The 56,241-nt window shown below is 67.9% G+C and carries 50 protein-coding genes and 2 pseudogenes (1 of these 52 only partly in view); 36 read left to right on the plus strand and 16 right to left on the minus strand.

The window, feature by feature from the left end:
* The 4 genes and pseudogenes from A9976_RS26490 to A9976_RS26505 all read right to left on the minus strand — a co-directional run.
* A pseudogene (locus A9976_RS26490) lies at positions 1-732 on the minus strand (IS3 family transposase); the annotation flags it as partial.
* 123 nt (positions 733-855) lie between these two features.
* Positions 856-1,899, minus strand: a complete 1,044-nt coding sequence (locus A9976_RS26495; RefSeq protein WP_043819922.1) for a DctP family TRAP transporter solute-binding subunit — start codon at positions 1,897-1,899, stop codon at positions 856-858.
* A 184-nt stretch (positions 1,900-2,083) separates the two neighbouring features.
* Positions 2,084-3,382 (minus strand): TRAP transporter large permease, encoded by a 1,299-nt coding sequence (locus A9976_RS26500; protein ID WP_012203291.1) that lies wholly within the window; start codon positions 3,380-3,382, stop codon positions 2,084-2,086.
* Positions 3,379-3,918: a TRAP transporter small permease gene (locus A9976_RS26505; protein WP_183021466.1), complete on the minus strand. Its 540-nt coding sequence runs from the start codon at positions 3,916-3,918 to the stop codon at positions 3,379-3,381. The genes A9976_RS26500 and A9976_RS26505 overlap by 4 nt, the downstream gene beginning before the upstream one ends.
* Before the next feature lie 304 nt (positions 3,919-4,222).
* On the opposite strand from A9976_RS26505, the gene A9976_RS26510 reads away from it, so the two are divergent.
* From A9976_RS26510 to A9976_RS31980, 9 genes and pseudogenes are all read left to right on the plus strand, one after another.
* The gene (locus A9976_RS26510) at positions 4,223-5,158 is read left to right on the plus strand and encodes a LysR substrate-binding domain-containing protein (protein WP_183021467.1); all 936 of its coding nucleotides are present in this window, start codon (positions 4,223-4,225) and stop codon (positions 5,156-5,158) included.
* 445 nt (positions 5,159-5,603) lie between these two features.
* Positions 5,604-6,503 carry a transporter substrate-binding domain-containing protein gene (locus tag A9976_RS26515; protein ID WP_183021468.1) on the plus strand — a complete coding sequence of 300 codons (900 nt, stop codon included), beginning with the start codon at positions 5,604-5,606 and terminating at the stop codon, positions 6,501-6,503.
* 111 nt (positions 6,504-6,614) lie between these two features.
* Positions 6,615-7,367 (plus strand): amino acid ABC transporter permease, encoded by a 753-nt coding sequence (locus tag A9976_RS26520; protein ID WP_043819928.1) that lies wholly within the window; start codon positions 6,615-6,617, stop codon positions 7,365-7,367.
* A 1-nt stretch (position 7,368) separates the two neighbouring features.
* On the plus strand, positions 7,369-8,040 hold the full coding sequence (locus A9976_RS26525; RefSeq protein ID WP_012203296.1) for an amino acid ABC transporter permease: 672 nt from the start codon (positions 7,369-7,371) through the stop codon (positions 8,038-8,040).
* Between the two features lie 150 nt (positions 8,041-8,190).
* Complete coding sequence (locus tag A9976_RS26530; protein ID WP_012203297.1) at positions 8,191-8,928, plus strand: amino acid ABC transporter ATP-binding protein; 738 nt, start codon at positions 8,191-8,193, stop codon at positions 8,926-8,928.
* A 180-nt stretch (positions 8,929-9,108) separates the two neighbouring features.
* Positions 9,109-9,729, plus strand: coding sequence for an RNA polymerase sigma factor (locus A9976_RS26535; protein WP_183021469.1), 621 nt, complete (start codon positions 9,109-9,111; stop codon positions 9,727-9,729).
* Positions 9,726-10,772, plus strand: a complete 1,047-nt coding sequence (locus A9976_RS26540) for a FecR domain-containing protein (protein WP_183021470.1) — start codon at positions 9,726-9,728, stop codon at positions 10,770-10,772. Before A9976_RS26535 ends, A9976_RS26540 begins: the two co-directional genes overlap by 4 nt.
* A 495-nt stretch (positions 10,773-11,267) precedes the next feature.
* A pseudogene (locus A9976_RS31975) lies at positions 11,268-11,891 on the plus strand (secretin and TonB N-terminal domain-containing protein); the annotation flags it as partial.
* A 764-nt stretch (positions 11,892-12,655) separates the two neighbouring features.
* Entirely contained in the window at positions 12,656-13,552 is an 897-nt protein-coding gene (locus A9976_RS31980) for a TonB-dependent receptor domain-containing protein (protein WP_259649335.1), read from the plus strand.
* Here A9976_RS31980 and A9976_RS26550 read toward each other — a convergent pair.
* Entirely contained in the window at positions 13,545-14,492 is a 948-nt protein-coding gene (locus tag A9976_RS26550; RefSeq protein ID WP_183021471.1) for a MurR/RpiR family transcriptional regulator, read from the minus strand. The two genes, A9976_RS31980 and A9976_RS26550, sit on opposite strands and share 8 nt — an antisense overlap.
* A gap of 77 nt (positions 14,493-14,569) precedes the next feature.
* Here A9976_RS26550 and A9976_RS26555 point away from each other — a divergent pair, with 77 nt between their 5' ends.
* Together A9976_RS26555 and A9976_RS26560 are read left to right on the plus strand one after the other, a co-directional pair.
* A complete protein-coding gene (locus A9976_RS26555; protein ID WP_183021472.1) occupies positions 14,570-15,739 on the plus strand; it encodes a M20 family metallopeptidase in 1,170 nt (389 codons plus the stop codon).
* Positions 15,740-15,753: 14 nt separating this feature from the next.
* Positions 15,754-16,770 carry a tripartite tricarboxylate transporter substrate binding protein gene (locus tag A9976_RS26560; RefSeq protein WP_183021473.1) on the plus strand — a complete coding sequence of 339 codons (1,017 nt, stop codon included), beginning with the start codon at positions 15,754-15,756 and terminating at the stop codon, positions 16,768-16,770.
* A gap of 25 nt (positions 16,771-16,795) precedes the next feature.
* Here A9976_RS26560 and A9976_RS26565 read toward each other — a convergent pair whose 3' ends face one another.
* Genes A9976_RS26565 through A9976_RS26595 form a run of 7 tightly spaced genes read right to left on the minus strand, consistent with a single transcriptional unit; the run spans position 16,796 to position 26,077 of the window.
* Positions 16,796-17,785 (minus strand): tripartite tricarboxylate transporter substrate binding protein, encoded by a 990-nt coding sequence (locus tag A9976_RS26565; protein WP_183021474.1) that lies wholly within the window; start codon positions 17,783-17,785, stop codon positions 16,796-16,798.
* Positions 17,786-17,836: 51 nt separating this feature from the next.
* Complete coding sequence (locus tag A9976_RS26570) at positions 17,837-19,090, minus strand: alkyl sulfatase dimerization domain-containing protein (protein WP_183021475.1); 1,254 nt, start codon at positions 19,088-19,090, stop codon at positions 17,837-17,839.
* Positions 19,087-20,436: a DUF1254 domain-containing protein gene (locus A9976_RS26575; RefSeq protein ID WP_183021476.1), complete on the minus strand. Its 1,350-nt coding sequence runs from the start codon at positions 20,434-20,436 to the stop codon at positions 19,087-19,089. Before A9976_RS26575 ends, A9976_RS26570 begins: the two co-directional genes overlap by 4 nt.
* An 8-nt stretch (positions 20,437-20,444) precedes the next feature.
* Positions 20,445-21,842, minus strand: a complete 1,398-nt coding sequence (locus A9976_RS26580) for a DUF1254 domain-containing protein (protein ID WP_183021477.1) — start codon at positions 21,840-21,842, stop codon at positions 20,445-20,447.
* Positions 21,843-21,866: 24 nt separating this feature from the next.
* Positions 21,867-22,889 (minus strand): tripartite tricarboxylate transporter substrate binding protein, encoded by a 1,023-nt coding sequence (locus A9976_RS26585; RefSeq protein WP_183021478.1) that lies wholly within the window; start codon positions 22,887-22,889, stop codon positions 21,867-21,869.
* A complete protein-coding gene (locus A9976_RS26590) occupies positions 22,886-25,003 on the minus strand; it encodes an acetate--CoA ligase family protein (protein ID WP_183021479.1) in 2,118 nt (705 codons plus the stop codon). Before A9976_RS26590 ends, A9976_RS26585 begins: the two co-directional genes overlap by 4 nt.
* A 9-nt stretch (positions 25,004-25,012) precedes the next feature.
* Complete coding sequence (locus A9976_RS26595) at positions 25,013-26,077, minus strand: porin (protein WP_183021480.1); 1,065 nt, start codon at positions 26,075-26,077, stop codon at positions 25,013-25,015.
* A gap of 153 nt (positions 26,078-26,230) precedes the next feature.
* On the opposite strand from A9976_RS26595, the gene A9976_RS26600 reads away from it, so the two are divergent.
* The 8 genes from A9976_RS26600 to A9976_RS26635 all read left to right on the plus strand — a co-directional run bounded on the left by A9976_RS26600 (position 26,231) and on the right by A9976_RS26635 (position 32,052).
* Positions 26,231-26,968, plus strand: a complete 738-nt coding sequence (locus A9976_RS26600; protein WP_183021481.1) for a Crp/Fnr family transcriptional regulator — start codon at positions 26,231-26,233, stop codon at positions 26,966-26,968.
* 6 nt (positions 26,969-26,974) lie between these two features.
* The gene (pyrC, locus tag A9976_RS26605) at positions 26,975-28,015 is read left to right on the plus strand and encodes a dihydroorotase (protein WP_183021482.1); all 1,041 of its coding nucleotides are present in this window, start codon (positions 26,975-26,977) and stop codon (positions 28,013-28,015) included.
* A gap of 33 nt (positions 28,016-28,048) precedes the next feature.
* Positions 28,049-28,960 carry an NYN domain-containing protein gene (locus A9976_RS26610; RefSeq protein ID WP_183021483.1) on the plus strand — a complete coding sequence of 304 codons (912 nt, stop codon included), beginning with the start codon at positions 28,049-28,051 and terminating at the stop codon, positions 28,958-28,960.
* Positions 28,957-29,766, plus strand: a complete 810-nt coding sequence (locus A9976_RS26615; protein ID WP_183021484.1) for a DUF3025 domain-containing protein — start codon at positions 28,957-28,959, stop codon at positions 29,764-29,766. The genes A9976_RS26610 and A9976_RS26615 overlap by 4 nt, the downstream gene beginning before the upstream one ends.
* 82 nt (positions 29,767-29,848) lie before the next feature.
* A complete protein-coding gene (gene htpX / locus A9976_RS26620) occupies positions 29,849-30,727 on the plus strand; it encodes a protease HtpX (protein WP_013804154.1) in 879 nt (292 codons plus the stop codon).
* Positions 30,728-30,881: 154 nt separating this feature from the next.
* A complete protein-coding gene (locus tag A9976_RS26625) occupies positions 30,882-31,139 on the plus strand; it encodes a type II toxin-antitoxin system Phd/YefM family antitoxin (RefSeq protein WP_012203319.1) in 258 nt (85 codons plus the stop codon).
* On the plus strand, positions 31,139-31,564 hold the full coding sequence (locus A9976_RS26630; protein WP_183021485.1) for a type II toxin-antitoxin system VapC family toxin: 426 nt from the start codon (positions 31,139-31,141) through the stop codon (positions 31,562-31,564). The genes A9976_RS26625 and A9976_RS26630 overlap by 1 nt, the downstream gene beginning before the upstream one ends.
* A 128-nt stretch (positions 31,565-31,692) precedes the next feature.
* Entirely contained in the window at positions 31,693-32,052 is a 360-nt protein-coding gene (locus tag A9976_RS26635) for a YXWGXW repeat-containing protein (RefSeq protein WP_183021486.1), read from the plus strand.
* A gap of 1 nt (position 32,053) precedes the next feature.
* Here A9976_RS26635 and A9976_RS26640 read toward each other — a convergent pair whose 3' ends face one another.
* A complete protein-coding gene (locus A9976_RS26640) occupies positions 32,054-32,971 on the minus strand; it encodes a LysR family transcriptional regulator (protein WP_012203322.1) in 918 nt (305 codons plus the stop codon).
* Positions 32,972-33,247: 276 nt separating this feature from the next.
* Between A9976_RS26640 and A9976_RS26645 the strand changes: the two genes are divergently transcribed.
* From A9976_RS26645 to A9976_RS26720, 16 genes are all read left to right on the plus strand, one after another.
* Positions 33,248-35,377 (plus strand): 3-hydroxyacyl-CoA dehydrogenase NAD-binding domain-containing protein, encoded by a 2,130-nt coding sequence (locus A9976_RS26645; protein ID WP_183021487.1) that lies wholly within the window; start codon positions 33,248-33,250, stop codon positions 35,375-35,377.
* Positions 35,378-35,484: 107 nt separating this feature from the next.
* Positions 35,485-36,666, plus strand: a complete 1,182-nt coding sequence (locus A9976_RS26650; RefSeq protein WP_063327246.1) for an acetyl-CoA C-acyltransferase — start codon at positions 35,485-35,487, stop codon at positions 36,664-36,666.
* Between the two features lie 166 nt (positions 36,667-36,832).
* Positions 36,833-38,029: an acyl-CoA dehydrogenase family protein gene (locus A9976_RS26655; RefSeq protein WP_183021488.1), complete on the plus strand. Its 1,197-nt coding sequence runs from the start codon at positions 36,833-36,835 to the stop codon at positions 38,027-38,029.
* A gap of 196 nt (positions 38,030-38,225) precedes the next feature.
* Positions 38,226-39,362: an acyl-CoA dehydrogenase family protein gene (locus A9976_RS26660; protein WP_183021489.1), complete on the plus strand. Its 1,137-nt coding sequence runs from the start codon at positions 38,226-38,228 to the stop codon at positions 39,360-39,362.
* A gap of 16 nt (positions 39,363-39,378) precedes the next feature.
* Complete coding sequence (locus A9976_RS26665) at positions 39,379-40,179, plus strand: oxepin-CoA hydrolase, alternative type (protein ID WP_183021490.1); 801 nt, start codon at positions 39,379-39,381, stop codon at positions 40,177-40,179.
* Positions 40,180-40,354: 175 nt separating this feature from the next.
* Positions 40,355-41,605, plus strand: coding sequence for a CaiB/BaiF CoA-transferase family protein (locus A9976_RS26670; protein WP_183021491.1), 1,251 nt, complete (start codon positions 40,355-40,357; stop codon positions 41,603-41,605).
* A gap of 118 nt (positions 41,606-41,723) precedes the next feature.
* Entirely contained in the window at positions 41,724-42,743 is a 1,020-nt protein-coding gene (locus A9976_RS26675) for a tripartite tricarboxylate transporter substrate binding protein (protein ID WP_016450303.1), read from the plus strand.
* Positions 42,744-42,957: 214 nt separating this feature from the next.
* Complete coding sequence (locus A9976_RS26680) at positions 42,958-43,971, plus strand: tripartite tricarboxylate transporter substrate binding protein (protein ID WP_183021492.1); 1,014 nt, start codon at positions 42,958-42,960, stop codon at positions 43,969-43,971.
* A gap of 7 nt (positions 43,972-43,978) precedes the next feature.
* Positions 43,979-44,953, plus strand: a complete 975-nt coding sequence (locus A9976_RS26685) for a nitronate monooxygenase family protein (protein ID WP_013804143.1) — start codon at positions 43,979-43,981, stop codon at positions 44,951-44,953.
* Between the two features lie 122 nt (positions 44,954-45,075).
* Positions 45,076-45,825 (plus strand): electron transfer flavoprotein subunit beta/FixA family protein, encoded by a 750-nt coding sequence (locus tag A9976_RS26690; protein ID WP_012203332.1) that lies wholly within the window; start codon positions 45,076-45,078, stop codon positions 45,823-45,825.
* 14 nt (positions 45,826-45,839) lie between these two features.
* Positions 45,840-46,772, plus strand: coding sequence for an electron transfer flavoprotein subunit alpha/FixB family protein (locus tag A9976_RS26695; protein WP_183021493.1), 933 nt, complete (start codon positions 45,840-45,842; stop codon positions 46,770-46,772).
* A gap of 125 nt (positions 46,773-46,897) precedes the next feature.
* On the plus strand, positions 46,898-47,884 hold the full coding sequence (locus A9976_RS26700; protein ID WP_183021494.1) for a tripartite tricarboxylate transporter substrate binding protein: 987 nt from the start codon (positions 46,898-46,900) through the stop codon (positions 47,882-47,884).
* A gap of 86 nt (positions 47,885-47,970) precedes the next feature.
* A complete protein-coding gene (locus tag A9976_RS26705) occupies positions 47,971-49,515 on the plus strand; it encodes a class I adenylate-forming enzyme family protein (protein ID WP_183021495.1) in 1,545 nt (514 codons plus the stop codon).
* Between the two features lie 47 nt (positions 49,516-49,562).
* Positions 49,563-50,333 (plus strand): class II aldolase/adducin family protein, encoded by a 771-nt coding sequence (locus tag A9976_RS26710; RefSeq protein WP_047326158.1) that lies wholly within the window; start codon positions 49,563-49,565, stop codon positions 50,331-50,333.
* Between the two features lie 185 nt (positions 50,334-50,518).
* Positions 50,519-51,448 (plus strand): glyoxylate/hydroxypyruvate reductase A, encoded by a 930-nt coding sequence (locus tag A9976_RS26715; RefSeq protein WP_183021496.1) that lies wholly within the window; start codon positions 50,519-50,521, stop codon positions 51,446-51,448.
* Positions 51,449-51,689: 241 nt separating this feature from the next.
* Complete coding sequence (locus tag A9976_RS26720) at positions 51,690-52,691, plus strand: tripartite tricarboxylate transporter substrate binding protein (protein ID WP_183021497.1); 1,002 nt, start codon at positions 51,690-51,692, stop codon at positions 52,689-52,691.
* 360 nt (positions 52,692-53,051) lie between these two features.
* Here the strand turns inward: A9976_RS26720 and A9976_RS26725 are convergent, their stop codons facing one another.
* The 3 genes from A9976_RS26725 to A9976_RS26735 are packed head-to-tail and all read right to left on the minus strand — an operon-like array spanning position 53,052 to position 56,065.
* Complete coding sequence (locus A9976_RS26725) at positions 53,052-53,834, minus strand: enoyl-CoA hydratase/isomerase family protein (protein WP_183021498.1); 783 nt, start codon at positions 53,832-53,834, stop codon at positions 53,052-53,054.
* Between the two features lie 13 nt (positions 53,835-53,847).
* Positions 53,848-55,041, minus strand: a complete 1,194-nt coding sequence (locus tag A9976_RS26730) for a CaiB/BaiF CoA-transferase family protein (RefSeq protein WP_183021499.1) — start codon at positions 55,039-55,041, stop codon at positions 53,848-53,850.
* Between the two features lie 43 nt (positions 55,042-55,084).
* Positions 55,085-56,065, minus strand: coding sequence for a tripartite tricarboxylate transporter substrate binding protein (locus tag A9976_RS26735; RefSeq protein WP_183021500.1), 981 nt, complete (start codon positions 56,063-56,065; stop codon positions 55,085-55,087).
* 167 nt (positions 56,066-56,232) lie between these two features.
* Between A9976_RS26735 and A9976_RS26740 the strand changes: the two genes are divergently transcribed.
* Positions 56,233-56,241, plus strand: the 5' portion of a protein-coding gene (locus A9976_RS26740) for a LysR family transcriptional regulator (RefSeq protein ID WP_183021501.1). 939 nt of this gene lie beyond the right edge of the window; 9 of the gene's 948 nt are visible here — the first part of the coding sequence; it begins with the start codon at positions 56,233-56,235; its stop codon lies off the right edge, out of view.

Consider the following 56,241-nt stretch of genomic DNA (forward strand, 5'->3'; position numbering starts at 1 on the left):
CCTTGAGCAAGTTGGGATGGCGTCGAAACCGATGATGGCTGTCGGTGGTCTTGTGATACGCCCGCTTCGGCGCCACCAGCATGCGCGCCTCGCGCAGCACGTCCAGCAACGCATCGCGCCCCAGGCTCGCGCCGGCGTGCTGCAGCGGCTGCGCGAGCAGATGGTGCAGCTTGCGCGCGCCCAACCGGGGCTGACGCAGGCGCACGTCGCGAACGAGCTCGATCACGGTGTCGGCACGCGCACAGCGTTGCTGCTGATGCTGCAACTGCTGGTAGTAGGCTTGGCGGCTGACGCCCCAATGGCGGCAAGCCCTCGCCACGCTCAGCCCCGGGAGGAGCTTTTGCGAGAGGACTTGCCCAAAGGCTTTTTTACGATGCGCACCCCGTAGTCCTTCTTCAGGACATCGATCACCGCCTCGAACAGTTGGGCCTTCTCGTTGGCTTCGCGAAGCTGGACTTCGAGGGCCTTGATCTTCTGCTCGGGAGTCAGCGGTGCAGCAGGTGCAGATGAGGGCTTCTTGATCGGTACTGGCATGGCAAGCCCGGATGATGCCGAACTCCAGTTTTGGCGACCATGCTTGCGCAGCCACACCAACACGGTCGAACGGCCCTGGATGCCGTAGCGCTCCTGGGCCTGTTTGTACGTGAGATCGCCTTTTTCCACCTGATCGACCACCGACAGCTTAAAAGCCAGCGTGTAGTCCCGCTGCGTGCGTTTGACCCTTGATTCCATTGACTTGCCTTTTCTGAGAGGAAAAGGTGTCAACCCAGGTCAGGACGGGTCATGGCGAAAAAAAAGGCCCCGCAGAGCGGGGCCTTTTGCTTCTACCGGAGTGTGCGATCAACCGATAGCATTCTAACGAGTTCGCGCGGCAATGGCTTTCTCCGCCACATCCACCAGGTCGGCGCCGACCTGCTGCTTCCACTTGTCGTAGACGGGGCGCGTGGCCTTGACGAAGGCTTCGCGCTCGGCCGGCGTGAGCTGGGTCACGGTCACGCCATTGGCGGCCAGGTCCTTGAGCAGGGGCTTGTCGGCCTCGATCATGCCCTTGCGTGCGATCACGATCTGCTCCTTGGCCGCGTCCACGGCGGCCTGGCGCACGATGTCCTGGTCTTCCTTGGTCCAGGTGGCCCAGATGTCCTTGTTGACCACGAAGATCAGCGGATCGTTGATGTAGCCCCACAGCGTCAGATGCTTCTGTCCCACGGACTGCAGCTTGGCGGCCATGTAGACCGAGACGGGGTTTTCCTGGCCGTCCACGGCGCCGCTGGCCATGGCGGGCTGGGCATCGGCCCAGCTCATCTGCGTGGGGTTGGCGCCCAGCGCGGTGAAGGTATCCAGGAACAGCGGCGAGCCCACGACGCGGATCTTCAGGCCCTTGAGGTCGGCAGGGGTCTTGATGGCGTGCTTGGAGTTGCTGATCTCGCGGTAGCCGTTCTCGCCCCAGGCCAGCGGCACCACGCCGGCCTTTTCCAGGCGCTGGAACAGGCGCTTGCCGGGCTCGCCATGCGTGAGCGCATCGGCGGCCGCATAGTCGGGCATGAGGAAGGGCAGGGCGAACAGGTTCAGCTCCTTGATCTGGGGCGACCAGTTCAGCGTGGAGCCCACGGCCATGTCGATCACGCCCTGGCGCAGCGCGCTGAATTCGCGCGTCTGGTCGCCCTGGATCAGGGACACGCCCGGGTAGAGCTTGATGTTGATGCGGCCGTTGGTGCGCTCGCGCACCTTGTTGGCCCAGATCTCGCCGCCCTTGCCCCAGGGAAAGGCCGTGCCCAGCACCAGCGACATGCGGTACTCGCTCTTGTACTTGGCCTGGGCATGTGCCATCAGGGGCGCAGAAGACAGGGCCAGGGCCGCTGCTGCGGCCAGGCCGCTGGCGAGGAAGCTGCGAAGTTTCATTGCGAAGGTCTCCTTGTGAAATTGGAATGATTTGTAAGTCAATGGCACCGAAAGCGATTGCCAGTCTATGCAACTGGCGCGTCCCAAGCCAGGGACGCCTAGCAAGGGCCGCCCCGCAGCGAGGGTGTCGTCCCCCTCCCGCGCAGCGAGAGAGGGGGAAGCTGCGTAGCGGCTCAGGGGGTGCTCAATAACCCAGACGGGCGGGCAGCCACAGGGCCAGCTGCGGGAAGGCGATCACGGCGATCATCACCAGGAACATGGCCAGCAGCATGGGGCCGACCCAGCGCACGGTGGACTCCATGCGCACGCCCGCGATGCGGCAGGACACCATCAGGTTCACGGCCAGCGGCGGCGTGAACTGGCCCAGCGCCACCTTGAGCGTGAGGATGACGCCGAACCACACCGGGTCCCAGTTGTAGTGCTGCATGATCGGCAGCAGCAGCGGCACGAAGATCAGGAAGATGGAGATGCCGTCCAGGAACATGCCCACGGTGATCAGCAGCAGGATCAGCAGCGCCATCACGCCGTACTCGCCCAGGCCCGAGTCCACGATGGCCTTGGCCACCGGATCGATCACGCCCAGCGTGGACAGCGAGAACGCGAAGATGCCGGCCAGCGATACCACCAGCAGGATCACGGCCGACAGCTCGCCGGCCTCGCGCAGGATGGGGTAGAGGTCGCGCAGCGTGATGGTGCGGTGGATCACCATGCCCACGAACAGGCCGTAGAACACGGCCACCACGGCGGCCTCGGTGGGGGTGAACCAGCCGGCGCGCATGCCGCCCAGGATCAGCACCGGAGCGGCCAGGCCCCAGGAGGCCTCGCGCAGGCTGCGCCAGAACGGCGGGCGCGGCATGGACGATTCCAGCGCACCCATCTTGTGCTTGCGCGACATCCACACGGCGGGAATGATCAGCGCCACGCCGGCCAGGATGCCGGGGATCATGCCGGCCGCAAACAGCGCCGGCACCGAGGCGCCGGGCACCAGCACCGAGTAGATGATGAAGGCCACGGACGGCGGGATCAGGATGTCGGTGGCCGCAGCCGCGCCCACCACGCTGGCCGAGAAGCTGCCGGGATAGCCGGCGCGGCTCATGGCCGCGATCATCACGCCGCCCACGGCGGCGGCATTGGCCGGACCCGAGCCCGAGATGCCGCCCAGGAACATGGCCACGGCAATCGCCACCAGGGGCAGCATGCCGGGGCCGCGGCCCACGATGGCCACGGCGAAGTTCACCAGGCGCAGCGCCACGCCCGAGCGATCGAAGATCGAGCCCACGAGCACGAACATCGGAATCGCCAGCAGCGGGTACTTGCCCAGGCCCGCATAGAAGTTCTGCGGCACGGCCAGCAGGCCGTACCACTGCGTGTCGGGGCTGGCCAGCGCGATGGCGGCGGCACCCGCCAGGCCCAGGGCCGCGCCGATGGGCACGCCCAGGAACATCAGGCCCAGGAAGGCGATGAAGAGCAGGGTCGCGATCATGGCGCCTTCTCCTCGTCCACGAAGGCGCCGGGGCGCCCCTGGCGCTGGAACAGTTGCAGCGCGCGCAGCGTGATCAGTGCCGAGCAGATGGGCAGCCACATCGAATACCACCACTGCGGCACGCCGATGCCGGGCGAGGTTTCCTCGAACCGGTAGTCGTCCCAGACCACGCGCACGCTCAAGGCGGCGATCACGGCGAACAGCAGGGCCACCATCAGCGTGCCGAAGCGTGCCAGGCGCTTCCTGCGCAGGGCGCTGCCGCCTTCGGCGAAGTACTCGATGCGGATATGGGCGTTGCGCGCCACGGCCGCCGAGCCCGCGACCATGGCCAGCAGGATCATCAGGAAGACCGAGATTTCCTCGGTCCAGGCGAAGGAGGAGGAGGTGAAGTAGCGCACCAGCACATTGGCGAAGGTGATCAGGGCCAGCAGGGCCATGATCACCACGGTGAGCCAGTCCTCGATGCGCAGCGAACGCGGCTCGTCCGGCTGCGAGGGCGTCTCAGCGGCGCCGTTTTCGGTGGGAGGGGATGACATGGACGCGGGGAGTCAGAAAATTACACATGGCGGGGCAGATGCAGTCACTGAGCTTCCTCGGCGTCGTGTGCCGGGGGCCGTGAGGGAAAAATGTCACATTGGGTAAATGCGGCGAAGCGCCATTATGTGCGCATACGAGCGCCGCATCAGATGGCGGTTTCCTCAGTGTGGCGGCCCATGCTGGACGTTGATACGGGCACGCCCCCGCGTGGAGGCGCCGAGGAAGGGCCGCCCCGCACCGAAGGTGCCGTCCCCCTCCCGGACAGAGAGGGGGTGCCTTCCATCACAGCGGATAATGGCGGCCATGGAAACCAAATGGCTAGAAGATTTCGTCAGCCTGGCTGAAACACGCAGTTTCAGCCGCTCGGCCCAACTGCGCCATGTGACGCAACCCGCGTTCTCGCGCCGCATCCAGGCGCTCGAAGCCTGGGCCGGCACCGACCTCGTGGACCGCAGCTCCTACCCGACCCGGCTCACGCCGGCCGGCAAGACCATGTACGACCAGGCGCTGGAGATGCTGCAGTCGCTGCAGAGCACGCGCACCATGCTGCGTGCCCATGTCAGCGCGGGCAAGGGCATGGTGGGGTTTGCGGTGCCGCATACGCTGGCCTTCACCTTCTTCCCGAACTGGGTCTCCAGCGTGCAGGCCAAGTTCGGGCCCTTCCGCAGCCGGCTATTCGCGCTCAACGTGCACGACGCCGTGATGCGCCTGGTGGAGGGCGGCTGCGACCTGCTGATCGCCTACTTCCATCCGTCCCAGCCCTTCCAGCTTGACCCGGCGCGCTACGAGATGGTCAGCCTGGGCCACGAGGTGCTCGCCCCCTACGCCAAGCCCGACGCCGACGGCCTGCCGCTGCACCAGCTGCCGGGCCGCCAGGGCCAGCCGCTGCCCTATCTGGGCTATGCGCCCGGTGCCTACCTGGGCCGGGTGACGGAGCTCATCCTCAAGGAAGCCGCCGAGGCCGTGCACCTGGAACGCGTCTACGAGACCGACATGGCCGAAGGCCTCAAGGCCATGGCGCTGGAAGGCCATGGCGTCGCCTTTTTGCCGTTCAGCGCCGTGCGCAACGAGCTGGAGGCCGGGCGACTGGTCAGCGCCGCGCCTGCGGGCGACAGCGGTTTCCGCATGGACATGGAAGTGCGCGCCTACCGTGAAAAACCCGCCAGCAAGGATGCGCCCCAGGGCGTGGCCGGCGCGCTGTGGAACTTCCTGCTGGAGCAGGGCGAGACCATCGGCTGACGCGCCAGGCGGCACGCATGAGGAAAAAAAAGGGGCTCTCGCAGCCCCTTTTTGCTGCACGTTGGTGCAAGCGGGTGCCCGGCAAGAGCCCGACTTGGTGCACGGGTTATGCCTAGGGTAAACACCTATTATGCATGGCGCGCATAAGGGCTTTTGCAAACGGCATTGGCTGTGCCACCGGCCCTGGCATTAGAGTGCGCGCACAGCAACCACGCCGTGTGCAGGACCGCAGGTGCGCTGGATCGGGCAGGAAACGCGTGCCATGGCACGGCAGTTGCTTGCCTGAATCCGGCTGACGTGCTGGAAAGCCCTAGCACGTGTCGGTGCTCCGGCACCGTGCGTGATTGCACAATATGTGTCACATCGTTGATAGTTCGAGCCAGCCCACAAGGCGACTCGACCGTTCTCATCAAGACCGTTTTCGTTCTCATCTCAGGAGACCCGTATGAAAAAGCATTTGTTGGCCATCGCCGTGACCGCCCTGGCTGCAGGCAGCGCTTTCGCGCAGGCTGGCGACACCCTGGCCAAGATCAAGTCCTCCGGCGCCGTGACGCTGGGCGTGCGTGAATCCTCCGGCCTGGGCTACACGCTGGGCAATGGCAAGTACGTGGGCTTCCATACCGAGATGGGCGAGCGCGTGCTGGCCGACATCCAGAAGCAGCTGGGCCTGGCCAAGCTGGACATCAAGTACCAGCCCGTCACCTCGCAAAACCGTATCCCCCTGGTGACCAACGGCACCGTGGACATCGAGTGCGGCTCCACCACCAACAGCCAGGCCCGCCAGAAGGATGTGGCCTTTGCCGTGACCACCTACGTGGAAGAAGTGCGCATCGCCGTCAAGGGCAACTCCGGCATCACCGGCATCAAGGACCTGAACGGCAAGACCATCGTCACGACGACGGGCACGACCTCGGTGCAGACCCTGCGCAAGAACAAGCGCGCCGACGGCCTGACCTTCAAGGAAGTCATGGGCAAGGACCACGCGGACAGCTTCCTGATGCTGGAAACCGGCCGTGCCGACGCCTTCATCATGGACGGCTCCATCCTGGCCGCCAACATCTCCAAGTCCAAGGCACCTGCCGACTACAAGATCGTCGGCGAAACCCTGTCGGTCGAACCCATCGCCTGCATGCTGCGCAAGGACGACCCCGCCTTCAAGAAGGCCGTGGACGATTCCATCAAGCGCCAGATCGCCGACGGCTCGCTGGCCAAGCTCTATGACAAGTGGTTCATGCAGCCGATTCCCCCGGCCAACGTGAAGGTCGGCCTGCCGCTGTCCGACGCCACCAAGGACGCATGGGCCCACCCCAACGACAAGCCCATGGAGTCGTACGAAGTCAAGTAAGCACCAGCTGAATGCCGCCCCTTCTGCCATGCGGTTGGAAGGGGCGTTTTTTGTTGCGTCGCCGGTTTTCTGCCGGCACGCATTTCGTGTTTTGAATGAAGGGGTGCTCCTATGAGTTGGGATTGGCAGGTGTTCTGCCAGGACACCATTACCCAAGAGGTCGGTCAAAGCTGCTTCGGCAAGAACGGCGATATCACCTACCTGGACTGGATGCTGTCGGCCTGGGGCTGGACCATTTCCGTGTCGCTGCTGTCGCTGGTGATCGCACTGGTCGTCGGATCGCTGATCGGCACGCTGCGCACTTTGGAAGGCCGGCCGTGGATCGTGCGGCTGGGCAATGCCTGGGTGGAGCTGTTTCGCAATATTCCGCTGCTGGTCCACATCTTCATGTGGTACCACGTGGTGCCGTCCTTTGTTCCTGCGTTGAAGTCGCTGCCGGGCTTCGTGCTCGTGGTGCTGGCACTGGGTTTCTTCACCTCGGCGCGTATCGCCGAGCAGGTGCGTTCGGGCATCCAGGCGCTGCCGCGCGGCCAGCGCTATGCGGGCATGGCGATGGGTTTCACCACGTTCCAGTACTACCGCTACGTGCTGCTGCCCATGGCGTTCCGCATCATCATCCCGCCGCTGACCAGCGAGACCATGAACGTGTTCAAGAACTCGTCCGTGGCCTTCGCCGTGTCCGTGGCCGAGCTGACCATGTTCGCCATGCAGGCGCAGGAAGAGACTTCGCGCGGCATCGAGATCTATCTGGCCGTCACCGGCCTGTATGTGATTTCCGCCTTTGCCATCAACCGCATCATGGCCTTCATCGAGAAGCGTTCGCGCGTCCCGGGTCTGATCGCTGCCAGCGGCGGAGGACACTGACATGAACCTGCAAATCGACTGGTCGTTCTTCACCTGGGACCTGTTCAGCAACTTCGTGCTGAAGGGCCTGTACTTCAGCCTGACGCTGACCGTCATCGCCACCATCGGCGGCGTGCTCTTCGGCACCGTGCTGGCGCTGATGCGCCTGTCCGGCAAGAAGTGGCTTGATGTGCCCGCCACGCTCTACGTCAACGGCATGCGCTCCGTGCCGCTGGTGATGGTGATCCTGTGGTTCTTCCTGCTGATGCCGCTGATCATCGGTCGGCCCATCGGCGCCGAGGTCTCGGCCATCATCACCTTCATCGCCTTCGAGGCGGCCTACTTCAGCGAGATCATGCGCGCGGGCATCCAGTCCATCCCGCGCGGCCAGGTCTCCGCGGGCCAGGCCATGGGCATGACCTATGGGCAGAACATGCGCCTCGTGGTGCTGCCGCAGGCCTTCCGCAACATGCTGCCCGTGCTGCTGACACAGACCATCATCCTGTTCCAGGACACCTCGCTGGTCTATGCCATCGGTGCCTACGACATGCTCAAGGGCTTCGAAGTGGCGGGCAAGAACTATGGCCGTCCCATCGAATCCTATCTGGCCGCTGGCGTGACCTACTTCGTGCTGTGCTACTCGCTCTCGTGGGCAGTCAAGCGCCTGCACAAAAAGATTGCCATCATTCGATGACACACCACCCCCTGAGTCGCTTCGCGCCTTCCCCCTTCAAGGGGGACGACGGCCTTGGCTGCGGGGCGGCCCTTGCTGGCCGTCCCGCCCCCATGACCGCGCCCCTTGTCGGCGCGGCGATGGACAACTGACACGAGTCGGAGTGAACCAATGATTGAACTCAAGAACGTTTCCAAGTGGTACGGCAGCTTCCAGGTGCTGACCGACTGCTCCACCAACATCCAGAAGGGTGAGGTCGTGGTGGTCTGCGGCCCTTCGGGCTCGGGCAAGTCCACGCTGATCAAGACCATCAACGCGCTGGAGCCCTTCCAGAAGGGCGAGATCTTCGTGGACGGCGTGGCCGTGCACGATCCCAAGACCAACCTGCCCCAGCTGCGCAGCCGCGTGGGCATGGTGTTCCAGCACTTCGAGCTGTTCCCGCACCTGTCGGTGACCGAGAACCTGACCATCGCCCAGATCAAGGTGCTGGGTCGCAGCCCGGACGATGCCAAGAAGCGCGGCCTGAAGATGCTGGACCGCGTGGGCCTGACGGCGCACAAGGACAAGTTCCCGGGCCAGCTGTCGGGCGGCCAGCAGCAGCGCGTGGCCATTGCGCGCGCGCTGTCCATGGACCCCATCGTGATGCTGTTCGACGAACCCACCTCCGCGCTGGACCCCGAAATGGTCGGTGAAGTGCTGGACGTGATGATCGGCCTGGCCAACGAAGGCATGACCATGATGTGCGTGACCCACGAAATGGGCTTCGCACGCAAGGTGGCCAGCCGCGTGATCTTCATGGACGTGGGCGGCAAGATCCTGGAGGACTGCTCCAAGGACGAATTCTTCGGCAACCCGGAAGCGCGCCAGCCCCGGACCAAGGAATTCCTCAACAAGATCCTGCAGCACTGAACCGGTGCGGCCCTTGCGGGCACGGCAATCAAGGGGCGCTTCGGCGCCCTTTTTTTGTGGCCAAGGCGAGCTGATGATGAGAATCGTTCTCGATACAATCGCCGGCTCAGCTGTTTGCATCGTGCTCCAGATTCCGCCCCCATTACCCCGCCGCCGGACAACTTCCACGTCCGCCGTGCCATGCCTGCCATGAAGCGCGACGACGCCCCGGGAGAGCCCGGTGGCCATTCCCGCAGTCTCTACACCCGCTGGCGCAAGCCGCTGCAGCGCATGCTGGCGCGGTACTTCAAGAGCCCGGCCGATATCGAGGATGCCTCCCAGGAGGTCTTCGTGCGCATGCTGTCGGCCGACAAGTGCCTGCCCGTGGACGAAGAGCGGCCCTATCTGCATCAGGTCGTGCGCAGCGTGGCGGCCTTCGCGCACCGCACGGCGCCGCAGCAGGCCGGTGTGCGGCTGGTGTCCGTGGAGGATTGCCGCGACGAGGTCGAGTCCCTGCCGGCCCGCGACAGAGCCGATCATGCGCTGGACGATGAGCGCCGCCAGCGCCTGGCCCGGCTGCGCGATGCCCTGAACGAGCTGCCCGAGCGCCAGCGCCAGGCCTTCGTGCTTCACCGCGTGCAGGAACTGACGCTGGAGCAGACGGCCGAGCGCATGGACATCACCGTGCGCATGGTCTCGCGCCACCTGAGCCGGGCACTGTCCTATTGCGAGATCCGCGTACGCTACGCCAGCGCCGAGCAAATGCGTGCCCTGCTGCGCTCAGACGAGCAGTGGCCGGGCGCCGCAGGGAACACACGATGAGCAACGAACTTCCACCGGGCGTTTCGCCGCAGGAGCTGGTGGGGCTGCATGACAGGGCGGCCGACTGGTTCGTGCGCCGCCAGCAGCCGGACTGGACGGGCGCCGATGAGCGCGCGCTGGACGCATGGCTGGGCGCCAACCCGCTGCACCGCAGCATCTTCGAAGGCATGTCGCGCCACTGGCATGGAGCGCCACAGCTCAGGGAACTGTTTCCCGATGAGTTTGGCGCAGCGGTGCCGCCCGCCGCGCCTGCCGTCGGCGCTGCACCAGCGGCCGCGCCGCCGCGCCAGCGCGTTCATGCCCGCTGGCCCGGCCGCCCTGCGGCAGCCCTGTCCGTGCTGGCGGTGGTCTCGCTGCTGGCCTGGGGTGGCTGGTACCGCTGGGATCACACGCCGGGCTATACGCTGCAGGCCCGCACGGCGCCCGGGCAGACGCAGAGCATCGAGCTGCCCGATGGCTCGCGCGTGGCCCTCAACGTGGACAGCGAACTTCAGGTGCGCTACTACCCGCGCCGCCGCGAGGTGGTGCTGGATCGGGGCGAGGCCTTCTTCGAGGTCACGCCCGGCCCGGACAGGCCCTTCACCGTGGACTCCGGCGCCAGCCGCGTCCGGGTGGTGGGCACCGCGTTCAATGTGCGCGCCGGGCCGCCCCGGCTGGTGGTGAAGGTGCTGGAGGGCAAGGTGCAGCTGCGGCCCGAGCGGGAGCGGGTCGGGGGCGATGTCCTGCTGCTGGCGGCAGGCGCGGGCGTGGCTGTGGACAGCGCCGGCCGGCACAGCACCGTGGTGGCCGATGCGGACAGCGTGGGCGACTGGCGCACGGGCCAAGTGCGCTTCAGCGGCACGCCGCTGGCGGAGGTGGCGCAGGAGCTGTCGCGCTATCTGGGTGCGCCCGTGGAGCTGGGCGACGAGTCGCTGGGCCGCCTGCGTGTCTCGGGCCTGCTGGCCACGGCCGCGCCCGAGCGCTTTGTGCGCGCGCTGCCGGCCTTGATTGCGGTACGCGTGCAGCCGCTCAGCGGCGGAGGTTGGTTGATCGTGCGGGGATGAATCGAAGATTGAAAAACATTTTGTTTCAAATTGACGACCAACCCCAGGTTCCAGCTTTGCACCGGTCTTGGCTTCTATAGGGGCAGGGGCGTGGATTTTCCAGGCCCGCACGGCTGCCAGCCAAGGATCACCGAGGGCGCTCGTCCCTCACGCCCCAGCCAACGGCCGCAACACCTGACGCGCATGCGCGGGTGGGCTGGAATGGCTTGTCCGGCGCGGTTCCTGATCGCCCGCGACGGCTGCCTGCAGCCTGCCCGTCGCGTGCCCGTGCAACGGCACAGCAACGGAGTGGCAATGAGAGCGCAAGAAGCAGCAGGCAGGGAATTCGCAGGCAGGGGCACGCATGCCCGACACAGGAACATAAAGGAGCAGGGCGCCGGCCCGCAGGCCAGGCCGCGCCTGCTGGCGTGGCTGGTGGCCGGTGCCGTGGCCGGCATGGGGGCCGCGCCGTCCGCCCGTGCGCAACAGCTTCAGCAGCCGGCCGCCTCTTCACCGATGCCGTCATCCGGACAGCGCCTGGCCTTTGATCAGCCGGTGCAGCCGCTGATCAACGCGCTGCGCGCCTTTGGCCGCCAGACCCAGTTCCAGGTGCTGTACGACGAAGCCGTGCTGGGCGGCCGCCAGGCGCCGGCCCTCCAAGGCAGCTTCACGCCGCAGGAGGCCATGGACCGGCTGTTGGCTGGCACCGGCGTGACCGCGCACAGCACCGAGCAGGGCACGTTCACGCTGCGCAAGGCGCCTGCGCCGCAGCCTCAGCCGTCTGCAGGCACCACGCTGTCCACGGTCAACGTGACATCGCAGCGCATGGCCGCGCCGGGCAGCTACGTGGGCAGCGGCAGGAGCGCCAGCACCAAGCTGGATACGCCGCTGATCGAGACGCCGCGCTCCATCTCCATCGTCACCCAGGAGCAGCTGCAGAACCAGGCGCCCAAGAGCATCGAGCAGGCCCTGTCGTACACGGCCGGCGTGTCCACCGAAGTCACTGGCGCGGACCTGCGCATGACGGGTGCCATCATCCGGGGGTTCAGCGATGGCAGCTCCTACTACAAGGACGGCCTGCGGCAGTTCTCGGCCGGCACCTATGGTTCGTGGAACGACGAGATCGACGAGCTGGACAGCATCGAGGTCATCAAGGGCCCGGCCTCCGTGCTCTTTGGCCAAGGGCGGCCGGGCGGCGTGATCAACGTGGTCTCCAAGAAACCCGAGGCCGACCATGTGAACAGCGTGGGCCTGTCCTATGGCCGCTACCAGCGCGCCCAGGCCACGGCCGATCTGGGCGGCGCGCTGGATGCTTCGGGCGACCTGCTGTACCGGCTCAACCTCAAGGCGCGTGACAGCGACGGACGCACCGTGGGCTCGCGCGATGACCGCATCTCCATTGCGCCCTCGCTGCGCTGGAACCTCTCCGGCCGCACCCACCTGACCGTGCTGGGCAGCTACTCGCGCGAGCGCGGCACGCCCAAGTCCTGGTGGCCCAGCCTGTTCACCTACCCGCAGATCAAGGACCTGCCCGCGCACCTGACGGCCGGCGACCCGTCCTTCGACCGCTTCGACCGCGACACGCGATCGCTGGGCTACGAGTTCTCGCACCAGACCGACAGCGGCTGGCAGCTCACGCAGAACCTGCGCTACTCCACCATCGACATCGACTACCGCCACATCTACGCCATGGACGTGCTGGCCGACGGCCGAAGCGTCTCGCGCGCCAGCCTGGCCCAGCGCACCAAGGGCCGCACGCTGGCGCTGGACACCCGCCTGCAGAAGGACCTGCGCTGGGGCGGGCTGCAGCACCGGATGGCCTTCGGCATGGACCATGTGAAGTACAGGGAGCGCGGCGGCCTGGGCTTTGGCTGGGCTTTGGCTGGGATGTGCCCGACCTGGACATGCTCGACCCCGCCTATGGCCAGTCCATCGCCTATCCAGAGCTGGAGGACAGCCGCACGGACCTGCGCCAGACCGGCATCTACACGCTCAACCAGTTCAAGTGGGACCGCTGGGTGGCCAATCTCAGCCTGCGCCATGACCAGGCGCGCACCACGCAGAACAGCAGCACCCAGCCGCGCATGAGCGACAGCGCCACCACCGGCAGCGCGGGCCTGCTCTACCTGTTCGACAGCGGCTGGGCGCCCTATGCGAGCTACGCGACCTCCTTCGATCCGGTCACGGGCCTGCAGTACGACGGCAATCCGTTCGAGCCCCGGCGCGGCAAGCAGTACGAGGCGGGCGTGAAGTACCAGCCTCCGGGAAGCACCTCGCTGATCACGGCCTCGGTCTTCGACCTGCGCCAGACCAACGTCACCACGCTGGACCACGACCACCCGCGCTTCAGCATCCAGACGGGCGAGGTGCGCTCCACGGGGCTGGAGCTGGAAGGCCGCTTCGCGCTCACGCGCGAGCTGAACGCGCTGGCCAGCTACACCTACCTGGACCCGCGCACCACGCAGAGCAACCGGCCCGCCGAAATCGGCCGCCAGACCATACAGACCACACGCCACATGGCCAGCCTGTGGCTGGACTACCGACCGCGCGCGGTGCCGGGCCTGATGGTGGCCGGCGGCCTGCGCTACAAGGGTCGCTCTCCCTACAACGTGGCAGCGGACGGCACGCTGAACATCAACGACTCCGCCACGCTGGCCGACCTGGCGCTGGCCTACGAGACGCCGCAGTACCGCATCGCGCTGAACATCAACAACCTCTTCAACCGCAAGTACTTCGCAGGCATCTTCCGCGGCGTGGATCGCGAGGCCACGCTGAGCTTCAAGTACTACTGGTCTATGTAGAAGACCTGCGCGCGGGTGGCTTGCGCGCGGCGCGAGCCGGCCCGCGCGGCTCGGGCGTCCTGATCAACTGGTGGTTGAACTCCCGCCACAGCGCGTCGCGCCGGGCCAGGGCCTCGGACACGTCCTTGTGGCGCAACTGGGCCACGGCCGAGACCAGGGCATTGCACAGGTAGAAGGCGGCCGTGTAGGAGTGGAAGGGCGAGGCATTGGCCGTGCGCACCTGCAGCCAGTGGTGGGCCACGGTGGCCAGGGGGGCCGTGGGGCTGTCGGTGATGGCCAGCACCCGGGCGCCGGCTTCCGAAAATCGCTGCGCCACCTCGTAGGTGCCGCGTGAATACTGGCTCACGCTGAAGGCCAGCAGCGTGTCCGCAGGGCCTATCCAAAGCAATTGGTCGGTCGGCGCGATGGCGCCCGCGTCCAGCTGCTGCACGCCGGGGCGGCACATGTTCAGGTGCAGGGCCAGCCAGGCGGAGACCGGCGAGCTGTTGAGCTGGGCCAGCACGAACACGCGGCCCTCGTCCTGCGCAAGCTTGCGGGCCATGGCCTCGAAGGCCGCCATGTCCAGCCCTTCGCGCGTGGCCTGGATGTTGTGCTGGTCGTGCAGCAGCGCATCGTCCACGCACTCGCTCAGGCTGCGCTGCGCGCCCAGCAGCACGGGCGCGCGCTGGGCGGCCGTCTGCAGCAGCGCCGTCACCTCGCCGCGCGCCTCGCGCTGGGCCTCGGCATAGCTGGCATAGCCGAGCTTGGCGAACAGGCGCACCACGGTCGAGGCGCTGGTGCCTGTGCGCGCTGCCAGGGCGGTGGCCGATTCCAGCAGCGCATGCGGGTAGTCGCTGCCCAGGGTCTGGGCCAGCGTCTGCTCGCTGGCCGTCAGGTCCGCGCCCTGCTGCGCCAGGCGCTGCGGCAGCAGCAGCGCGGCTTTTTGCAATGGTGATTTCATGTTTTTCTTGTATATGCAATGTGTATTGCAAAATAGGGGGTCGCGTGCAACACTGCATGCACTCTGGAGATTCCACCATGCACGATACCCTCGAACAAAGCCGCGTGCAGCAGCGCGCGAGACTGCTGGACTGGCTGGGCGGCCAGCAGCAGGCCATGCAAGACCTGTTGCACAGGATTGTCGATATCGACAGCGGCAGCCGCGATGAAGCCGGCATCCTGGCCGTGGCCCAGGCCCTGCGCGAGCGGCTGGAGGCGGCCGGCGTGGCCGTGCGCTTCGAGGACGTGCCCGGCTACGGCGTGCTGCTGCATGCCGACGTGTCCGGGCCCGGCGAGGGCGCTCCCATCTATCTGATGGGCCACATGGACACCGTCTTTCCGGCCGGCACCGTGGCGCGCCGCCCCTTCCGCGTGGAAGACGGCCGGGCCTACGGTCCCGGCGTGGCCGATATGAAATCGGGCCTGGTGCTCAACGTCTTCGTGGCCGAGGCCTTTGCGCGCTGCGGCGGCCTGGGCGCGCCGCTCAAGCTGTTCTTCTCGTGCGACGAGGAGATCGGCTCGCCGGCCACGCGCCAGACCATCATGGACACGGTGCGCGGTGCGCGCGCCGTCTTCAATGCCGAGCCGGGCCGCGCCAGCGGCAACCTGGTGACCAGCCGCAAGGGATCGATGGCCGTGGAGTTCGAGGTGCAGGGCGTGGCCGCCCATGCGGGCATCAACCACGCGGCCGGCGCCAGCGCGCTGGAAGCCATGGCGCGCAAGCTGCTGGCCCTGCATGCGCTGACCGATCCCGCCACGGGCACCACCACCAATGTGGGCGTGCTGCAGGGCGGCATCGTGCCGAACATGGTGGCGCCCCACGCCAAGGCCGAGCTCGATGTGCGCTACACGGCCCAGACCGATCCCGATGCGCTGATGGAGCGCATCCGCGCCATCGTGGAGGAAGAATCCGTGCCCCGCACCCAGGGCCGCGTCACCGCCGTGCGCCGCACCCTGCCCATGGCGCCCACGCCTGATGCGCTGCTGCAGTTGTACCGTCGCGGCGCGCAGTCGCTGGGCTTTGATGTGCAGGGCGAGTTCACGGGCGGTGCGGCCGACAGCGGCCTCACCGCCTCGGTGGGCGTGCCCACGCTGTGCGCCACCGGCCCCGTGGGCGGCCATCCCCATACCGAGCGCGAGTACTGCGAGCTGGCCACCTTCGTGCCGCGCGCCCAGGCCGTGGCCCTCGCCATCTTCGACCATCCTTGACTCCGCTGATACCCATGAAAAACCTGTCCGTGAACGCATCCCTCCCCACCCGCCGCAAGCTGCTGGGCGCAGGCCTTGGCCTGGCGGGCCTGTCCGCGCTGGCGCCGCTGGCCGCGCGCGCCGATGACAAGTACCCCTCGCGCCCGATCACGCTGGTCGTGCCGTTTCCGCCCGGCGGCTCGGTGGACATCATGGGCCGCCAGTACGCCGAGCCCCTGTCGCGCATCCTGGGCGCGCCCATCGTGGTGGAGAACCGGCCTGGTGCCGGCGGCTCGGTGGCCACGCAGTACGTGTCGCGCGCCAAGCCGGACGGCTACACCCTGGTCGTGTCCTCGCAGAGCAGCCACCTTGCCAATCCGCTGACCCAGCCCAAGATCGGCTACGACCCCATCAAGGACTTCGAGAACATCGCCATCCTGGGCCGCCAGCCCAATGCGCTGATGGTGCATTCCAGCCTGCCCGTGAAGAACTTCCAGGAGTTCATAGAGTACGTGAAAAAGCGCCCCGGCCAGGTCAACTACGGCAGCGCCGGCATCGGCAGCATGGGCCAGCTCAATGTGGAAATGCTCAAGGCCGCCACGGGCATCTTCGCCACGCACATCCCCTATCGCGGCGGCTCGCCGCTGGTCACGGCGGCCATCGGCAACGAGGTGCAGTTCATCCTCGACAACCTGGTCTTCATGCTGCCCCACGTGCAGTCGGGTAAGGTGCGCGCCCTGGTCGTGGCCTCCGAGCAGCGCCTGCCCATGCTGCCCGACGTGCCCACCATGGCCGAGGTCGGCTATCCCCAGCTCAACATGAGTTCCTGGACCGGCATCGCTGCGCCTGCGGGCACGCCCGACGCCATCGTCCAGACGCTGTACAAGGCCATCCGCCAGGCGGCCACGGCGCCGGCCATGGTGGCCAGCCTCAAGGAGCGCGGCGTGGTCGCGCCCGAGGAGATGAGCCCCGCCGCCTTCGAGAAGATGATGGCCGAGCGCCTGAAGCTCTTCGGCGAGGTGGTGCGCAAGGCGCATATCGTCGCCGAGTGAGCCTGGCCCTCCGAGGGCCTGCGGCTCAGTCCAGCTGCACGCCCACCTCGCGCACCAGCCGCCCCCAGTCCGCCAGATCCTGGCGCAGCGTGTCGGCGAATTGCGCGGGCGTGGTCCGGGGCAGGTCAGTCAGGTTGAGCTCGGCCAGCTTGCCGGCCGTGGCCGGGTCCTGCAGCAGCTGGTTGATGGCGGCGTTGAGCTTGTCCACGATGGGCTGCGGCGTCCTGGCCGGCGCGAACAGGCCGTACCAGGAATAGTTGTGGAACGGGTAGCCCGCCTCGGTCAGGCTGGGCAGGTCCGGCTGGCTGGGAATGCGCTTGTCGCCGCTGTGCGCGATGGCGCGCACGCGGCCCGCACGCACCAGCTCCACGGTGGACGAGGTGTCCGCAAACGCGGCCTGCACCTGTCCGCCCAGCAGCCCCTGCACGCAGGGGCTGCTGCCCTTGTAGGGCACATGCTGCATTTGCAGGCCGGCCTGCTTGAGCAGGAATTCCATGGTCAGGTGCCCGCCCGAGCCCTGGCCCCAGGAGCAGTAGCTGAGCTGGCCGGGCCGTGCGCGTGCATAGGCCACGAACTCCTTGAGGGTGTGCACGGGCAGCTCGCGCGAGACCAGCAGCAGATTGCCCGCGCGGCCTATCTGCGCAATGGGGGCGAAGTCCTTGATCGGGTCATACGGAACCTTGCGGTAGAGGCTGGGGTTCACGGCCATGGACGCCGTGTAGGTGAACAGCAGCCGGTAGCCGTCCGGCGCACTGCGCGCGGCCTGCTCCACGCCGACCAGGCCGTTGGCGCCGGGCCGGTTGTCCACCACGAAGGGTTGCCTGAGCAGCCGGGTCAGGCCTTCGGCAAACACCCGCGCGATGGTGTCCGTGCCGCCGGCGGCGGCCGTGGGCACGATCAGCGTGACGGGGCGGGCGGGGTAGTTGCCGGCATCCTGTGCCGGCTGGGCGTGGCCTGTGCAGGCCATGGCCAGCAGCAGTGCCAGGGCCATGCCGTGCTTCTTCATCGTCTTCATGCACTTGTCTCCTTGTGTCGCCTTGAGTCGCCTTGCCTGTGCGCGGCCCCGTCAGCGCAGCCCCAGGCGCGCCTGCCGGCCCTGCTCGATCATGTCGGCCCCCACGCGGTAGAGGTTGCGCGAGACATAGCTGTCCACCTCGCGCGCACGCTCGCGCAGCCAGGCGGCCTTCAGGCGCCGGGCCAGGGCGATCTCGGGCGCGTCGCCATCTGCCGTGGCCAGCACGTCGATCACATGCAGGGCCAGCTGCCACTGGCCCGCGTCTGCCAGCGCCTGGGCGCTGGCCACCAGGCCGGGCTTGTCGGTGATGGCATCGGCAATGGCGGCGCTTGCGGCTTCGGGCGGGGCCGGGTGCAGCGTGGTCGGGTTGCGGTCCCACCAGCCGTTTTCCGAACGGTAGATGTCACGCACGATGTAGCTGGGGTCGCCATAGGTGGGCTTCATCCACTCCACGCCGAACAGTTCCTGCGGATAGTCCATGGCCGCGAGCACCTGCTGCTCGTTCAGGCCCTCGTTCATCAGGCGCACGACTTCGGCGCGCAGCCAGCGCAGCGCCTGTGCGGTGTGCAGCAGCACCTGCTGCACGGCCTGCTCGCCCTCGATCACGGGGCCGAACTCGCGCACGGCCTTGAGCGGGCGCAGCGCGGCCATGGCCTGCAGCGTGTCGGCCCAGCGCACGGTGTCGCGCAGCGTGCGAAAGGGCGTGCCGATGTTGGGGATGGAGTCCAGCAGCGCCGCGCCGCCGTACAGCACGCGCTGGCCGGGGCTCCACAGCGCGATGGCGTCGTCGGTCTCGGACGGCGCCCAGAACAGCTCGATGCGGCTGTCCCCGCTGCCTATCTCCAGCCGTGTGTCGAAGGTTTCGGTGGGCTCGTGCATGTCCAGCCGGTGCTCGAAAAAGCCCGCGCTGCGGTTGAACTGGATCTCGGCCATGCGGTGCTGCAGCGCCCGGGTCTCGCGGTAGCGTGCCTGGCGGCGCGGCAGGTTGCGGTGGGCGATCAGGCGCGGCACGGGCTCTCCGCGCGCGGCCGCATGCTCCAGCCAGGCGGGCACGCCCGCGTTGTAGCCGATGTGGCCGTGGCTATAGCACAGCGCATGCACGGGCGCGTCGCTGAGCTGGCGCAGGCTGGCGATCATGTCCTGGCTGACCTTGCCGCCGGGGCCGGCGTCGATCACCACCAGGCCCGCGTCGGTCTCGGCCACGAAGGACTGGCCCTGGCCGCGCAGTATGTGCAGGCCCGGCGCCACGGTTTCGCTGCCGGTGCCCACCAGCAAGAAGGGCTTGTCGTCGTCTCTGGCGTTCATGGGGTCTCCTGTTCTGGTTCGATGGGGGGCAGGGCGTAGCGGCCGTCCAGCAGTTCGGGCTGGGGCATGTAGGCGCGCAGGCACAGGTAGAAGCCTTCGCGCGGCGCGGGCAGCCAGTTGGCGCGGTGGTCTTCGCTGGCCGGTGGCGCGTGGCTGATGTGGATAGTCAACCCGCCATCGCCATCGCCATCGCCATCGCCGTAGCCATCAGCGTCGGGGCGCAGGCCCGGCGTGCGGTCGCCGATGGCATGGCGGTCGATGGGGTTGTCCACCAGCATGCAGTCGTGGGCGCCGTAGAGGGTCAGGGACCAGAAGGCCTGCACGGGCGGCAGCGCGCCCGGTGCAAAGCGCAGCCGGTAACGGCGGCTGCCATGCAGGGGCCGGCCCCGGGCGTCATGCCAGGCCAGCGGGTAGATGGCCTCGCGGCTTTCCAGCATGCCGATGTACTTGAGCGCAATTTCGGCGCGGGCCTGGAAGTCGTCGCCAAAACTGCCTTCGACCAGGGCGGGGAGTTCCCAGCCCGAGTCCAGGCGCCGGCCCGTGCTGGCCGCGCGCAGCCGGGGCAGCACGCTGTCCAGGGCGCGCTGCAGTGCGGCTTGCTGTTGCGCATCGGGTGCGCCCAGCCCGGCGCCCAGGCCCACGGCCGCAAAGCGCGCGACCCGGGCGTCATGCCCTGCCGGCGGCGGGTTGTCGCGCAAGGCAGCATTCACCTGGGCTGCATAGTGCTCGGCATTTGGCGGGGCCTGGGGGTCGCAGTCCGGGTCGAAGGCGCGGGCCTGCGAGGACGTGCCCGCCTGCCAGTCGGCCAGCGGGCGCACCGCAAAGCCGTCCTGCAGCGCGTGCACGGCGGGCAGGTCATGCTCGCCATCGACCAGGATGCGGCCTATCACCCACAGCCAGTGCGTGGGCGCGGCAATGTGTGCGCCGGGCGCATCGAACGGTGGCGGCAGCGCCCCCTGCCAGCCGGGCGGCGTGACCAGGAAGGAGCGCGCCGCCGTGCCCGTCAGGCGCTGGCCCAGGTGGGCGAAGGGATTGGTGAAGAAGTCCAGCAGGCCCAGCACGTAGTAGCGGCCGGCCGTGTCGGGCACGTCGATCACCAGCGGCCCGGCTCCCAGGTCCAGCCAGGCATTGGTGTAGAGCGTGTCGTTGTTGGGCGTGACCACGCGGCTGGTGCCGGCGCGCAGCAGCTGGCGCGCATGCACGAACTGGTTGCACCAGCGCAGCGGTGCGGGCGCAGCCTCGCCCGCCGCATTGCGCCGGGGCGAGGTGGCCGCGCGCATGCGGCGCATCTCGTACAGCGGGCAGGTGTGGATGACGGCCTCTTCGGCCAGTGCGCTCAGGTCCATGGCGTGTCTCATGCGGCCACGGGCTGCAGGGGCGGAACAGGCCATTGGTGCGCGCCTGCCTGCGGGTGGTACATGCGCAGGATGAGGTAGAAGCGCCCGTGCGGCGTGGGCAGCCAGTTGGCGGCGCCCTGTGCCGGTCGGGCATGGCCCAGGTCGATCTGCAGGCTGCCGTCGGCCTCGCGCAGCAAGCCCGGCGTGCGGTCGCCGATGGAGTGGCGGCCGATCTCGTTGCCGTAGAGAAAGCGGTCGGCGTCATACAGGGTGACGGACCAGAAGGCATCGGCCGGCGGCATGTCGGCGGCATTGAAGCGCAGCACATAGCGCTGGCTGCCGTCCAGCGGCTGCAGGCCTGCGTCGTGGTGGGCGGCGGCGTAGATGGCCTCGCTGGTGGCCAGCGCCCCCAGGCCCAGGTAGGCGGTGCGTGCGCGGCCCAGGTACTCGCTGCCGTAGCGGCCGGTGGACGGCGTCATGGTCCAGGGCCGGGGACGGCGGTTGCGCCCCATGGCGGCCACGGTGCGCACGCCGTCGGCAAAGCCCTCGGTCAGGCCTTCGCGCACGGGCTCCTCCAGCTGCTCCCACGCCATGTGGGCGCTGGCCACCAGGCCGGCCTGGCCGAACCAGGACAGCAGCCCCTGGTCCTCCTTGCGGCCAGGCGCCTCGGCCAGCGCATGGCAGAGGTTGGCAAAAAATCGCGGCGCGACCTCGGCCGCAGGCTCCTGGTTCTCGAAGGCGGCCGCCATGGCGTCCACGGGCGGGCCGACCCAGTTCGTGACGGCGGCCGGACGGCCTCCTTTCGGCACGCCCGGCGCGGGCTCCAGCCGGATGTCGGCCTGCAGTGCGCGGGCTGCAGGCCAGTCGGGCGCATCGCCCACCACGGTCCGGCCGATCAGCCAGACCAGGTTGCTGGGGCAGTGCACCAGGCGGTGGCCGGCCAGGTGTTCCGGCACCTGGCCGCCCGGCCCGACCAGGACCACGGTCTCGCCTTCGGGCGCGCAGTTGCGCGGTCCCAGGTTCTCGAAATTCTCGGTATAGGCGTCGTACAGGGCCAGCACGAAGTAGCGGCCCGGATGTTCGGCGCTGGAGGGCACGGTCAGCAGGCGCGGGCCGTCGGCCAGGTGGATCCAGGCCAGCGAGTACAGCAGGTCGTTGGCGGGCGTGACCACGTCGCGGTCCTCATGGGTGGAGGGGCGCTGGCTGTGGTGCAGCGTGTCGAAGTCGCCGCGCATGTCCAGGCCCAGACCCACACTCAGACCGGTAGCGCGCGCGGCGCCGGCATCGGTCTGCAGGCGGCAGGTGCGGTAGGTCTCTATCAGCGGATAGCCGTAGACAAAGGCAGCCAGGCCGATGGAGCGCGCCAGGGCGCGGCGGACTTCGGGCAGGGAGGGAGGGGTCGGGTTCATGTCCATTGTTTTCTTCAGGGGAGGAGGGGGTCAGTCGAGGGTCACGCCCGTGGAGCGCGCCAGGTCCAGCGCCACGGGCAAAAAGGCGGCGTAGGCGGCGCTGGCCTCGGCCGGGCTGTTGCCCTGGGCCTCCAGGCCCAGCGCCTCGACACGCTGGCGCACCTGGGGCTCGCGCATCACGGCGGCGACCTCGCGGCCCAGGCGTTCGACGATGGCGTCGGGCGTGCGCGCGGGCGCCATCAGCGAGATCGATCCCGTGATGGCGTAGACGGGCTCGCGGTAGCCCTGCTCGGCAAAGGTGGGCACATCGGGCAGGGCCTTGCTGCGGCGCGGTCCGGCCACGGCCAGGGCGCGCAGCTTGCCGGCGTCGATGAAGGGCTTGAGCGTGGCGGCCGAGCCCAGCGTCATCTGGATCACGCCGCTGATCAGGTCGATGGACATGGGCCCCTCGCCCTTGTAGGCCACGTGCATCGTTTGCAGGCCGTAGGCCTTGTCCATGAAGACCTGGACCTGGTGCGGCTGCGTGCCCGCCCCCCAGGAACCCATGGCGTACTTGCCCGGCGACCGGCGCACGGCCTCGACCAGGCCCTTGAAATCCCTGGCCGGCACGGCCGGATTGACGGCCATCACCATGGAGGGCGAGACCACGTCCGAGACCATGCGCAGCTCGGTGCGCGGGTCGTAGGGCAGCTTCTTGTAGAGCACCAGGTTGGCCGTGATGGGCCCGGGCACGGTCAGCAGCAGGGTGTGGCCGTCGGGCGCGCTCCTGGCCACGTGCTCGGTGCCGATGATGCCGCCCGCGCCGCTGCGGTTGTCCACCACCACGGGCTGGCCCAGCCGCTTGGCCAGGCCCTCGGCCAGGATGCGCGCCACGGTGTCGGTGGAGCCCCCGGCCTGGTATTGCACGACGATGCGAACGGGCCGGGCGGGATAGCCGTCCTGGGCCAGCGCGGCGCTGCAGGCCAGGGCAAGGCAGGTCAGCGCGGCGGTGCGCAGCAGGGGTGTGTTCATGGTGGCCTCCGGGCGGGAGATGGAATGGGCATTGGCTTTCATGCAGCCTCCCTGCCGATGACCAGCGCATCGACGGCCAGGCAGCCGCCGTCCGCGCGCGGGCGGGCGATCAGGGGGTTGATCTCGGCGCTTTCCAGCGTGGCGCCTGCGCGCTGCGCAAAGCCGGCCAGGGCGCACAGCGTGTCGGCAATGCTGTCCAGGTCCACGCGGGGGCGGCCGCGCGCGCCGCCCAGCACGGCAAAGGCCCGCAGCTCGCGCACCATGGCCAGCGCGTCGTCGTGCGTGATGGGCAGCAGGCGCAGCGAGATATCGCGCAGGATCTCGGCATGAATGCCGCCCAGCCCGAACATCAGCACCGGGCCGAATACCGGGTCGCGGTGCACGCCCGCGATGCACTCCACGCCGCCCTGCACCATGGGCGCGGCCAGCGCGCCGTCGATCAGGGCATCGGGCCGGGCCTGGCGCGCGTTGGCCAGGATGCGGTCGAAGGCGGCCTGGGCGCCGGCCGCATCCGCCAGGTTCAGTGCCACGCCGCCCACGTCGGACTTGTGGGCGATGGCATCGCTGCAGACCTTGAGGGCAATGCGTCCGCCCATCTCCTGCGCGGCCTGCGCTGCCTCGGCCGCCGTGCGCACCAGCCGGTGCGGCACCATGGGCACGCCGGCCTCGGCCAGCAGGGCCATGCTGCGCTGCTCCGACAGCGTGCCCGCCGGCAGGTGCAGTGGGCTGCCTGCCTGCGCCCCGGCAGCCAAGGCCTGAGGGGCTTCATGCAGGCGGGCCAGCGCGCCAATGCAGCGTATGGCCGCGCCCGGGTCGGCAAACACCAGGCAGCCCAGCGCCTCCAGCGCATCGCGGCGCTCGGGCGAGCACAGCGTGCTGACGGCCAGCAGGGTGTCGGGATGGTGGGTGCGCAGCGTCTGCACCAGGCTTTGCAGCACGGGCCAGAAGGCGTCGGACAGGCCTCCTGCCGCGAAGAAGCCCAGCCAGCTGTCGAACTGCCGGTCGGCCAGCATCAGGCGGGCGCTGCGCTCCAGCAGCGTCATGTCGTTGGTGACCTGGCCCGTGATGTCCACGGGGTTGCGCGGCGCGGCAAACGGCACCCATTCGCGCAGCTGGCGCTGGGCCGCGTCGGACAGCGGTGCCACGTCCAGGCCGGCTGCGCTGGCGTCGTCGGCCATCATGGCGCCCACGCCGCCCGAGACCGTGAACAGTCCGATGGACCGCCCCTTGGGGGCCCGCGCGATGGAGGCACTGGCCGCCAGCGCGAAGAAGTCGGTGATGGAATGCGCGCGCAGCACGCCGTAGCGGCGGAACACCGCGTCATAGACGGCATCGTTGCCCGCCAGCGAGGCCGTGTGCGATGCGGCGGCGGCCGCGCCCAGGGCGCTGGTGCCCACCTTGCACATGACCACGGGCTTGCCGCGCTCCTGCGCCAGGGCCAGGGCCGCGCGCAGCCGGGGGCCGTCGCGGCAGCCTTCCATGTAGGCCATGATCACGTCGGTCTCGGGGTCCTGGGCCAGCCAGGCCAGGCCATCGGCCAGTTGCACATCGGCCTCGTTGCCCGTGGTGGCCCACAGCGACAGGCCCAGCCCGCGCTCGCGCGCCAGGCTGTAGGCATAGGCCCCGAAGGCGCCCGACTGGCTGACCATGCCGATGCGCCCGGGCCGCACCAGGCCGCCGCCCGGCGCGGGCGAGAACGTGGCGTAGACCTGGTGGCCGGGCCGCATGAAGCCCAGGCAGTTCGGGCCGATGAGGCGTATGCCCGCCTCCTGCGCGCGCCGCGCCAGCGCCTGCTGGGCGGCCGTGCCGTCGGCGCCTGTCTCGGCATAGCCCGAGGAAAACAGCACCATGGACTGCACGCGCGCGGCGGCCGCATCCTCCAGCACGCCGGCCACCTGCGATTGCGGCACGGCGACGATGGCCAGGTCCACCGGCGCGCCGATGGCGGCCAGCCGCTCGTGCGCGGGCAGGCCCTGCACGCGGCTGGCGCGCGGGTTCACCGCATACAGCGCGCCGCCGTAGCCGAAGCGCAGCAGGTAGTCCAGCGGAATGCCGCCGATCTTGCTAGCCTGGTCCGAGGCGCCGACCACGGCGATGGAGCGCGGCGCGAACAGCGCGTCGAGCCGGGAAGTGTCGAAGCAATGGCTGTCGGTCATGTGTGTCCCTCAGAAGTTGTGGCGCACGCCCAGCGCCAGGGACCGCACGCCGTCGCCGCTGTTGGCGGCCACCGGCACGTTGGCGATGGCGGCCGAGGCATTGGCCGCGTTGTCCAGCTGCAGCCAGCGCGCGTAGAGCACGGTGCGCTTGCTCAGCGCGTAGTCGTAGCCCAGCGTCCAGGTGTTCTGGGCGCGGTCCGTACCACCCACCTCGCGCCGCGCCACCGAGACCAGCAGCCTGGAGCGCGCATCCACGCTCCAATCGGCGCCCAGCTGGGCCAGCTTCGCCTTGGGCGTGCCTGCACGGTCCACGCGGTTGATGACGTAGTTGCCCGTCAGGCGCAGCCCGTCCAGGGCTTCCCAACTGGCCGACAGTGCCTGGTACTGGCTGGTGGCGGGCGCGGCCACGGGCGCGGCGGCGCTGCCTTCCACGGACTTCTGGAAGCTGTAGGCCAGGAACCAGGGCTTCTGGTTCCAGCCCAGCGTGGCGCCGTAGAGGCGGCCGTTGCTGCTGTTCGGCGAAGCCGCTTCGCCGAAGGAATAGGCCAGGTCCGCCAGCCAGGGCTGGCCGGCCGGCGTGCGGTAGCGCACCAGGTTGTTGGCCCGCGCCGCAAACGGCCGCAGGCCGGCCTGGGCATCGGTGGCCGACACCAGGTTCAGCGAGGAAAACAGCGCGTTCATGCCCAGCGGATCGGCCCGGAACAGCGCACCGAACATGGGCGTGTACATGCGGCCCATCTCCACGGCGCCCCAGCCGCTGTTCAGTCCCACCCAGGCCTGGCGCGTGAAAGCCAGGCCCGGGCCTGGAATGGTGCCCAGGCCCGTGTCGGGCGCCACGCCGGCCTCCAGCATGAACTGGGCGCGCAGGCCGCCGCCCAGGTCCTCGCTGCCGCGAAAGCCGATGCGCGATGCCGCGCTGCCCCCGTCCTCCAGCCGGCTCAGGCGCGTGGCGCCCGACCTTGCGCTGTTGATGTGGACGTCGACGATGCCGAACATCTCCACGCTGCCCTGGGCCCCCGCGGTGGCTCCCAGGGTCGCCATGCCTGCGGCGGCCAGCCAATGCTTGTGCTTCACGAACTTGTCTCCTTGGTAGCGCCCCGGATGCTTTGCCCGGTGGCTTGCTTGCTACTATCCCGAGCGACAGGGGATGCACTCTGTCAAGCTATTGACAAATGGCGGTACATGGGCACCGGACTAACCCGGGGCCTTCGACAACGTGAGAGAACCATGCGCTCCAAGCCTGCTCCCGTGGCCGACCCGTCGGCGCTGATCCGCCGCGCCCTGGGCCTGTGCCGCATGCTGCGCAACTGGCCGCCCGAGGTGCTGGACGAGCTGACGGCGCTGTCCCGCCTGGGCCGCTACGAGCGCCACCAGCAGGTGCGCGCCGCCGACCCCAAGCGGCGCGAGGTGCTGGTGGTGGCTTCGGGCTGCGTGGAAGTGGGCGGCGTGGACGCCACGGGCTCGCGCTTCGTGCTGTCCATGCACAGCGCGGGCGACATCGTGGGCCTGGCGCGGCTGCTGGAGCACACGCAATTCGTCTACGACTACCACGCGCACCAGCCCACCGTGCTGGTGGAGATCCCCGGCGAGTCCTTCCTGGCCTTGCTCGACGCGCATCCGCTGCTGTGGAAGGACATCTGCCTGCTGGTGCTGGCGCGCATGCACGAGCTGATCGTCGTCCAGCAGCGCCACGCCTTCAGCAACATCGACAACCGCGTGGCCGAGCTGCTGGCGCGGCTGGCCCCCACGCATGGCCAGCCCGCGCCCGACGGGCAGGGCGTGGTGCTGCGCATCTCGCAGAGCGATCTGGCCGCCATGCTCTCGGTCTCGCGCCAGACCATCAACAAGGAGCTGCGCCTGCTGGAGCAGCGCGGCCTGCTGCACGCGGCCTATGGGCGGCTGACGCTGGTCGATCTTGCCGGCCTGGGGCGCGCGGCCGCAGCCGGCCCGGCAATGGGACAATAGCGCACCATGACCGCCTCCACCGACACCCTCACGATCACCCGTCCCGATGACTGGCACCTGCACGTGCGCGATGGCGAAGCCATGCGCAGCGTGGTGCCGCATACGGCCGCGCAGTTCGCGCGCGCCATCATCATGCCCAACCTCAAGCCGCCGGTGACCACCGCCGTGCAGGCGCTGGAGTACAAGCAGCGCATCCTCTCGGCCGTGCCCGAGGGCATGGCCTTCGAGCCGCTGATGACGCTGTACCTCACCGACAACCTGCCGCCCGAGGAAATCGTGCGCGCCAAGGCGGCCGGCGTCGTGGCCTGCAAGCTCTACCCGGCAGGCGCCACCACCAACAGCGACCACGGCGTCACCGACCTGCGCAAGATCTACCCCACGCTGGCAGCCATGCAGCGCGAAGGCCTGCTGCTGCTGGTGCACGGCGAAGTCACCAGCAGCGACATCGACCTGTTCGACCGCGAAGCCGCCTTCATCGACCAGCACCTGATCCCGCTGCGCCGCGACTTCCCCGAACTCAAGATCGTCTTCGAGCACATCACCACGCGCGAAGCCGCCCAGTACGTGACCGAGGCCGACCGCTTCGTGGGCGCCACCATCACGCCCCAGCATCTGCTGTTCAACCGCAACGCCATCTTCACGGGCGGCATCCGTCCGCACTACTACTGCCTGCCCGTGCTCAAGCGCGAGACGCACCGCCTGGCCCTGGTGGAGGCGGCCACCAGCGGCCTGCCCAAGTTCTTCCTGGGCACCGACAGCGCGCCGCACGCGGCCCATCTCAAGGAGCACGCCACCGGCTGCGCGGGCTGCTACAGCGCCCACGCCGCCATCGAGATGTATGCCGAGGCCTTCGACAATGCCGGCGCGCTGGACAAGCTCGAAGCCTTCGCCAGCTTCAACGGCCCGGACTTCTACAGCCTGCCGCGCAACACCGGCAAGATCACCCTGGTACGCGAAAGCTGGACGCCGCCGGACAGCTTCGCCTTCGGCGAGGCGCAACTGAAGCCCCTGCGTTCCGGCGAAGCCTTGCCCTGGAAGCTGGTTTAAGCTGGCGGGACTGCCACCCGCCAGAGGATTGCCATGCCTGAGCCGCAACCGCGCATCGCCCTGCTGATCGACGCCGACAACGCGCCGGCCGAGATGATCGACGAGATCCTGACCGAGCTGTCGACCTTCGGCGTCATCGACATCCGCCGCGCCTACGGCAACTGGACCAAGCATTCGCTCGGCGGCTGGCAGCGCAAGCTGCTCGATTTCGCACTGCGGCCCATGCAGCAGTTCGACTACTCCAAGCACAAGAACGCCACCGACATGGCGATGACCGTGGACGCCATGGAGCTGCTCTACACCGAGCGGCCCGACGCCTTCGGCATCGTCTCCTCCGACGCCGACTTCACGCCACTGGTCATGCACCTGCGCTCCAAGGGCGCGGCCGTCTACGGCTTCGGCATGGCGCAGACACCCCAGCCCTTCGTCAATGCCTGCTCGCGCTTCCTGTACCTGGAAGCGCTGGGCGAGGCGGCGCCCGCCAACGGCAATGGCCAGGACGCCGCGCATGAGGCGGGCCAGGCGGCGGTGCCGCCCGTGGCTGCAGCTGCGGTGGCTACCGCTCCCCAGCCGCCGAACGGCGCTGGAAAGGAGCGTGCGCCGGCCCAGGCCGAGAACGAACCCTCGGCAGAACCCCAAGCCCAGCCCCAGCGTCCCTGTCTGCGCGTTCCTAGCCAGGAACTGCGCCAGGACAAGCGGCTGCTGGCCATGCTGCGCAGCGCCGTCAACGCCACGCAGGATGAAAGCGGCTGGGCCCATGTGGGCGCCGTGGGCGCGCAGATCGGCAACAAGGCCTCGTTCGATGCGCGCAACTACGGCTACGCCACGCTCACCAAGCTGCTGGCGGCCACGCAGGCCTTCGAGATGCGCGACGAAGGCACCTCGCGCGTGGCCGTGCGCGACAAGCGCCTGGCCAAGGCGCAGTCCAGGCCGTCCGGCAATTGACGTTCCCCATCGACTGGAGTGCGCCCTGGCTGCAGGGGCTGCAAACGCAGGGCAGGGCGGCCTGCCTGCAGGTGACCCAGGGCCGGCCGGTCTGGCAGGCCTTGCAGTCACTGGCCGACGCACAGGCGCTGCCCTGGCGCTTTGTGCCCCAGCACGACCTGCCCGAAGGCACGGCCTACGAGCAATTCATCTTCGAGACGCGCTGCATCCCCACGCGCGACAACCTGCATGACTTCTTCAACGGCCTGATCTGGCTGCGCTGGCCCTTGCTCAAGCAGCGCTGCAACGCCCTGCAGGCCGGCGCTATTGCCCAGGCGGGCGTGGGTGCGCAGCGCGGGCCGCTGCGCGATGCCATCACCGTGCTGGACGAGAACGGCGCCCTGCTGCTGGCGCCGGCCGCGCTGTGCGAGGCGCTGCGCCACCGGCGCTGGCACCAGCTCTTCGTTGAGCAGCGCGCGCTGTGGCGCCAGGCCAGGCTGCTGCCCATAGGCCATGCGCTGCTGGAAAAGCTGGTGCAGCCGCGCAAGCCCATCACGGCCCATGTGCTGTGCGTGCACACGGATGGGGCAGGCGCCACGCCGGCTTCTGCCGCAGCGGATATCGACACCTGGCTGGCCGCCAGCGCCTGGCTGGAGCCGGACACGCTGGCGGCCAAGCCTTTTGCACCCTTGCCCGTGCTGGGCGTGCCCGGCTGGTGCCACGAGAACGAGAACTTTTCCTTCTATGATGACTCTCTCGTGTTCCGGGCGCCCCGTTCCGTACAAGCATCACAACAAGGAATGACAACGGCGCAGGACCCGGCTTGAAAACAGCCGGTGGGGCCCTCACTTTTCAACGCTGCAGGGCCCAGATCCTTCCCCCTTTCCCCACTTTGTGGAGAACCCACTGATGAAACGCATCGCACTTTTTCTTTTGACCAACGTCGCCGTCGTGGTGGTGCTGGGCATCGTCGCCAGCCTGCTGGGCGTCAACCGCTTCCTGACTTCCAATGGCCTGAACCTCGGGGCCTTGCTGGGCTTCGCCTTCATCATGGGCTTTGGCGGCGCCATCATCTCGCTGCTGATCTCCAAGCCGCTGGCCAAGTGGAGCTCGGGCGTGCACGTGATCAACGAGCCGCGCAACGCCGATGAGGCCTGGATCGTCAACACCGTGCGCGGCTTTGCCGACCGTGCCGGCATCGGCATGCCCGAAGTCGGCATCTACGAGGGCGAGCCCAATGCCTTCGCCACCGGCGCCTTCAAGAACTCGGCCCTGGTGGCCGTGTCCACGGGCCTGCTGGAAGGCATGACGCGCGAAGAGGTGGAGGCCGTGATCGGCCACGAGGTCGCCCACATCGCCAATGGCGACATGGTGACCATGACCCTGATCCAGGGCGTGATGAACACCTTCGTGGTCTTCCTGTCGCGCGTCATCGGCTATGCCGTGGACAGCTTCCTGCGCAAGAACGACGAAAGCAGCTCGGGCCCCGGCATCGGCTACTACGTGACCACCATCGTGCTGGACATCGTGCTGGGCTTCCTGGCCGCCATCATCGTGGCCTGGTTCTCGCGCCAGCGCGAATTCCGCGCCGACGCGGGCGCCGCCCAGCTCATGGGCCGCAAGCAGCCCATGATGAATGCCCTGGCCCGCCTGGGCGGCATGCACCCCGGCGAGCTGCCCAAGAGCGTGGCCGCCATGGGCATTGCCGGTGGCATCGGCAAGCTGTTCTCGACGCACCCGCCGATCGAAGAGCGCATTGCCGCGCTGCAGAACGCGCAGAACCTCTGATTCAGCATCAGGTTCGACACGCTGGAGCCTGTCCAGTGGGAGCCCGGTCATCGACTGGGCACCGCTTACCGAAGCCCCATCAGAAATGCTTGTCCGGTGCTGCATTTATACGAATGTAGTAACGTACAAGCATTTTCTTTGACGGAGGTGCGTCATGCAGATTTCGACCTTCAGCAGCCGTGAATTCAACCAGCATGTTTCCGCTGCCAAGAAAGCGGCCAGCGGTGATGACGTGGTCTACATCCTGGACCGGGGGCAACCTGCCCACGTGCTGATGAGCATTGAGAAATTCCGTGAACTGTCGGGGCAGACCCGGAACATTCTTCAATTGCTGGCCATGCCCGAGGCCGCCGATATCGATTTCGACATTGAGCGAACGAAGGATTTGCCGCGCGCCGTGGACCTGTCCTGATGTATCTGGTGGACTCCAGCATCGTTTCCGAACTGCGCAAGGCATCGTCGGGCCGCGCGAACGATGGCGTTGTGGCCTGGGCGCAATCGGTCGCGGCCGAGTCCCTTTTCATCAGCGCGATCACGCTGATGGAGCTGGAGAAAGGCGTGCAGTTGAAAGCCCGGCAAGACCCGATTGCCGGGCAGGTGCTGCGCCGCTGGCTGGTGGAACGCGTGTTCACGGCCTTTCAGGGGCGTGTGCTGCCAGTGGATGCGATGGTTGCCATGGAAAACGCGGCCTACCACGTGCCTGCGCCGCGGCCGCTGGCCGACAGCCTGATCGCGGCCACGGCAAAGGTGCATGGCTTGTGCGTGGTCACTCGCAACATCAAGGATTTCGAGCCGTTCCATGTTCATGGAGTGCGCGTCTTGAACCCTTGGATATAGGGCCCGTCTCAACCTCACGTACAGCCAGACTTGATCTTTACCCAGGCTTCACAAGCCCCTGTCAACAACCGGCAGGGGCTTTTTCGTTGTATCTGCATGGCCGCCCAAAGTGTGGCCAGGAGTGCATCGTGAAGTCTGTATCGATTCAAACGCCGGGCCGTCGCCTGGTTTCGGCCCTGGTCCTGGCTGCCGCCACCGTGGCATTGACCGGCTGCGTGGTGGCGCCTGCCTATCCCGTAGGTCCTTCGGGCGAGGTGGTCTACGCGCCCATGGCGCCGCCGCCGCTGCAGACCGAGGTCATTCCGGTCGCTCCCTCGCCGGTGCATGTCTGGATCGGCGGCTCCTGGGGCTGGGGTGGCGGCCGCTATGCCTGGCGCCCCGGCTACTGGGCCGCGCCGCCGCATCCCGGCTATGCCTGGCGCCCGCACGGCTGGGACCATGGGCCGCGTGGCTGGTACCAGCGCCCGGGCGGCTGGTACCGTCGCTGATTCAGGTGGCGGCAGCGTCGCCGCTGCCGCTGCCGCCCTGGCCGGCCTTGGCCAGCAGGAAGTCGATGCAGGTGCGCACGGCCCGCGTCTGATGACGGTCGGGCAGGTACAGCAGGTACATGTGGGTGCCGAAGATGCTCAATCGGTACTCCTGCAGGGTCAGCACCACCTCGCCGCTGGCCACCTTGTCCTGCACCACGTAGTCGGGCACCAGGCCCACGCCCAGGCCCGCCAGAATGCCCTGGCGCAGGAACGGGAAATGCTCGGAGATCATGGTCGGCGCCAGCAGCACCTCCTGGCGGTCCGTTCCCTGGTAGGCCGACAGGCGCAGCTGGCGGCCCATCACGCCGGCCGTGATCAGCGGGCTGTTGCGCAGCTCGTACAGCGTGGTGGGCAGGCCGTGCTGCTGCGCATACTCGCGTGAGGCGCAGGCCACGTAGTGCACATTGCCCAGGCTGCGCGCAATCACCGACAGCGGCGGCTCCTGGATCACGCGGATGGCGATGTCCACCTCGTCGCGCAAATGGTCGGCGCGGTTCTCGAACAGCACATCCAGCACGATGCCCGGATACAGCCGCTTGAACTCGATCAGCCAGTCGCTCATCACGATCTGCCCATAGCCGCTGGGCACGCTCAGCCCCACGCGGCCTGCCATCCCCTGGCCCAGCGACGTGATCGTCTCGCGCGCCGACATCATCTCGTTCTGGATCGCGCGGCCATGCTCGTACATCCGCATCCCCACCTCGGTCGGCTCCACGCGCCGCGTGGTGCGCCGCACCAGCTGCACCCCCACCGATTTTTCCAGCTGCGTCAGGTGATAGCTCACATTGGCCCGCGTCATCTTCAGCTTGCGCGCCGCCTGGCTCAGATTGCCGCTATCGATGATTTCCACCAGCAGGGTCAGGGAGTTCAGATCCATGGATATGTCCAGATACTTTGCTTCGCCCACAGCCTATGAAATGGGCGGGGCTCCAAAACCAGGGACACCGAGCAAGGGCCTACGCCGGCCGTGCCGCCCTGCAGCGATGGTGTCGTCCCCCTCCTCGCGCAGCAAATAGAGGGGGGGAAGGCGCGCAAGCGCTTCAATGTCAAAGATTTTTTTACAGTCTGTCAATCATTCATGGGATTGTAAAGAACCATTGTCGTGGCAAGAATGGATGTTTTGAGTGGAAAACCCAAGTTCGGAGACATACAGATGAGCGAACAAGCCCAGGCTTCCGTGGTCCAGACCCGCCTTGATGGTGCCGTGCTGGTGGTCAGCATCAACAATCCCCCCGTGAATGCCCTGGGCCAGGCCGTGCGCGCCGGCCTGCTGGCTGCCGTGGAGCAGGCCGAATCGGATGCCGCCGTGAAGGCCGTGCTCATCGTGGGTGAGGGCAAGGCCTTCATCGCCGGAGCAGACATCCGCGAATTCGGCAAGCCCGCCATGCCGCCCTCGCTGCCCGAGGTGCTCAATCGCCTTGAAGCCTCCGACAAGATCGTGGTCGCCGCCATCCATGGCCCGGCCCTGGGCGGCGGCCTGGAAGTGGCCATGTCGGCCCACTACCGCCTGGCTTTGCCGGCTGCCAAGCTCGGCCTGCCCGAAGTCAACCTGGGCCTGCTGCCCGGCGCCGGCGGCACGCAGCGCGCACCGCGCCTGATGGGCGTGAAGGCGGCCGCCGACCTCATGCTCAGCGGCAAGCACCTGTCGGCCAAGGCCGCGCTGGCCGCCGGCCTGGTGGACAAGCTGGTGGACGGCACCGACGCCACCGCCGCAGGCCTGGCATACACCAACGAACTGCTGGCATCCAATACTGCGCCGCGCCGCACGCGTGACATCGAGATTGCCGACAAGGCCGCCGCCCTGGCCGAACTCGACGCGCTGACCGCGGACACCGCCAAGAAGAGCCGCGGCCTGTTCTCGCCGCTGAAGATCGTGGAATGCGTGCGCGCCGCCGTGGAGCTGCCCTTCGACGAAGGCATCACCAAGGAGCGTGCCCTGTTCGTGGAATGCCTGAACAGCCCGCAGCGCGCCGGCCTGATCCATGCCTTCTTCGCCGAGCGCGAAACCGCCAAGATTCCCGAAGCCAAGGCTGCCGCGCCGCGCCACTTTGCCAAGATCGCCGTCATCGGCGGCGGCACCATGGGCGCCGGCATCACGGTGTCCGCGCTGGACGCGGGCCTCACGGTGACCATGATCGAGCGCGACGCCGACTCCATCGCGCGCGGCCAGGCCAATGTGGAGAAGGTCTACAACGGCCTGATCGCCAAGGGCCGCATGACCGAGGAGGCCAAGGCCGCCGTCATGGCGCGCTACACGCCCAGCACCTCCTATGACGACATCAAGGATGTGGACCTGGTGATCGAGGCCGTGTTCGAGGACCTCGAAGTCAAGAAGGCCGTGTTCAAGGAACTGGACCGCGTCTGCAAGCCCGGCGCCGTGCTGGCCACCAACACCTCCTACCTGGACATCGACGCCATTGCCGCCGCCACCTCGCGCCCGCAGGACGTGATCGGCCTGCACTTCTTCAGCCCCGCCAACATCATGAAGCTGCTGGAGATCGTGGTGCCCGCCAAGGTGGCGCCCGACGTGGTGACCACGGCCTTCGAGCTGGCCAAGCGCATGAAGAAGGTGCCCGTGCGCGCCGGCGTCTGCGACGGCTTCATCGGCAACCGCATCCTGGCCGTCTACAAGCAGGCTGCCGACTACATCATGGAAGACGGCGCCAGCCCCTACGAGATCGACGAGGCCGTGCGCGGCTTCGGCTACCCGATGGGCCCGTTCCAGGTCACCGACCTGGCCGGCGGCGACATCGGCTGGGCCACGCGCAAGCGGCGGCGCGCGGCGGCACTGGAATCGGGCGATCCCAAGGCCCGCTACGTCGAAGTGGCCGACCGCGTCTGCGAGCGCGGCTGGTTCGGCCAGAAGACGGGCCGTGGCTTCTACCTCTACCCGCAGGGCGCGCGCGTCGGCCAGCCCGACCCCGAAGTGCTGGCCATCGTCGATGCCGAGCGCGCCAAGAAGGGCGTGACGCCGCGCCAATTCACCCCTGAGGAAATCATGCGCCGCTACATGGCGGCCATGGTCAACGAAGGCGCCAAGGTGGTGGAGGAGGGCATTGCCCTGCGCCCGCTGGACGTGGACGTGACCTTCCTGTCCGGCTACGGCTTCCCGCGCTTTCGTGGCGGCCCCATGAAGTGGGCCGACATGCAAGGTCTGGACAAGGTGCTGGCCGACATCCGCGAATTCGCCAAGGAAGACGCGCTGTTCTGGAAGCCCGCTCCCCTGCTCGAAAAGCTGGTCGCCGAAGGCCGCGATTTCGAAAGCTTGAACAAGGCAGCGTAAGCCCCCCCGCGTTTCCCCGCCATGCCCTTGACCCGCTCCGTCCAACGCAGAGCGGGCAGGGCCGTGCACAACCACAACAATTTTCCAGAGACAAGCAAGGACCGACCATGCGCGAAGCCGTCATCGTTTCCACTGCCCGCACGCCCCTGACCAAGTCGCACCGCGGCGAGTTCAACGTCACGCCCGCCGCCCAGCTGGCGGCCTTCTCGGTCAAGGCCGCGGTCGAGCGCTCGGGCATCGACCCGGCCATGATCGAGGACCTGATCCTGGGCTGCGGCAACCCCGACGGCTTCCAGGGCCGCAACCTGGGCCGCCAGACCGTGCTGCGCGCCGAGCTGCCCCTGTCCATCGCGGGCACGACCATCACGCGCTTTTGCGCCTCGGGCCTGCAGTCCATCGCCATCGCGGCGGGCCGCATCGTGGCCGAGGGCGTGGACGCCATGCTGGCCGGCGGCATCGAGACCATCTCGGGCATCCGCCCCGGCAACAACCTGCCCACCGACATGGACCCCTGGCTGGTCGAGCACAAGCCCGCGCTGTACATGGCCATGATCGACACGGCCGACATCGTGGCGCGCCGCTACGGCATCAGCCGCGAGGACCAGGACGCCTTCTCGCTGCAAAGCCAGCAGCGCACGGCCGCCGCCCAGGCCGCCGACCTGTTCAAGGACGAAATCATTGCCTGCGCCACGCGCATGGCCGAGAAGAACAAGGACACGGGCGAGATCACCTACCGCGACGTGGTCGCCACCAAGGACAACTGCAACCGCGCCTCCACCACGTTGGAAGGCCTGGCCAAGCTGGAACCCGTCAAGGGCCCGGACCAGTTCATCACGGCCGGCAATGCCTCGCAGCTGTCCGATGGATCGTCGGCCTGCGTGCTGATGGAAGCCAGGCAGGCCGAGCGCCTGGGCCTGTCCCCGCTGGGCGCCTTCCGCGGCTTTGCCGTGGCCGGCTGCGAGCCTGACGAAATGGGCATCGGCCCCGTCTTCGCGGTCCCCAAGCTGCTGGCGCGCCACGGCCTCAAGGTCGAGGACATCGACCTGTGGGAACTCAACGAGGCCTTCGCCTCCCAGGCCCTGTACTGCCAGCGCAAGCTGGGCATTCCCAACGAACGCCTGAACGTCAACGGCGGCGCCATCTCCATCGGCCACCCCTTCGGCATGACGGGTGCGCGCCTGGCGGGCCACATCCTGCTGGAAGGCCGGCGCCGCAAGGCCAAGTGGGGCGTGGTCACCATGTGCATCGCAGGTGGCATGGGCGCCGCAGGCCTGTTCGAGATTTATTGAATAAGCACCCCCTGAGCGGCTGGCGCCGCTTCCCCCTCTCTCGCTTCGCGGGAGGGGAACGACGCCCTTGCTGCGGGGCGGCCCTTGCTCGGCGTCCCTCGCTTAGGGCACGCCAATTTCAGGGCTGCAAACGGCTTACAACGCCACGGATTACTGGGGAATAGCAATGGATTTGCAATTTACGACTGAAGAACTGGCCTTCCGCGACGAGGTTCGCGGCTTCCTCAAGGACAAGCTGCCCGAGGACCTGTCGCACAAGGTCAGGAACGGCCTGCAACTGAGCAAGCAGGACATGGAGCGCTGGCACGCCATCCTCAACGAGCGCGGCTGGCTGGCCAACCACTGGCCCGAGCAGCACGGCGGCCCGGGCTGGAGCGCGGTGCAGAAATTCATCTTCGAGCATGAATGCGCACTGGCGGGCACGCCGCGCATCGTGCCCTTCGGGCTGAGCATGCTGGGCCCCGTCCTGATCAAGTACGGCAACGAGGCGCAGAAGGCCCACTGGCTGCCGCGCATCCTCAATGGCGCCGACTGGTGGTGCCAGGGCTATTCGGAGCCGGGTTCGGGCTCGGACCTGGCCTCGGTCAAGACGTCGGCCGTGCGCGATGGAGATCACTACATCGTCAACGGCCAGAAGACCTGGACCACGCTGGGCCAGCACGCCAACATGATCTTCTGCCTGGTGCGCACCAACCGCGAGGCCAAGGCGCAGCAGGGCATCAGCTTCCTGCTGGTGGACATGAACTCGCCCGGCGTGCAAGTGCGCCCCATCATCACGCTGGACGGCGAGCACGAGGTCAACGAAGTCTTCTTCACCGACGTCAGGGTGCCCGTGGAGAACCTGGTCGGCGAGGAGAACAAGGGCTGGACCTACGCCAAGTACCTGCTGACCTACGAGCGCACCAACATCGCGGGCGTGGGCTTCTCGGTGGCCGGCCTGGAAAAGCTCAAGGCCGTCGCCGGCCGCATGCTGCGCAACGGCAAGCCGCTGACGCAGGACCCGCTGTTCGCGGCCCGCCTGGCCAAGGTCGAGATCGACCTGGAGAACATGAAGACCACCAACCTGCGCGTGATCGCCGCCGTGGCCGGCGGCGGCGTGCCGGGCGCCGAAAGCTCCATGCTCAAGATCCGCGGCACCGAGATCCGCCAGGAAATCCTGTCCCTGGTGCGCCGCGCCATGGGCCCCTACGCCGCGCCCTTCATCGAAGAGGCCCTGCAGGCCGGCTACGACCAGCCTGCCATCGGCGACGCGGCTGCCGCCACGGCCGCCGCCGCGTACTTCAACTACCGCAAGCTGTCGATCTTCGGCGGCTCCAACGAAATCCAGAAGAACATCATCTCCAAGATGATCCTGGGCTTGTAATGAACACCCCCTGAGTCGCTTCGCGCCTTCCCCCGTTGCACGGCGCCCCTGAAGGGGGACGACGCCATCGCTGCGGGGCGGCGCGGCCGGCCTAGGCCCTTGCTGGGCGTCCCTGGCTTGGGCCTGCGCCCGAGCATGTGCAGCAGGCCCGCCGAGCGATATGGATAAACCCGATGGGAAGAAAGAAGAGTCTTCAATGAACTTCGAACACACCGAAGACCGCCGCATGCTGGCGGACAGCCTCAACCGCTTCGTCTCCGAGCAGTACGCCATCGAGGCGCGCAACCACGTCGCCTATGGCGAGGAAGGCCACAGCCCGCTGCTGTACGGGCAGTTCGCGGACATCGGCGCCATCGGCGCGCTGTTCCCGGAAGACGCTGGCGGCTTCGGCGGCCAGGGCTTCGACATCAGCGTGGTCTTCGAATGCCTGGGCCGCGGCCTGGTGGCCGAGCCGCTGCTGGGCGCCCTGGTCGTGGGCCAGGCCCTGATCGCGGCCGGCAGCGATGCGCAAAAGGAACAGCTGGCAGCCATCATCGGCGGCACGTCCATCGCGGCCCTGGCCCATGACGAGCCCGGCAGCCACTACGAGCTCAACAACGTCGCCACCACGGCCGTGCGCAGCGGCGACGGCTGGGTGCTGAACGGCGCCAAGGGCGTGGTCGCCTTCGGCGAGAAGGCCGACCTGCTGCTGGTCTCGGCCCGCACCTCGGGCAGCCAGTACGACGAGGCCGGCATCAGCCTGTTCCTGGTCCCCGGCAATGCCGCAGGCATCCAAAAGCGCGGCTACAACCGCATCGAAGGCGGCCGCGCCGCCGAGCTGGTGCTGGACAAGGTGCAGGTCGGCGCAGACGCCTTGCTGGGCGAAGAAGGCCGGGGCCTGTCCCTGCTGGAACGTGTCAGCGGCTACGCCGTGCTGGCGCTGACCGCCGAGGCCGTGGGCGCCATGGACGTGGCCAAGGACCAGACGCTGGAGTACCTGCGCACGCGCAAGCAGTTCGGCGTGCCCATCGGCAGCTTCCAGGCCCTGCAGCACCGCATGGCCGACCTGCTGCTGGAAGTGGAGCAGGCGCGCTCGGCCGTGATCAACGCGGCCGCCGCCATTGCGGACGAAGACCGCGTGGCGCGCGAGAAGGCCCTGTCGGCCGCCAAGTACAGCATCGGCCGCATCGGCACCCTGGTGGCCGAGGAAAGCATCCAGATGCATGGCGGCATCGGCATGACCTGGGAGTTGCCCCTGGCCCACTACGCCAAGCGCCTGGTCATGATCGACCACCAGTTCGGCGACGAGGACCACCATCTGTCGCGTTACATCGCCCTGAGTGCCCAGCACTGAGCCAAGGAAAGCCGCCATGACCGAAGCGAACCAAGTCCTGCTGACCCGCCGCGAAGGCGCCGTGCTGGTGCTGTCCAACAACAATGTGGCCGCGCGCAATGCGCTGTCGCCCGAGTTCTACGCGGCCGTCACGGCGGCGCTCAGGAGCGCGGCGGCCGACCCCACCGTGGGCGCCGTGGTGCTCACGGGCGAGGGCGGCCACTTCTGCGCGGGCGGCGACCTGCGCCAGCTGGCCAAGCGCCGCGAGCTGCCGGTGCAGGAGCGACGCGCCAAGCTCGAAGGCCTGCATGACCTGATCCGCAGCGTGCGCGACTTTCCCAAGCCCGTGATCGCCGCCGTCGAAGGCGCGGCGGCTGGCGCGGGCCTGTCGCTGGCCCTGGCCTGCGACATGCTGGTGGCGGCGAAGAACGCCGTGTTCTCGGTCGCCTACGTCAAGGTCGGCCTCACGCCCGATGGCGGCGCCACCGCCTTCCTGGCCGAGTTCGTCTCGCGCCAGGTGCTGACCGAGCTGTGCCTGACCGGCGAGCGCATCAGCGGCGAGCGCCTGCATGCCCTGGGCCCCGTCAACCGCCTGTCCGAACCGGGCCAGGCCCAGGCCGACGCCGTGGCGCTGGCCGCCCAGGTGGCCACCGGACCCGACCAGGCCATGGCCCTGATCAAGGACCTGTGCCGCCAGGCGCCGCGCAACACGCTGGAAGAGCAGCTGGAGCTGGAGGCGCAGTACATGGTGCGCTCGCAGGAGAGCGAGGAATCGCGCGAAGGCATTGGCGCCTTCCTCGAAAAGCGCAGCGCCGACTTCACCAAGCTGCGCGGCTGAAATGAAGCACCCCCTGAGCGGCTGCGCCGCTTCCCCCTCTCTCGCTACGCGGGAGGGGGACGGCGCCCTCGCTGCGGGGCGGCCCTTGCTAGGCGCCCCGGGTTTGGGCCACGCCAGTTGCAAGGGTTATGAGCCGTATGGACGTTGTTGAATAGAGGAATCTCAAGGAGACAAGATGGCAAGCAAGGAAAAATCGGGCGACATCGACTTCCCGCTGGAGGGTGTGCGCGTGCTCGACCTCTCGCGCGTGTTCGCGGGGCCGCTGTGCGGCATGGTGCTGGCCGACTTCGGCGCCGAAGTGGTCAAGGTCGAGCACCCGGGCCGCGGCGACGACACGCGCGACTGGGGCCTGCGCATCGGCAAGACCGAGACCACCTACTACAACAGCATGAACCGCAACAAGCGGTCCATCACGCTGGACCTGCAGACCCCCGAGGGCGTGAAGATCGTCCACGACCTGCTGCCCCAGTTCGACGTGGTCATCCACAACTTCAAGACCGGCGGCGCCGAGAAGCTGGGCCTGGGCTACGAGCAGCTCAAGGCCATCAAGCCCGGCATCATCTACTGCGCCGTGGCCGGCTATGACAGCAGCGGCCCCGAGGCCAGGCGCCCCGGCTACGACCTGGTCATCCAGGGCGAGGCCGGCCTCATGGCGCTCAACGGCGAGGCCGGCACGCCGCCGCTCAAGTTCGGCGTGGCCGTGGTCGACCTCATGACCGGCATGTACGCGGCCCAGGCCATCCTGGCCGCGCTGTTCCGCCGCGAGCGCACGGGCAAGGGCCGCCTCATCGAGATGGCGCTGTACGACAGCGGCATCATGATCACCGGCTACTACGGCCTGGACGCCATGCAGCTGGGCCACGACCCCGAGCGCTACGGCAATGCCCACCCTTCCATCGTTCCCTACGGCATGTACGAGGCGGCCGACGGGCCGCTGATCATTGCCGTGGGCAACAACGCCCAGTTCGACAAGTTCTGCCGCCAGGTGGTGATGCGCCCCGACATCGTCGAGGACGAGCGTTTCTCCACCAACGTCAACCGCGCCAGGAACCGCCTGGAACTGGGCCCCATGCTCAAGGAACTGATCCGCTCCTTCCCGCGCGATCTGCTGCTGGAGCGCCTGACGGCCGCCGGCATCCCCTGCGGCCGCGTGGCCGGCCTGCACGAGGCCCTGACCAGCGAGCGCACGCGCCGTGGCGGCCTGCTGCAGGACATGCCCCACCCCGTGGTCGGCACCACGCCCGTGTTCGCGCCGCCCTACCGCCTGGACGGCCAGCGCCTGCCCATCCGCCATGCACCGCCCACGCTGGGCGAGGGCACGCGCGAGGTGCTGCACCGGCTGCTGAGCATGAGCGACGAGCAGCTGCGGCAGCTGCAGTCCAAGGGCGTGCTGACCCTGCCCGAGACGCCTGCGCAACAGGGATAAGAGGACCGATCCCGCGACTGATTCCACGGGGGCCATTGATGCCCGGCTCCCGAACCGCCAGGTTTGCATGCCGCACCAAGACGGCACCCATAGACAGCAACACCCAGGAGACAAAGCCATGAGCAACCAAGTCACACGCCGCGACATTCTTCAAGGGCTGGCCGCCATCGGCGGCACCAGCCTGCTGGCCACGGGCGCCACCAGCGCCCTCGCACAGGCCGGCAAGCCGGCAGCGTGGCCCACCAAGCCCATCCGCGTGGTCGTGCCCTTCAACGCGGGCGGCGCCACCGACATCATTGCGCGCACCATCGGCGAGGCCCTGGCCAGGCGCGTGGGCCAGCCCGTGGTCATCGACAACCGCGCGGGTGCGGCCGGCATCCTGGGCACGGACGCCGTGGTCAAGGCGCCCGCCGACGGCCACACCCTGCTGGTCTCGCTCAGCACCTCCATGCTGATCAACCAGTTCCTCTACACCAAGCTGCCCTACAACCCGCAAAAGGACATCGCCCTGGTCACCCAGATCGCGGCGGCGCCCGTCACCCTGGTGGTCCATCCCTCGGTGCCGGCCAACAACATGAAGGAGCTGCTGGCCTACGTGAAGGCCAACAAGGGCAAGCTCTCGTACGGCTCCTGGGGCGTGGGCTCGTATGCCCACCTGGCCGGTGCCTACATGAGCAAGACCATGGACGCCGACATGACCCACGCCGCCTACAAGGGCGAGGCGCCCATGATCCAGGAGCTGATCGGCGGCCAGCTGCAGATGTGCTTTTCCAGCGCGCTCAACACCAAGCCCTTCATCGACTCGGGCAAGCTCAAGGCCATCGGCGTCACCGGCAAGGAGCGCATGGAAATCCTGCCCAAGCTGCCCACCATCCATGAACAGGGCGTCACCGACGACGCCTACGCCATCTACGGCTGGGTGGCCATGGGCGCGCCGGCCGGCGTGCCCAAGGAGATCGTGGACCAGCTCTACGGCCACCTGCGCGAAATCGCCAAGGACCCCAAGGTGCTGGAGCGCACCGTGGGAGCAGGCTTCATGCCGCTGATGAACAGCCCGCAGGCCTTCCGCGAGAACTACCAGCGCGACATGCCGATCTGGAAGGCGCTGGTGGAGGAAGCCGGCGCGAAGCTTGATTGAACCCCCTGAGTCGCTTCGCGCCTTCCCCCTGAAAGGGGGACGACACCCTCGGTGCGGGGCGGCCCTTCCTCGGTGTCCCTGGGGTTGGGCTGCGCCGGTTTCATGGACTGCAGGCGGCGCGAGCGCCATGGATAGCTGATATGACTGGATTTTTCCGGCCCGCGGCAGCGGGCCGCCACCGACGACTGCTGAGACAGCTTTGAGAGGAGACTTCATGTACACGCGCAATCCCGCATCCCCGGCACGCCCCACGCGGCGCAGCGTTCTGGCCCTGGCCGCAGCCCCGCTGCTGGCCGGCCTGGCCGGCGGCGCCCTGGCCGAGACCGGCTGGCCCAGCAAGATGCTGCGGCTGGTCGTGCCCTTCCCGGCGGGCGGCCCCACCGACACGGCATCGCGCATCGTGGGCCAGAAGCTGGGCGAGCGTCTCAAGCAGACCGTGGTGGTGGAAAACCGCCCCGGCGCCTCGGGCTCGATCGCGGCCGTGCAGGTCGCCAAGAGCCCGGCCGACGGCTACACGCTGATGATGCTGGCCACGCCCACGCTGCTGGCGCCGCACCTGTACAAGAAGGCCGGCTACGACACCGTCAAGGACTTCACGCCCGTGGCCACGGTCTATGACCTGCCCATCGTCATCGTGGTCAATCCCACGCTGCTGCCCGATGTCACCGACCTCAAGAGCCTGATCGCCCACGCCAAGGCGCAGAAGGTCGCGCTCAACTACACCAGCTCGGGCGCAGGCAGCTTCGGCCACCTGAGCATGGAGCTGCTCAAGCAGATGGCCGGCTTCGACATGCAGCACGTGCCCTACAAGGGCGGCGTGCCCGCCATCACCGACACCATCGGCGGCCAGGTGCCCATCATGTATGCCGACCTCGTGGCCGCGCTGCCCCACATCCAGGCCGGCAAGCTGCGCGCCATCGCCGTGGGATCGCCCCAGCGCGTGGCCATGCTGCCCGACACCAGGACCATTGCCGAGCAGGGCATCAAGGGCTACGACGCCGTCTCCTGGGGCGGCCTGCTGGCGCCCAAGGGCACGCCCAAGGCCGTGGTGGACCGCATCGCCAGCGAAGTGCAGCAGATCCTGGCCGACAAGGACATCCAGGAAAAGCTGCTCAACGCAGGCGCCATCGCCGCCTACCAGAACCCCGCCCAGCTGGGCCAGCGCATCCAGCAGGACTACACGCGCTGGGGCCAGCTGATCCGCGACAAGGGCATTGCAGTGGAGTGACATCGACATGAAGACACGCATCACCGAACTCTTTGGCATCGAGCACCCCATCATCCAGGGTGGCATGCACCATGTGGGCCTGGCCGAACTGGCCGCCGCCGTCTCCAACGCGGGCGGCCTGGGGCTGATCACGGGCCTGACCCAGCGCACGCCCGAACTGCTGGCGCGCGAGATCGCCCGCTGCCGCGAGATGACGGACAAGCCCTTCGGCGTCAACCTGACCTTCCTGCCCTCGGTCAACCCGCCCGACTACCCGGGCTACGTCAAGGCCATCATCGAAGGCGGCGTCAAGGTCGTGGAGACGGCGGGCAACAACCCGCAGAAATGGCTGCCCGCGCTCAAGGAAGCCGGCATCAAGGTCATCCACAAGTGCACCTCGGTGCGCCATGCGCTCAAGGCCGAGGCCATCGGCTGCGACGCCATCAGCGTGGACGGCTTCGAATGCGGCGGCCATCCGGGCGAGGACGACATCCCCAATTTCATCCTGCTGCCGCGCGCGGCCGAAGAACTGAAGATTCCCTTCGTCGCCTCGGGCGGCATGGCCGACGGCCGCTCGCTGGTGGCTGCGCTGGCGCTGGGCGCCGAGGGCATCAACATGGGCACGCGCTTCATTGCCACGCAGGAAGCGCCCGTGCACGACAACGTCAAGCAGGCCATCGTCGCGGCCAGCGAGCTGGACACGCGCCTTGTCATGCGCCCGCTGCGCAACACCGAGCGCGTGCTGACCAACCCGGCCACCGAGCGCCTGCTGCAAAAGGAGCGCGAGCTGGGCGCGGCCATCACCTTTGCCGACATCGCGCCCGAGGTGGCCGGCGTCTATCCGCGCATCATGCATGACGGCGACATGGACGCGGGCGTCTGGTCCTGCGGCATGGTGGCCGGCCTGATCCACGACGTGCCCACGGTCCAGCAGCTGATCTCCGGCATCATGGACCAGGCCCATGCACTGATCAACGAGCGGCTGGCCGGCCTGGCCCGCTGACCGCCCATCTTCACAGGACTTACGCAAACAGGATGCGACAACGTGCTGCGCCCCATGGCAAGCCGCTTGCCTTGTTCCTTCTTGCGTAGGTCGTACTTCAAAAACCAGGAAAGAGCTTTCTCATGAAAATCCTTGTACCCGTCAAACGTGTCGTGGACTACAACGTGAAGGTCCGCGTGAAGTCGGACGGCACGGGCGTGGACATCGCCAACGTCAAGATGAGCATGAACCCCTTTGACGAAATCGCCGTCGAAGAAGCCGTTCGCCTCAAGGAAAAGGGCGTGGCCACCGAGGTCATCGCCGTCTCCTGCGGCGTGGCCCAGTGCCAGGAAACCCTGCGCACGGCCATGGCCATCGGTGCCGACCGCGGCATCCTGGTGGAGACCACAGAGGAACTGCAGCCCCTGGCCGTGGCCAAGCTGCTCAAGGCCCTGGTGGACAAGGAACAACCCGGCCTGATCATCCTGGGCAAGCAGGCCATCGACGACGATGCCAACCAGACCGGCCAGATGCTGGCGGCCCTGGCCGACCTGCCGCAAGCCACCTTCGCCTCCAAGGTCGAGGTCGCTGGCGACAAGGTGAATGTCACGCGTGAAGTGGACGGCGGCCTGGAAACCCTGGCCCTGAGCCTGCCGGCCGTCATCACCACCGATCTGCGCCTGAACGAGCCGCGCTACGTCACGCTGCCCAACATCATGAAGGCCAAGAAAAAGCAGCTGGACACGGTCAAGCCTGAAGAGCTGGGCGTCGATGTGGCCCCGCGCCTGAAGACGCTCAAGGTGGCCGAGCCCGCCAAGCGCGGCGCTGGCGTGAAGGTGCCCGATGTGGCGACCCTGGTCAGCAAGCTCAAGAACGAAGCCAAGGTCATCTAAAGGAATTCGCAGACATGACATCCCTCGTTATTGCAGAACACGACAACGCTTCCATCAAGAGCGCCACGCTCAACACCGTCACTGCGGCCCTGGCCTGCGGCGGCGACGTGCATGTGCTGGTGGCGGGTGAGAATGCCGGCGCCGCTGCGCAGGCTGCGGCCCAGATCGCCGGCGTGTCCAAGGTCATCCACGCCGACGGTGCCAGCCTGAAGGACGGCCTGGCCGAGAACATCGCGGCGCAAGTGCTGGCGATTGCTGCCAACTACAGCCACATCCTGTTCCCCGCCACCGCCAGCGGCAAGAACGCCGCGCCGCGCGTGGCCGCCAAGCTGGACGTGGCCCAGATCAGCGACATCACCAAGGTGGACAGCGCCGACACCTTCGAGCGCCCCATCTACGCGGGCAACGCCATTGCCACGGTGCAAAGCAGCGACAAGATCAAGGTCATCACCGTGCGCGGCACGGGCTTTGATGCGGCAGCCACCACGGGCGGCAGCGCCCAGGTGGAGCAGCTGGCCGCCGCCGGCGACAACGGCAAGAGCAGCTTCGTGGGCCGCGAGGTCACCAAGAACGACCGCCCGGAACTGACGGCCGCCAAGATCATCGTCTCCGGTGGTCGCGCGCTGGGCAGCAGCGAGAAGTTCAACGAAGTCATGACCCCTCTGGCCGACAAGCTGGGCGCCGCCATCGGCGCATCGCGCGCAGCGGTGGACGCAGGCTATGCGCCCAATGACCTGCAGGTGGGCCAGACCGGCAAGATCGTCGCGCCCCAGCTGTACATTGCGGCCGGTATTTCCGGCGCCATCCAGCACTTGGCCGGCATGAAGGACTCCAAGGTGATCGTGGCGATCAACAAGGACCCCGAGGCGCCTATCTTCTCGGTGGCCGACTACGGCCTGGAGGCCGACCTGTTCCAGGCCGTGCCCGAGCTGGTGCAGTCGCTGTAAGAATGCAAGGCGCCGCACCGGGAGGCGGTGCCAACGGGCCCGGGTGAAGTATCCGGGCCCTGGCCAGAGCGGCACACAAGGCATGTGCCCCGGCCCCACCTGGTTCAGAGATGCAGGAGACAGATATGCAGATTTCCATTGGCCGCCGCAGCCTTGCGCTTGCGGCTGTTGTCTTTGTGGCCACCACGGGCGCGAGTGCACCGGCATGGGCCCAGGCCAGCGACTTTCCCACGCGCCCGATCACGCTGATCGTGCCTTTCCCCGCAGGCGGCTCCACCGACCGCCACATGCGCACCCTGGCCGACATCGCGGGCAAGCAGCTGGGCCAGACCATCATCGTGGAGAACAAGCCCGGCGCGGGCGGCACGCTGGGCCCGGGCAACATGTCCCGCACGGCCAAGCCCGATGGCTACACCATCACCCAGTTCCCCATGTCCATGCTGCGCATGGCGCACATGCAGAAGACGGCCTGGAATCCGCTCACGGACTTCACCTACATCATCGGCGTCTCGGGCTACACCTTCGGCTTCACGGTGCGCTCGGACTCGCCCTACAAGAGCTTCAACGAATACATTGCCGCCGCGCGCAAGAGCCCCGGCAAGATCGAGTACGGCTCCACCGGCATAGGCTCCTCGCCCCACCTGCTGATGGAGGAGCTGGCCGAGAACGCCAAGGTCACGCTCAACCACGTGCCCTTCAAGGGCAACGCCGACCTGCAGCAGGCCCTGCTGGGCGGCCACGTGGCCGCGCAAAGCGATGCCTCGGGCTGGGACACCTATGTGGATGGCGGCCAGATGCGCCTGCTCATGACCTTCGGCGAAAAGCGCACCCAGCGCTGGCCCGACGTGCCCACGGCCAAGGAGCTGGGCTATGGCGTGGTCTCCACCTCGCCCTACGGACTGGCCGGCCCCAAGGGCATGGACCCGGCCGTGGTGCGCAAGCTGCACGACGCCTTCAAGAAGGCCATGGATGACCCGCGCCACATCGAGGTGCTCAAGCAGCTGAACCAGGACGCCTGGTACCGCTCCGGCGCCGACTATGCGCAGTGGGTGCGCGAGGCCTATGCCAAGGACAAGGTCCTGATCGACCGCCTGGGCCTGGCCGCCAAGTAGGCCCCTCCTCCAATGCGCCCGCAGGGCCAGGGGGCTGGCGGGCGCAGTCCGCTTGAGATTCGTGAATTCGTGAAACGGAGTCCCTCATGACTGTCTCCCTGCCTTCGCCCGATGCGCCCTTCACCACGCTGGCCGAGCTGATCCGCAGCCACGCGCGCCAGCAGCCGGCCCATGCCGCCCTGCGCGACGACCAGCAGACCCTGAGCTATGCGCAGCTTGACGCCCTCATGGACCGCGTGGCTGCCGCGCTGCAGCGCGACGGCGTGCAGCCTGGCCAGGCCATCGCCATCTGCGCGTTGAACTCGGTGCGCTATGCCGCGCTGTTCCTGGGCGCCTTGCGCGCGGGCGTGGTGGTTGCGCCGCTGGCGCCGTCCTCCACGGCCGACAGCCTGGCCTCCATGCTGCGCGATGCCCAGGCGCGCCACCTGTTCCTCGACAAGGCGGCCCAGGACCTGGTGCCAGTAGACAGCGCCCTGCAATGCATCTCGCTGGACGGCGCCGCGCCCGGCCGGGCCTTTGACGACTGGCTGGCGCCCGAAGGCGCGCAGCCCGCGCCCGTGAGCGTGGAGCCGGCCGCGCCGTTCAACATCATCTATTCCTCGGGCACCACGGGGGTTCCGAAGGGCATCGTGCAGTCGCACGGCATGCGCTGGGCCCACATCAACCGGGGCAGTGTCTACGGCTACGGCCCCGAGGGCACGACGCTGCTGGCCACGCCGCTGTACTCCAACACCACGCTGGTGGTGTTCTTCCCCACGCTGGGCAGCGGCGGCTGCGTGGTGCTGATGCCCAAATTCGACGCGGCCCGCTACCTGCAGCTGGCCCAGCAGCACCGCGTCACCCACACCATGCTGGTGCCCGTGCAGTACCAGCGCATCATGGCGCTGCCGCAGTTCGGCGAGCATGACCTGTCCAGCTTCCGCGCCAAGTTCTGCACCAGCGCGCCGTTCCGGGCCGAGCTCAAGGCCGACGTGGTGGCGCGCTGGCCCGGCAGCCTGACCGAGTTCTACGGCATGACCGAAGGCGGCGGCACCTGCATCCTCGAAGCCCATCTGCACCAGGACAAGCTGCACACCGTGGGCAAGCCCGCCGAGGGCCATGACATCCGCCTCATCGACGAGGACGGCCGCGAGGTCGCCCCGGGCGAGGATGGCGAGGTCGTGGGCCATTCGGCCAGCATGATGACCGGCTACCACGGCCAGCCCGCCAAGACGCGCGAGGCCGAATGGTTCGACCCCACGGGCAAGCGCTTCATCCGCACGGGCGACGTGGGCCGCTTCGATGCCGATGGATTCCTCACCCTGTTCGACCGCCGCAAGGACATGATCATCAGCGGCGGCTTCAACATCTACCCCAGCGACCTGGAAACCCAGCTGCGCGCCCACCCGGCAGTGGACGACGTGGCCGTGGTCGGCGTGCCGTCCGAGCAATGGGGCGAGACGCCCGTGGCCTATGTGGTGTCGCGCGCGGGGCAGCCGGCCCTGCCCGAAGACATCATGGGCTGGTACAACCAGCGGGCCGGCAAGACCCAGCGCCTGGCGGACCTGCGCTTCATTGCCGAGCTGCCGCGCAGCGCCATCGGCAAGGTGCTCAAGCGCGAGCTGCGCGACCAGTACGCGACGGGGCGCTGAACCGGCGGATGCTTTCTCCAAACGATGTCCACCAAGAGGTACACCCCATGAGCAACGACACCACGATGTCCGAGGTCCGCCGCCAGGTGACGGCCGAGGAATGGCAGACCCGCATCGAGCTGGCCGCCGCCTACCGGCTGGTCGCCCACTTCGGCTGGGACGACCTGATCTTCACCCACATCTCGGCGCGCGTGCCGGGCCAGCCCGACCAGTTCCTGATCAACCCCTACGGCATGCTGTTCGACGAGATCACCGCGTCCAGCCTGGTCAAGGTGGACCACGAGGGCCGGCCGCTGATGGAGACCGAGTACGACGTCAACCCGGCCGGCTTCGTCATCCACAGCGCCATCCACGACGGCCGCCCCGAGGTGCAGTGCGTGCTGCACACGCACACGCGCTATGGCGTGGCCGTCTCGGCGCAGAAGGAGGGGCTGCTGCCCATCTCGCAGCAGTCCATCTTCCCGCTGGCGCGCCTGGCCTACCACGACTACGAAGGCGTGGCCCTGCGCGACGACGAGAAGCCGCGCCTGGTCGATGACCTGGGCGCCAGCAACTTCCTCATCCTGCGCAACCACGGCCTGCTGACCTGCGGCCGCAACGTGGCCGAGGCCGTGCTGGCCATGTACACGCTGGAGTCGGCCTGCCGCATCCAGATCCTGGCGCAGTCGGGCGGCGGCGAGCTCACGCGCATCCCGCAGGACATCATTGCCGATGCGGTCAACCAGTCGCGCCAGGTCACCAAGGGCAAGGGCGCAGGCCTGGCCTGGCCCGGCCTGCTGCGCCGTCTTGATCGAATCGATCCTTCTTACAAGCAATAGCACTCCCTGAGTCGCTGCACGCCTTCCCCCGTTGCACGGCGCCTCTCTACTCGCTGCGCGAGGGAGGGAGACGACACCCTCTCGGCGGGGCGGCGCGGCCGGCATAGGCCCTTGCTTGGTGTCCCGCGCTTGGGCTGTTGCTGTTTCGCAGGCAGCGAACAGTGCTCAGATTCATGGAGAAATCAATGGGAATTCTGGTCAACATCCATCCGAGCATGGGCGCGCCCATCGTCGATTCTCTGCGCGCGCTGGCGCCCGGCGTGCAGGTCTGGGGCCACCGTGAAGAGGCGCCGGCCGATGCGGTCGAGGCCATGCTCGCCTGGAGCCTCAAGCCGGGCGTGCTGCCGGCCTATCCGGGCCTGAAGCTGCTGTGCGCGCCCAGCGCGGGCGTGGACAAGCTGCTGGCCGTGCCTGACCTGCCGGCCGGCCTGCCCGTGGCGCGCACGGTCGATCCGCAGCAGCATGTGGAGATCGCCCAGTACGTGGTGGGCACCGCGCTGCGCCACACGCGCGAGCTGGACCTGTTCGCGCGCCAGCAGCAGGCCGGCGACTGGCTGCGCCGCCCCGTGCGCGCCAGCGCCGACTGCCGCGTGGGCATCCTGGGCCTGGGCGAGGTCGGCCGCTTCGTGGCTGGCGCCATGCAGGCCATCGGCTACCCCGTCGCAGGCTGGAGCCGCAGCGCCAAGAGCATTGCAGGCCTGGCCACGCACAGCGGTGCCGAAGGTCTGAAGCAACTGCTGTCCACCAGCGACATCCTGGTCTGCGCCTTGCCGCTCACGCCCGAGACGCGCGACCTGCTGGACCGCCGCACCCTGTCCCTGCTGCCGCGCGGCGCCTACTTCATCAACGTGGGGCGCGGCGAACAGGTGGTGGAAGACGACCTGCTGGCCCTGCTCGACGAAGACCACCTGGCCGGCGCCGCGCTGGACGTGCTGCGCGACGAACCGCCCCAGCCTGGCAACAGGGTCTGGGGCCATCCCAAGGCCTTTGTCACGCCGCACATCGCGGCCCAGGCCTCGGCCGACACCGTGGCCCGCCAGTGCCTGGAGAACCTGCGCCGCCTGCGCGCGGGCGAGCCGCTGCTCAACCTTGTGGATGTGGCGCGGGGGTATTGAGCCTTGTTTTCCATCCGACGCTGCGCTGTTGCGTGGCGTTTTTTCATCGCCGGGCCGCCCCAAGATGAAAAGCGGCCCCCTTGGGGGGCAGCGGACCTTGCGCAGCAAGGGTAGCGTGGGGGCGTTTTTTCATCGCCGGGCCGCCCCAAGATGAAAAGCGGCCCCCTTGGGGGGCAGCGGACCTTGCGCAGCAAGGGTAGCGTGGGGGCCATTTTTCAACTGAGAAGAATCCAGAGACACCATGCCTTCGACTTCCCGCCGCGGCTTTTTGCAATCGACCGCCGCCGCCGCCGCCGCTGCAGCAGCCAACACCGTGCTGGCCCCCTCGGCCTGGGCCCAGAGTCCCTGGCCTTCCAAGCCCATCCGCATCATCGTTCCGTACACGGCAGGCGGCTTCACCGACCAGATGGCGCGCCTGCTGCAGGTCGGCCTGCAAAAGGCCCTGGGCCAGCCCGTCATCGTGGAGAACAAGCCCGGCGCCAACAGCATCATCGGCGTGGACCAGGTCGCCAAGGCCGCGCCGGACGGGCACACCTTCGGCGTGGTCATCGCGGCCTATGCGGCCAACACCACGCTCTATCCCAAGCTGCCCTACAACCCGAAGAAGGACCTGGTCGGCGTCTCGCTCATGGGCGTCTCGCCCCTGGTCGCTGCCGTGGCCATGAACGCGCCCTTCAAGACCACGCCCGAGCTGATCGCCTATGCCAAGGCCAATCCCGGCAAGGTGGGCTTCGGCTCCTCGGGCAGCGGCTCCAGCGCCCACCTGACCACCGAGCTGATGAAGCTGCTCACCAAGACGGACATGGTCCACGTGCCCTACAAGGGCGCCGCGCCCGCGCTGGCCGACCTCATGGGCGGCCAGATCCCGCTGTTCCTGGACCCGCCGCCCAACCTCATCCAGCCCGCCAAGGCCGGCCGCATCCGCCTCATCGGCGTGGCCAGCGACAAGCGCCTGGCCGCGCTGCCCGACGTGCCTACCTTCGTGGAGCAGGGCTACGACGGCCTGCTGGGCAGCACCTGGGCGGCCATGATCGCGCCGGCCGGCGTGCCGCGCGAGATCGTGCAGCGCATGTCCGCCGAAGTGTCGCGCATCATCCGCAGTGCCGAGGTGTCGCAGCGGCTGGAGCAGGTGATGGGGACGTTTGCGGAGGGGTCCACGCCTGAGGAATGCGATCGGTTCATCGCTGCCGAGACGGAGAAGTGGGGGAGGGTGATTCGGGAGGCCAAGGTGACGGTGGATTAGGCTTTTCCTGTTCTCGGGGCTGTTTTCTGGGTCCCTGCCGTGCCGAATCCAGCCTCGAAAAGCAACCCCCGCAGGAAATGAAGCAGACCCTGGGGTGCTAACCCGGCCTCCCCAGCCCGGGATACATGGCCCGGTCTCCACCGACACAAGCCCTGAATCCATACGCCTCGTAAAAGCGCTGCAGCTGCGCATCGTCAATCAGGACATGGGTGGTGGCAATGTCGTCGCGCTGGGGCTGCCCGGCACGCTGCGGGAGATAGTTGTCCAGTTCCGGGTGTCCACAGGTGAAGCTGGCGCGATCATGGAGGCGGCCATCCAGAAGTAATGTGTCTAGGGGGGGCAGGGTCGGCCATGTCTGCCTCAGGGATTGCCGGAGGGCCAGGCCGGTGGGCGTTTGGCCATGAAGGCGGCCATGCCCTCGCGGGCGTCGGCGGTGGCGGCGACATTGCCGAAATGCTCAACGGCCGACGCCACGCCGCGGCGGTACTCCACGTCCAGTGCCTTGTAGAAGGCCTGGCGTCCGAGCCTCATGACCAGCGGTGACTTGGCTCCGAGCAGGCGGGCCACGGCCCGCGCGCGTTCCAGCACCAGGGCCTCGGGTGCTAGCTCGTTGACGAGGCCCAGCTGCAAGGCCTCGGCTGCGGTAAAGCTGCGGCCGGTGAACAGCAGCTCGAATGCACGGTGCTTGCCGATGATGCGCGGCAGGTGGGTGTAGTGGATGGCGGGGGTGACGCCCACATCGATCTCGGGGTAGCCGAAGGTGGCGCTATCGCTGGCAATCAGCATGTCGCACGAGACGGCCAGCGTCATGCCGCCGCCGCGCGCCGTGCCACCGACCGCCGCGATGCAGGGTTTGCCCAGCCGGGTCTGGGCATCGAAGAGGCCGGTGTACAGCTTGTCGACCAGGCAGAGCTTGTGCTCGAAGCTGGCGGCGCCCATCTCGTTCAGGTGCAGGCCGGCGCAGAACCGACCGGGGACGGCGCTGCCCAGGATGACGGCCTTGACGGTCGCATCCCGCGCGGCGCGGTCCATGTGCTGCAGCAACTGATCCATCATGGCTTCGGTGATGGCGTTCACTGGCGGGCTGTTCAGCACGATCTCGGCGACGGCGTTGTGGACGGTGTAGGTGACGGTGTGCTTCATGGCGCAGAGGTTTTCATTCGGTCGTGGCTACGATGCGGTTCGCCAGCAGCGCATCGATCTCGGTGTCGCCATAGCGCGCACCGCGCAAGATCTGCCGGGTATGCTGGCCCAGCAGCGGCGGCGCCGCTGCTGGGCCACGTGGCGCATGGTTGAAGGTGATCGGCAGATTCACGCTGGGCAGGGGCCCCAGCGTGGGGTGGACGCTTTCGCCGATCACCTGGCGTTGCTTCAGCTGGGGGTGCTCCAACGCCTGCGCCAAGGTCTGGATGGGGGAGCAGGGCACCCCGACGGCCTGCAGCCGCTGTACCCAGTGGGTGACGGATTGCCGTCCGATTTGCTGCTGTACCAAGGCCACGGTTTCGGAAAAATGGGCGACGCGCGCGGCATTGGTGGCGAAGCGGACGTCTTCCTGCCAGGGCTCCAGACCCGCCACGGGACAAAAGCGCTGCCACTGGCTGTCATTGCCCACGCCGATCATCACCGGCCCGTCACTGGCCTCGAAGACCTGGTACGGTGCCATGGCTGGATGGGCGGTGCCCATGCGCTGCGGCAGCTTGCCGCTGCACCAGTAGTTCTGTGCCAGGTAGCCCATGAAGCCCATGGCCGTGTCCAGCAACGAGACCTCCACCAGAACCCCTTGTCCGGTCCGCATGCGCTCTACTACCGCAGCCAGCACGCCGCCAAAGGCCATCATGCCGGTGCCCAGGTCCACTGGAGAGAAGGTGGCGCGCACCATGGGGCCACCAGGATCGCCCATCACCGCGACCATGCCGCAGAAGGCCTGCAGCATCACGTCGTAGCCGGACTCCTGGCCCAGCGGGCCATCGCGGCCGTAGCCTGAGATATCACAGTAGATCAGGCGCGGATTGAGCGCGTGGAGCGTGGCGTGGTCGACGCCGAGTTTCTCGGCCGTGCCGGCGCCAAAGCCCTGCAGCGCGATGTCGGCCTCGGCCACCAGGCGGTGAACAACGGCTTGGCCTTGCGGGCTCTTGAGGTCCACGGCCAGGCTTTGCTTGTTGTGATTGACCGCAAGAAACGTCGCGGACTGTCCTTCGCGCTGTGGCAGCCAATGCCGGGTATCGTCGCCTACGCCGATCGGCTCCACCTTGATGACCTCGGCACCCAGATTGCCCAGGTATTGCCCGCACAAGGGGCCTGCCAGTACCTTGCTCAGGTCTACGACCTTCATGCCTTTCAACGGCTGCATTTCATGCTCCAACAGTTTGCGTTCGATCCAGAGGCAACGAAGGTCAGATCGGGCGGATATCGATCTGTCGGCCGAGCGAGGCCCAGTGCTCCGTATCCTTGAGCACGAAGTCATGCACCTGGTCCGGCGCAATCGCCAGCCCCTCGGCGCCACGCGCGGTGAGCGAGGCCAGGTACTCGGGGCTGGTAATGCTGCGGTAGACGGCGGCGCGCAGCCTGTCCACCACCGGCATGGGGGTCTTGGCATGGATCTGCAACGACAGCCAGAACCGCAAGTTGACCGCCGGGTAGCCGGATTCCTGCAGGGTCGGGATGGCCGGCAGCTGCGGGGACCGGCCCGCCGACGTGATGGCCAGGCCTTTGAGGCGCTTGCCCTGGATGGCGCCGAGCGAGGTGGTCATGCTGTCGAACAGAAAGTCCACATTCCCCGCCATCACGTCGGCGCTGGCCGGCGCGCTGCCTTTGTAGGGCACGCCCACGGCCTCGATGCCTGCGTTTTTGAGCAACAGCGCCGCATAGATGTGCGGCGAACTGCCCGAGCCAAAGGTGGCATAGCTCAGTTGGCCGGGTTTGCGCCTGGCCAGATCGACCAGATCGGCCAACGTGTCTACCTCGAGCTTGTTCGGATGCACCACCAGAACGTTGGGCACGACGCTGACGATGCCAAGGGTCAGGAAATCTCGTGTGGGGCTGAAGCGCAGCTGCGGGGTCAGCAATGGATTGATGGCCTGCATGCCCACGGTATTGAGCAGCACGGTGCCGCCGTCGGCCGGGGCATCCGCTACCAGTTGGGTGCCGATATTGCCGCCCGCGCCAGGCTTGTTTTCCACGATCACGTTCTGGTCCAGTTCCTTGGCCAGATGGACGGCCGCGAGCCGGGCCGAGAAATCGCCCGGGCCGCCGGGGGCGAAGGGCACGACGATGCGCAGAGCTTTGTCCGTGCTGGCGTGGGCCAGCATGTGCGGACCTGTCCCCCATAGAGCCAGGCCCATGCCCGTCAACGCGGATCGGCGGTTCAGTGTCATTCTGATGTCTCCTGTCGGATCGTTGGCGAGACTCCAATGTGGTCAGAACTGATATAACCGTCAAAGATGAGATTTTGATGATGGGTATCAATATTGATTATGGCCATGCAGTGTGAGCCCATCGATGTCTGCGTGGCCGTACACCTTGGCGGCGTGGCCGCGTCCACATGTCCATA

This window comes from Delftia sp. UME58, assembly GCF_014170385.1.
In the GTDB taxonomy this organism is placed as follows: domain Bacteria; phylum Pseudomonadota; class Gammaproteobacteria; order Burkholderiales; family Burkholderiaceae_C; genus Comamonas; species Comamonas acidovorans.

What these genes read in the sequence shown, in the direction of transcription:
- A9976_RS26575 (WP_183021476.1), bottom strand. Translation starts at nt 20,436, where the DNA reads ATGGACCTGAGCGCACTGGCCGAAGAGGCCGTCATCCACACCTGCCCG.
- A9976_RS26660 (WP_183021489.1), top strand. Translation starts at nt 38,226, where the DNA reads ATGAACTTCGAACACACCGAAGACCGCCGCATGCTGGCGGACAGCCTC.
- A9976_RS26565 (WP_183021474.1), bottom strand. Translation starts at nt 17,785, where the DNA reads ATGAAGACGATGAAGAAGCACGGCATGGCCCTGGCACTGCTGCTGGCC.
- A9976_RS26710 (WP_047326158.1), top strand. Translation starts at nt 49,563, where the DNA reads ATGAGCAACGACACCACGATGTCCGAGGTCCGCCGCCAGGTGACGGCC.
- A9976_RS26640 (WP_012203322.1), bottom strand. Translation starts at nt 32,971, where the DNA reads ATGGATCTGAACTCCCTGACCCTGCTGGTGGAAATCATCGATAGCGGC.
- A9976_RS26705 (WP_183021495.1), top strand. Translation starts at nt 47,971, where the DNA reads ATGACTGTCTCCCTGCCTTCGCCCGATGCGCCCTTCACCACGCTGGCC.
- A9976_RS26570 (WP_183021475.1), bottom strand. Translation starts at nt 19,090, where the DNA reads ATGAACGCCAGAGACGACGACAAGCCCTTCTTGCTGGTGGGCACCGGC.
- A9976_RS26520 (WP_043819928.1), top strand. Translation starts at nt 6,615, where the DNA reads ATGAGTTGGGATTGGCAGGTGTTCTGCCAGGACACCATTACCCAAGAG.
- A9976_RS26735 (WP_183021500.1), bottom strand. Translation starts at nt 56,065, where the DNA reads ATGACACTGAACCGCCGATCCGCGTTGACGGGCATGGGCCTGGCTCTA.
- A9976_RS26715 (WP_183021496.1), top strand. Translation starts at nt 50,519, where the DNA reads ATGGGAATTCTGGTCAACATCCATCCGAGCATGGGCGCGCCCATCGTC.
- A9976_RS26540 (WP_183021470.1), top strand. Translation starts at nt 9,726, where the DNA reads ATGAGCAACGAACTTCCACCGGGCGTTTCGCCGCAGGAGCTGGTGGGG.
- A9976_RS26610 (WP_183021483.1), top strand. Translation starts at nt 28,049, where the DNA reads ATGCCTGAGCCGCAACCGCGCATCGCCCTGCTGATCGACGCCGACAAC.
- A9976_RS26495 (WP_043819922.1), bottom strand. Translation starts at nt 1,899, where the DNA reads ATGAAACTTCGCAGCTTCCTCGCCAGCGGCCTGGCCGCAGCAGCGGCC.
- pyrC (WP_183021482.1), top strand. Translation starts at nt 26,975, where the DNA reads ATGACCGCCTCCACCGACACCCTCACGATCACCCGTCCCGATGACTGG.
- A9976_RS26645 (WP_183021487.1), top strand. Translation starts at nt 33,248, where the DNA reads ATGAGCGAACAAGCCCAGGCTTCCGTGGTCCAGACCCGCCTTGATGGT.
- A9976_RS26700 (WP_183021494.1), top strand. Translation starts at nt 46,898, where the DNA reads ATGCAGATTTCCATTGGCCGCCGCAGCCTTGCGCTTGCGGCTGTTGTC.
- A9976_RS26580 (WP_183021477.1), bottom strand. Translation starts at nt 21,842, where the DNA reads ATGGACATGAACCCGACCCCTCCCTCCCTGCCCGAAGTCCGCCGCGCC.
- A9976_RS26590 (WP_183021479.1), bottom strand. Translation starts at nt 25,003, where the DNA reads ATGACCGACAGCCATTGCTTCGACACTTCCCGGCTCGACGCGCTGTTC.
- A9976_RS26695 (WP_183021493.1), top strand. Translation starts at nt 45,840, where the DNA reads ATGACATCCCTCGTTATTGCAGAACACGACAACGCTTCCATCAAGAGC.
- A9976_RS26650 (WP_063327246.1), top strand. Translation starts at nt 35,485, where the DNA reads ATGCGCGAAGCCGTCATCGTTTCCACTGCCCGCACGCCCCTGACCAAG.
- A9976_RS26725 (WP_183021498.1), bottom strand. Translation starts at nt 53,834, where the DNA reads ATGAAGCACACCGTCACCTACACCGTCCACAACGCCGTCGCCGAGATC.
- A9976_RS26510 (WP_183021467.1), top strand. Translation starts at nt 4,223, where the DNA reads ATGGAAACCAAATGGCTAGAAGATTTCGTCAGCCTGGCTGAAACACGC.
- A9976_RS26680 (WP_183021492.1), top strand. Translation starts at nt 42,958, where the DNA reads ATGTACACGCGCAATCCCGCATCCCCGGCACGCCCCACGCGGCGCAGC.
- A9976_RS26625 (WP_012203319.1), top strand. Translation starts at nt 30,882, where the DNA reads ATGCAGATTTCGACCTTCAGCAGCCGTGAATTCAACCAGCATGTTTCC.
- A9976_RS26665 (WP_183021490.1), top strand. Translation starts at nt 39,379, where the DNA reads ATGACCGAAGCGAACCAAGTCCTGCTGACCCGCCGCGAAGGCGCCGTG.
- A9976_RS26555 (WP_183021472.1), top strand. Translation starts at nt 14,570, where the DNA reads ATGCACGATACCCTCGAACAAAGCCGCGTGCAGCAGCGCGCGAGACTG.
- A9976_RS26685 (WP_013804143.1), top strand. Translation starts at nt 43,979, where the DNA reads ATGAAGACACGCATCACCGAACTCTTTGGCATCGAGCACCCCATCATC.
- A9976_RS26655 (WP_183021488.1), top strand. Translation starts at nt 36,833, where the DNA reads ATGGATTTGCAATTTACGACTGAAGAACTGGCCTTCCGCGACGAGGTT.
- A9976_RS26505 (WP_183021466.1), bottom strand. Translation starts at nt 3,918, where the DNA reads ATGTCATCCCCTCCCACCGAAAACGGCGCCGCTGAGACGCCCTCGCAG.
- A9976_RS26720 (WP_183021497.1), top strand. Translation starts at nt 51,690, where the DNA reads ATGCCTTCGACTTCCCGCCGCGGCTTTTTGCAATCGACCGCCGCCGCC.
- A9976_RS26560 (WP_183021473.1), top strand. Translation starts at nt 15,754, where the DNA reads ATGAAAAACCTGTCCGTGAACGCATCCCTCCCCACCCGCCGCAAGCTG.
- A9976_RS26550 (WP_183021471.1), bottom strand. Translation starts at nt 14,492, where the DNA reads ATGAAATCACCATTGCAAAAAGCCGCGCTGCTGCTGCCGCAGCGCCTG.
- A9976_RS26630 (WP_183021485.1), top strand. Translation starts at nt 31,139, where the DNA reads ATGTATCTGGTGGACTCCAGCATCGTTTCCGAACTGCGCAAGGCATCG.
- A9976_RS26500 (WP_012203291.1), bottom strand. Translation starts at nt 3,382, where the DNA reads ATGATCGCGACCCTGCTCTTCATCGCCTTCCTGGGCCTGATGTTCCTG.
- A9976_RS26690 (WP_012203332.1), top strand. Translation starts at nt 45,076, where the DNA reads ATGAAAATCCTTGTACCCGTCAAACGTGTCGTGGACTACAACGTGAAG.
- htpX (WP_013804154.1), top strand. Translation starts at nt 29,849, where the DNA reads ATGAAACGCATCGCACTTTTTCTTTTGACCAACGTCGCCGTCGTGGTG.
- A9976_RS26530 (WP_012203297.1), top strand. Translation starts at nt 8,191, where the DNA reads ATGATTGAACTCAAGAACGTTTCCAAGTGGTACGGCAGCTTCCAGGTG.
- A9976_RS26730 (WP_183021499.1), bottom strand. Translation starts at nt 55,041, where the DNA reads ATGCAGCCGTTGAAAGGCATGAAGGTCGTAGACCTGAGCAAGGTACTG.
- A9976_RS31980 (WP_259649335.1), top strand. Translation starts at nt 12,656, where the DNA reads ATGCTCGACCCCGCCTATGGCCAGTCCATCGCCTATCCAGAGCTGGAG.
- A9976_RS26670 (WP_183021491.1), top strand. Translation starts at nt 40,355, where the DNA reads ATGGCAAGCAAGGAAAAATCGGGCGACATCGACTTCCCGCTGGAGGGT.
- A9976_RS26675 (WP_016450303.1), top strand. Translation starts at nt 41,724, where the DNA reads ATGAGCAACCAAGTCACACGCCGCGACATTCTTCAAGGGCTGGCCGCC.
- A9976_RS26600 (WP_183021481.1), top strand. Translation starts at nt 26,231, where the DNA reads ATGCGCTCCAAGCCTGCTCCCGTGGCCGACCCGTCGGCGCTGATCCGC.
- A9976_RS26515 (WP_183021468.1), top strand. Translation starts at nt 5,604, where the DNA reads ATGAAAAAGCATTTGTTGGCCATCGCCGTGACCGCCCTGGCTGCAGGC.
- A9976_RS26535 (WP_183021469.1), top strand. Translation starts at nt 9,109, where the DNA reads ATGCCTGCCATGAAGCGCGACGACGCCCCGGGAGAGCCCGGTGGCCAT.
- A9976_RS26525 (WP_012203296.1), top strand. Translation starts at nt 7,369, where the DNA reads ATGAACCTGCAAATCGACTGGTCGTTCTTCACCTGGGACCTGTTCAGC.
- A9976_RS26585 (WP_183021478.1), bottom strand. Translation starts at nt 22,889, where the DNA reads ATGAAAGCCAATGCCCATTCCATCTCCCGCCCGGAGGCCACCATGAAC.